The organism is Pseudarthrobacter sp. BIM B-2242 (genome assembly GCF_014764445.1).
In the GTDB taxonomy this organism is placed as follows: domain Bacteria; phylum Actinomycetota; class Actinomycetes; order Actinomycetales; family Micrococcaceae; genus Arthrobacter; species Arthrobacter luteus_A.
Map to the genome: position 1 here is coordinate 1,542,092 of NZ_CP061721.1, position 57,671 is coordinate 1,599,762.

The 57,671-nt window shown below is 64.3% G+C and carries 47 protein-coding genes, 1 tRNA gene and 3 rRNA genes (1 of these 51 cut by a window edge); 36 read left to right on the top strand and 15 right to left on the bottom strand.

Going from position 1 to position 57,671, the window contains the following annotated elements:
* Nucleotides 1–82 precede the first annotated feature (82 nt).
* The 6 genes from IDT60_RS07090 (at nucleotide 83) to IDT60_RS07115 (ending at nucleotide 6,661) form a co-directional block, all read left to right on the top strand.
* Nucleotides 83–988: a carbohydrate ABC transporter permease gene (locus IDT60_RS07090; protein WP_164200985.1), complete on the top strand. Its 906-nt coding sequence runs from the start codon at nucleotides 83–85 to the stop codon at nucleotides 986–988.
* A gap of 11 nt (nucleotides 989–999) precedes the next feature.
* Nucleotides 1,000–1,947, top strand: coding sequence for a carbohydrate ABC transporter permease (locus IDT60_RS07095; protein ID WP_164200983.1), 948 nt, complete (start codon nucleotides 1,000–1,002; stop codon nucleotides 1,945–1,947).
* 2 nt (nucleotides 1,948–1,949) lie between these two features.
* Complete coding sequence (locus IDT60_RS07100) at nucleotides 1,950–3,284, top strand: arabinan endo-1,5-alpha-L-arabinosidase (protein WP_223883917.1); 1,335 nt, start codon at nucleotides 1,950–1,952, stop codon at nucleotides 3,282–3,284.
* Nucleotides 3,281–3,997 (top strand): YesL family protein, encoded by a 717-nt coding sequence (locus tag IDT60_RS07105; RefSeq protein WP_191081389.1) that lies wholly within the window; start codon nucleotides 3,281–3,283, stop codon nucleotides 3,995–3,997. Before IDT60_RS07100 ends, IDT60_RS07105 begins: the two co-directional genes overlap by 4 nt.
* A gap of 70 nt (nucleotides 3,998–4,067) precedes the next feature.
* A complete protein-coding gene (locus IDT60_RS07110; RefSeq protein WP_370590729.1) occupies nucleotides 4,068–5,618 on the top strand; it encodes an alpha-N-arabinofuranosidase in 1,551 nt (516 codons plus the stop codon).
* Nucleotides 5,618–6,661, top strand: coding sequence for an arabinan endo-1,5-alpha-L-arabinosidase (locus tag IDT60_RS07115; RefSeq protein WP_191081390.1), 1,044 nt, complete (start codon nucleotides 5,618–5,620; stop codon nucleotides 6,659–6,661). The genes IDT60_RS07110 and IDT60_RS07115 overlap by 1 nt, the downstream gene beginning before the upstream one ends.
* Here IDT60_RS07115 and IDT60_RS07120 read toward each other — a convergent pair whose 3' ends face one another.
* From IDT60_RS07120 to IDT60_RS07150, 7 genes are all read right to left on the bottom strand, one after another.
* On the bottom strand, nucleotides 6,662–7,669 hold the full coding sequence (locus IDT60_RS07120) for a LacI family DNA-binding transcriptional regulator (protein ID WP_191081391.1): 1,008 nt from the start codon (nucleotides 7,667–7,669) through the stop codon (nucleotides 6,662–6,664).
* 52 nt (nucleotides 7,670–7,721) lie between these two features.
* Nucleotides 7,722–10,001 carry a glycoside hydrolase family 127 protein gene (locus IDT60_RS07125; RefSeq protein WP_191081392.1) on the bottom strand — a complete coding sequence of 760 codons (2,280 nt, stop codon included), beginning with the start codon at nucleotides 9,999–10,001 and terminating at the stop codon, nucleotides 7,722–7,724.
* 80 nt (nucleotides 10,002–10,081) lie between these two features.
* Entirely contained in the window at nucleotides 10,082–10,978 is an 897-nt protein-coding gene (locus tag IDT60_RS07130) for an aldose 1-epimerase family protein (protein WP_191081393.1), read from the bottom strand.
* Entirely contained in the window at nucleotides 10,975–12,495 is a 1,521-nt protein-coding gene (araA, locus tag IDT60_RS07135) for an L-arabinose isomerase (protein WP_191081394.1), read from the bottom strand. Before araA ends, IDT60_RS07130 begins: the two co-directional genes overlap by 4 nt.
* A 45-nt stretch (nucleotides 12,496–12,540) precedes the next feature.
* A complete protein-coding gene (locus IDT60_RS07140; protein ID WP_191081395.1) occupies nucleotides 12,541–13,239 on the bottom strand; it encodes an L-ribulose-5-phosphate 4-epimerase in 699 nt (232 codons plus the stop codon).
* Nucleotides 13,236–14,987, bottom strand: coding sequence for a ribulokinase (gene araB, locus IDT60_RS07145; protein ID WP_191081396.1), 1,752 nt, complete (start codon nucleotides 14,985–14,987; stop codon nucleotides 13,236–13,238). The genes IDT60_RS07140 and araB overlap by 4 nt, the downstream gene beginning before the upstream one ends.
* A gap of 105 nt (nucleotides 14,988–15,092) precedes the next feature.
* Nucleotides 15,093–16,112 carry a LacI family DNA-binding transcriptional regulator gene (locus IDT60_RS07150; protein WP_191081397.1) on the bottom strand — a complete coding sequence of 340 codons (1,020 nt, stop codon included), beginning with the start codon at nucleotides 16,110–16,112 and terminating at the stop codon, nucleotides 15,093–15,095.
* 300 nt (nucleotides 16,113–16,412) lie between these two features.
* Here IDT60_RS07150 and IDT60_RS07155 point away from each other — a divergent pair, with 300 nt between their 5' ends.
* The 14 genes from IDT60_RS07155 (at nucleotide 16,413) to IDT60_RS07220 (ending at nucleotide 34,722) form a co-directional block, all read left to right on the top strand.
* Nucleotides 16,413–17,219 carry a CPBP family intramembrane glutamic endopeptidase gene (locus tag IDT60_RS07155; protein ID WP_191081398.1) on the top strand — a complete coding sequence of 269 codons (807 nt, stop codon included), beginning with the start codon at nucleotides 16,413–16,415 and terminating at the stop codon, nucleotides 17,217–17,219.
* A gap of 638 nt (nucleotides 17,220–17,857) precedes the next feature.
* Nucleotides 17,858–19,381, top strand: a 16S ribosomal RNA gene (locus tag IDT60_RS07160).
* A gap of 504 nt (nucleotides 19,382–19,885) precedes the next feature.
* A 23S ribosomal RNA gene (locus IDT60_RS07165) occupies nucleotides 19,886–23,024 on the top strand.
* A gap of 236 nt (nucleotides 23,025–23,260) precedes the next feature.
* Nucleotides 23,261–23,377: ribosomal RNA gene (rrf, locus tag IDT60_RS07170) — 5S ribosomal RNA — on the top strand.
* Together the 16S, 23S and 5S rRNA genes form the textbook arrangement of a ribosomal RNA operon.
* Before the next feature lie 423 nt (nucleotides 23,378–23,800).
* Complete coding sequence (locus IDT60_RS07175; protein ID WP_223883918.1) at nucleotides 23,801–25,759, top strand: hypothetical protein; 1,959 nt, start codon at nucleotides 23,801–23,803, stop codon at nucleotides 25,757–25,759.
* A 6-nt stretch (nucleotides 25,760–25,765) separates the two neighbouring features.
* The gene (locus IDT60_RS07180) at nucleotides 25,766–26,755 is read left to right on the top strand and encodes an HAD-IIA family hydrolase (RefSeq protein WP_191081399.1); all 990 of its coding nucleotides are present in this window, start codon (nucleotides 25,766–25,768) and stop codon (nucleotides 26,753–26,755) included.
* Between the two features lie 9 nt (nucleotides 26,756–26,764).
* On the top strand, nucleotides 26,765–26,995 hold the full coding sequence (locus tag IDT60_RS07185; RefSeq protein ID WP_191081400.1) for a hypothetical protein: 231 nt from the start codon (nucleotides 26,765–26,767) through the stop codon (nucleotides 26,993–26,995).
* 2 nt (nucleotides 26,996–26,997) lie between these two features.
* Nucleotides 26,998–27,810 (top strand): TlyA family RNA methyltransferase, encoded by an 813-nt coding sequence (locus tag IDT60_RS07190; protein WP_191081401.1) that lies wholly within the window; start codon nucleotides 26,998–27,000, stop codon nucleotides 27,808–27,810.
* Between the two features lie 13 nt (nucleotides 27,811–27,823).
* Nucleotides 27,824–28,849: an NAD kinase gene (locus IDT60_RS07195; RefSeq protein ID WP_191081402.1), complete on the top strand. Its 1,026-nt coding sequence runs from the start codon at nucleotides 27,824–27,826 to the stop codon at nucleotides 28,847–28,849.
* A 3-nt stretch (nucleotides 28,850–28,852) separates the two neighbouring features.
* Nucleotides 28,853–30,592 (top strand): DNA repair protein RecN, encoded by a 1,740-nt coding sequence (recN, locus tag IDT60_RS07200; protein WP_191081403.1) that lies wholly within the window; start codon nucleotides 28,853–28,855, stop codon nucleotides 30,590–30,592.
* 89 nt (nucleotides 30,593–30,681) lie between these two features.
* Nucleotides 30,682–32,427 (top strand): CTP synthase, encoded by a 1,746-nt coding sequence (locus tag IDT60_RS07205; protein ID WP_164200946.1) that lies wholly within the window; start codon nucleotides 30,682–30,684, stop codon nucleotides 32,425–32,427.
* Nucleotides 32,428–32,452: 25 nt separating this feature from the next.
* Nucleotides 32,453–33,115, top strand: a complete 663-nt coding sequence (locus IDT60_RS07210) for an NUDIX hydrolase (protein WP_164200944.1) — start codon at nucleotides 32,453–32,455, stop codon at nucleotides 33,113–33,115.
* On the top strand, nucleotides 33,115–34,143 hold the full coding sequence (gene xerD, locus IDT60_RS07215) for a site-specific tyrosine recombinase XerD (RefSeq protein ID WP_191081404.1): 1,029 nt from the start codon (nucleotides 33,115–33,117) through the stop codon (nucleotides 34,141–34,143). Before IDT60_RS07210 ends, xerD begins: the two co-directional genes overlap by 1 nt.
* 93 nt (nucleotides 34,144–34,236) lie before the next feature.
* Entirely contained in the window at nucleotides 34,237–34,722 is a 486-nt protein-coding gene (locus IDT60_RS07220) for an 8-oxo-dGTP diphosphatase (RefSeq protein ID WP_191081405.1), read from the top strand.
* 93 nt (nucleotides 34,723–34,815) lie between these two features.
* Here the strand turns inward: IDT60_RS07220 and IDT60_RS07225 are convergent, their stop codons facing one another.
* The 4 genes from IDT60_RS07225 to IDT60_RS07240 are packed head-to-tail and all read right to left on the bottom strand — an operon-like array spanning nucleotide 34,816 to nucleotide 39,099.
* Entirely contained in the window at nucleotides 34,816–35,955 is a 1,140-nt protein-coding gene (locus IDT60_RS07225) for a bifunctional 2-methylcitrate synthase/citrate synthase (protein WP_191081406.1), read from the bottom strand.
* 34 nt (nucleotides 35,956–35,989) lie between these two features.
* Complete coding sequence (gene prpB, locus IDT60_RS07230; RefSeq protein WP_164200938.1) at nucleotides 35,990–36,895, bottom strand: methylisocitrate lyase; 906 nt, start codon at nucleotides 36,893–36,895, stop codon at nucleotides 35,990–35,992.
* 34 nt (nucleotides 36,896–36,929) lie between these two features.
* Nucleotides 36,930–38,450: an MmgE/PrpD family protein gene (locus IDT60_RS07235; RefSeq protein ID WP_191081407.1), complete on the bottom strand. Its 1,521-nt coding sequence runs from the start codon at nucleotides 38,448–38,450 to the stop codon at nucleotides 36,930–36,932.
* Nucleotides 38,443–39,099, bottom strand: coding sequence for a GntR family transcriptional regulator (locus tag IDT60_RS07240; RefSeq protein WP_164200935.1), 657 nt, complete (start codon nucleotides 39,097–39,099; stop codon nucleotides 38,443–38,445). The genes IDT60_RS07235 and IDT60_RS07240 overlap by 8 nt, the downstream gene beginning before the upstream one ends.
* A 175-nt stretch (nucleotides 39,100–39,274) precedes the next feature.
* On the opposite strand from IDT60_RS07240, the gene IDT60_RS07245 reads away from it, so the two are divergent.
* Nucleotides 39,275–41,170 carry a propionyl-CoA synthetase gene (locus tag IDT60_RS07245; protein WP_191081408.1) on the top strand — a complete coding sequence of 632 codons (1,896 nt, stop codon included), beginning with the start codon at nucleotides 39,275–39,277 and terminating at the stop codon, nucleotides 41,168–41,170.
* On the opposite strand, the gene IDT60_RS07250 is transcribed toward IDT60_RS07245, so the two are convergent.
* Together IDT60_RS07250 and IDT60_RS07255 are read right to left on the bottom strand one after the other, a co-directional pair.
* Nucleotides 41,167–41,880, bottom strand: coding sequence for a response regulator (locus tag IDT60_RS07250; RefSeq protein ID WP_191081409.1), 714 nt, complete (start codon nucleotides 41,878–41,880; stop codon nucleotides 41,167–41,169). The genes IDT60_RS07245 and IDT60_RS07250 overlap by 4 nt on opposite strands.
* Nucleotides 41,873–43,516: a sensor histidine kinase gene (locus IDT60_RS07255; RefSeq protein ID WP_191081410.1), complete on the bottom strand. Its 1,644-nt coding sequence runs from the start codon at nucleotides 43,514–43,516 to the stop codon at nucleotides 41,873–41,875. Before IDT60_RS07255 ends, IDT60_RS07250 begins: the two co-directional genes overlap by 8 nt.
* Before the next feature lie 140 nt (nucleotides 43,517–43,656).
* Between IDT60_RS07255 and IDT60_RS07260 the strand changes: the two genes are divergently transcribed.
* From IDT60_RS07260 to IDT60_RS07305, 10 genes are all read left to right on the top strand, one after another.
* Entirely contained in the window at nucleotides 43,657–45,000 is a 1,344-nt protein-coding gene (locus IDT60_RS07260; protein ID WP_191081411.1) for a cation:dicarboxylate symporter family transporter, read from the top strand.
* A 253-nt stretch (nucleotides 45,001–45,253) separates the two neighbouring features.
* A complete protein-coding gene (locus IDT60_RS07265; RefSeq protein ID WP_164200924.1) occupies nucleotides 45,254–46,153 on the top strand; it encodes a ParA family protein in 900 nt (299 codons plus the stop codon).
* 6 nt (nucleotides 46,154–46,159) lie between these two features.
* Nucleotides 46,160–46,972: a ScpA family protein gene (locus IDT60_RS07270; protein ID WP_164200922.1), complete on the top strand. Its 813-nt coding sequence runs from the start codon at nucleotides 46,160–46,162 to the stop codon at nucleotides 46,970–46,972.
* On the top strand, nucleotides 46,969–47,655 hold the full coding sequence (locus IDT60_RS07275; protein ID WP_191081412.1) for an SMC-Scp complex subunit ScpB: 687 nt from the start codon (nucleotides 46,969–46,971) through the stop codon (nucleotides 47,653–47,655). The genes IDT60_RS07270 and IDT60_RS07275 overlap by 4 nt, the downstream gene beginning before the upstream one ends.
* 111 nt (nucleotides 47,656–47,766) lie before the next feature.
* Nucleotides 47,767–49,017, top strand: a complete 1,251-nt coding sequence (locus tag IDT60_RS07280) for a pseudouridine synthase (RefSeq protein ID WP_164200919.1) — start codon at nucleotides 47,767–47,769, stop codon at nucleotides 49,015–49,017.
* 3 nt (nucleotides 49,018–49,020) lie between these two features.
* The gene (locus tag IDT60_RS07285; RefSeq protein WP_191081413.1) at nucleotides 49,021–50,130 is read left to right on the top strand and encodes a prephenate dehydrogenase; all 1,110 of its coding nucleotides are present in this window, start codon (nucleotides 49,021–49,023) and stop codon (nucleotides 50,128–50,130) included.
* Complete coding sequence (gene cmk, locus IDT60_RS07290) at nucleotides 50,130–50,843, top strand: (d)CMP kinase (protein ID WP_191081414.1); 714 nt, start codon at nucleotides 50,130–50,132, stop codon at nucleotides 50,841–50,843. The genes IDT60_RS07285 and cmk overlap by 1 nt, the downstream gene beginning before the upstream one ends.
* Nucleotides 50,844–50,871: 28 nt before the next feature.
* Nucleotides 50,872–51,564: a 1-acyl-sn-glycerol-3-phosphate acyltransferase gene (locus tag IDT60_RS07295; RefSeq protein ID WP_191081865.1), complete on the top strand. Its 693-nt coding sequence runs from the start codon at nucleotides 50,872–50,874 to the stop codon at nucleotides 51,562–51,564.
* A complete protein-coding gene (gene der, locus IDT60_RS07300) occupies nucleotides 51,561–53,111 on the top strand; it encodes a ribosome biogenesis GTPase Der (RefSeq protein WP_164200912.1) in 1,551 nt (516 codons plus the stop codon). The genes IDT60_RS07295 and der overlap by 4 nt, the downstream gene beginning before the upstream one ends.
* Before the next feature lie 148 nt (nucleotides 53,112–53,259).
* Nucleotides 53,260–53,336: transfer RNA gene (locus IDT60_RS07305), tRNA-Pro, on the top strand.
* Nucleotides 53,337–53,393: 57 nt separating this feature from the next.
* On the opposite strand, the gene IDT60_RS07310 is transcribed toward IDT60_RS07305, so the two are convergent.
* Together IDT60_RS07310 and IDT60_RS07315 are read right to left on the bottom strand one after the other, a co-directional pair.
* Nucleotides 53,394–54,263, bottom strand: a complete 870-nt coding sequence (locus IDT60_RS07310) for an Fpg/Nei family DNA glycosylase (protein WP_191081415.1) — start codon at nucleotides 54,261–54,263, stop codon at nucleotides 53,394–53,396.
* Nucleotides 54,264–54,267: 4 nt separating this feature from the next.
* Nucleotides 54,268–54,894, bottom strand: a complete 627-nt coding sequence (locus tag IDT60_RS07315) for a hypothetical protein (protein ID WP_191081416.1) — start codon at nucleotides 54,892–54,894, stop codon at nucleotides 54,268–54,270.
* Nucleotides 54,895–55,012: 118 nt separating this feature from the next.
* Here IDT60_RS07315 and gcvH point away from each other — a divergent pair, with 118 nt between their 5' ends.
* The 5 genes from gcvH to IDT60_RS07340 all read left to right on the top strand — a co-directional run.
* On the top strand, nucleotides 55,013–55,399 hold the full coding sequence (gene gcvH / locus IDT60_RS07320) for a glycine cleavage system protein GcvH (RefSeq protein ID WP_191081417.1): 387 nt from the start codon (nucleotides 55,013–55,015) through the stop codon (nucleotides 55,397–55,399).
* Nucleotides 55,400–55,543: 144 nt separating this feature from the next.
* Nucleotides 55,544–56,020 carry an FHA domain-containing protein gene (locus IDT60_RS07325; protein WP_164200906.1) on the top strand — a complete coding sequence of 159 codons (477 nt, stop codon included), beginning with the start codon at nucleotides 55,544–55,546 and terminating at the stop codon, nucleotides 56,018–56,020.
* 23 nt (nucleotides 56,021–56,043) lie between these two features.
* The gene (locus IDT60_RS07330) at nucleotides 56,044–56,760 is read left to right on the top strand and encodes a MerR family transcriptional regulator (protein ID WP_164200904.1); all 717 of its coding nucleotides are present in this window, start codon (nucleotides 56,044–56,046) and stop codon (nucleotides 56,758–56,760) included.
* Nucleotides 56,760–57,263, top strand: a complete 504-nt coding sequence (locus tag IDT60_RS07335; RefSeq protein WP_066285823.1) for a bifunctional nuclease family protein — start codon at nucleotides 56,760–56,762, stop codon at nucleotides 57,261–57,263. Before IDT60_RS07330 ends, IDT60_RS07335 begins: the two co-directional genes overlap by 1 nt.
* Before the next feature lie 238 nt (nucleotides 57,264–57,501).
* Nucleotides 57,502–57,671, top strand: the 5' portion of a protein-coding gene (locus IDT60_RS07340; protein ID WP_164200902.1) for a MerR family transcriptional regulator. It continues 427 nt past the right edge of the window; 170 of the gene's 597 nt are visible here — the first part of the coding sequence; its start codon is at nucleotides 57,502–57,504; its stop codon lies off the right edge, out of view.

Sequence of the window (57,671 nt, forward strand, 5' to 3'; positions counted from 1 at the left end):
GTACGGCCGCGGCACCTCATCCACCCAGTCCTTCCCTATGCCGTTTCCGGCACCACCATCACGAATCAAAGAGGATCCAGCGATGACAACCATCACGCGCCCGCGACGCTCGCGGCTTCACCGGAAGGAACACCAGGCCGCGCTGCTCTTTGTTGCCATACCGGTGATCGGGTTCCTCCTCTTCACGCTTTTCCCCCTGCTGTTTTCCGTCTATGCGTCCTTCACCAACTGGAACGGCATCTCCGCGCCGGTATTCAAAGGCCTGGACAACTACACCAGGATGTTCGGCGACCGCTACTTCCTGAAGTCGCTGTGGAACACACTGTTCATGATGATCGGCATCCCCGTCGGCCTGGTCATCTCGCTCGCTCTGGCGCTGGCGATGAACCGCAAGATGCGCGGCACCACATTCTTCCGCACCGTCTACTACCTTCCCGTGATCTCTTCCATCGCCGCCGTCGCCATCCTGTGGCAGTGGGCGTTCAACGGCGATTTCGGCCTGATCAACCAGGGCCTGGGCCTGATCGGCATTGACGGCCCCAACTGGCTGCAGGACACGGCCACCGTGAAACCGGCGCTGATCATTATGGCCGTCTGGAAGGGGTTGGGGTATTCCATGCTGCTGTACCTGGCCGCGCTGCAGTCCGTGCCGCGCTACCTGTACGAGGCGGCCGCCCTGGACGGGGCCACCGCGTGGCAGCAGTTCCGCCACATCACCATCCCGATGGTCCGTCCGGTGACGTTCTTCCTCATTGTCACCAGCATCATCGGCGGTTCGCAGATCTTCGTGGAGATCAACATCATGACCCCCACAGGCGGCCCGGAGTTCGAGTCGGCGTCCATCGTCTGGTACATCTGGCAAAAAGCGTTCGACAACCTCCAGATGGGCTACGCCTCCGCAATGTCCGTGGTCCTGGGACTGCTGGTGTTCATCATTACCTTCATCCAGTTCCGGCTCAACCGCCGCAACCAGTTTTCGATCGATTGAGGCAGGCAGCCATGTCCGCACAGAACGTCATCACCACCCCTCCACTGGAACCCACCGAAGCCATCCCCGCCACTGGCGGACGGGGCCGGACGGGCGGTCCGGGCAGGGACGGCCAGCGCTCGGCAAAGTCGTCATTGAAGCTGGGCAACATCATTACCACCCTCATCCTGTCGGTGGGCGCCGTCATCATGATTGCCCCGCTGGCCTGGACCTTCTCCACGTCCCTGAAGACCAAGGACGGCGTGTTCGAACTGCCCCCACAGTGGATTCCGGACCCGTTCGTCTGGGAAAACTACGCCCGGATCTGGACCGCCGGACCGCTGATGACAGGCATCCAGAACAGCCTCATTGTGGCCTGTTCGGTGACGATCATCGGCTCGCTCACCTCGGCGCTGGCAGCCTTTGCCTTCGCCAAGATGCGGATGCCGTTCAAGAACGTCCTGTTCCTGGGGCTGCTGTCCGGCCTGATGATCCCGTTCCCCACGCTGATGATTCCGCAGTTCACCATCTTCGCCAGCATCGGCTGGGTGGACACCCTCCTGCCGCTGATCGTGCCGGGACTCTTCGGCAACATCATCATGATCTTCTTCCTGCGCCAGTTCCTGAACAGCGTCCCGGACTCCATCGTGGAAGCTGCCAGGATCGACGGCGCGTCCTACCTGCAGATCTTCTGGACCCTGATCATGCCCGCCATCCGGCCGGCCCTCGCGGCCCAGTTCATCCTCTGGTTCATGGCTGTGTGGAACGACTACCTGGCGCCCATCATCTACCTGAACTCTCCCGGCACCCAGACACTGCAGCTGGTCATCGCAAACTTCAACGCCCAGTACGCCATCCAGACCGACTACCCGCTGATCATGGCTGCCTCGTTCGTCGCGCTGCTTCCCGTGCTGATCGTCTTCATCGTCTTCCAGCGCCAGATCATCGAATCCATCGCCCTCTCCGGGTCCAAGGGCTAAACATGACAACCGCAGACATCACCAGCGCTGATCCCGGCACAGACCCGTCCACCTGGGGTGCCAGGCACGCCCATGACCCCACCGTGGTCCGCGACGATGACGGTACGTACTACATGTTTTCCACCGACTCTGTCGCCAACTCGGACATCATTCCGGCGGGGGTGCACATCCGCATGTCCAAGGACCTGGTCGAGTGGACCTATGCCGGAACGGCATTGGACGGCGTCCCGGGACCGGCAGCTGATTGGTCGGGAGCGAAGGGACTGTGGGCGCCGGAAGTGGTGCGCCGGGAGTCCGGGGACTGGCACATGTACTACTCCGCCTCCACCTTCGGCTCCAACACATCGGCCATCGGGCTTGCGGTGGCACCGTCACCGGCGGGACCGTGGCACGACCGCGGCCTCGTGGTGGCCACCCGTTCGGGGCAACATTCCCAGAACGCCATCGATGCAGCCGTGACGTTTGACGCGGACGGCGCGCCCTGGCTGACGTACGGGTCGTTCTTCTCGGGCATTTACATCCTGCCGCTGGACCGGATGTCCGGGCTGCCGCTGGTGGAGGGGGACCTCGGGGCAGTCATCGCACGCCGGCCGAAGTCCGTGGAAGGCGCGGTGGAGGGTGCGTTTATCCTCCGCCGGCCCGAGGACGGACGGTACGTCCTCTTCGCCTCCTACGATTCGCTTTTCAGCACGTACAACGTGCGGGTGGCCGTGGCGGACGAAATCACCGGCCCGTACCGGGACTTCCGCGGGCTGGCGATGACGAATCTGGACGCAACGCCTGCGTCGGTAGGCATCAAGGTGCTGGGCAGCTACCAGTTCGACGGCGGCACCGGCTGGCTTGCGCCGGGTCACAACTCGGTCCTCACGCAGGACGGGCCGGACGGAAAAGCCGAACACTTCATGGTCCACCACGTCCGGTTCGCCACCGATCCCACCGAGCATGAGGTGCAGCTCCGGCGCCTGTTTTTCGCCGCCGCCGGCTGGCCCGTGGTTTCGCCGCAGCCGTTTGCCGGCCGGGAGTCCGAGGCGTTGCCGTCGCCGGAGCCCGTGTCCGGAACATGGCAGGTGCTGCGGTTCGATCCGGCGTCCACGGCACTGGTCCCGGCCGCGGCAGCAGAGCTCGCGGCCGAGGTTCCCTTGATGTCCGACGGGACGCCGGTGCATGCCCGGTTGCGCTTCGCCGGCCCGCAGGACGGGGCGGCTGGAGAAGCCGTTGAGCTGGACGCCGTCGTCTTTGGTTCGTGGGACTGGGTCCGCAGCCGCCCTGCCTTGTCGTTCAGTGGAATCGACCAGCACGGGGTGGCCTGGAGCGGAACGAAGGGAGGGATCCTGTGAACGACGATCCGCTGGGCTGGGCAGGGCGTGTGATGCAATGGCTTGGTTTCGCCTCCCGGCTGGTGCTGGTCAACGTGTTGTTTGTGGCCGGCACCCTGGCCGGACTGGTGCTGTTTGGCCTGTTCCCGGCTGCAGTGGCCGCCACCACCATCCTGGCGCGCCTGCGGCTTGGCGGTGCCGGCGATAACAGCGCCGGCGACCACGTGGTCCGGGACTTCATCAGGGTTTACCGCTCCCGGTTCCGGCACGCAAACCGCGTGGGCGGCATCTTCTGGCTGGCCGGCGTCGTGCTTTTCCTGAACGTCCTGACCGTGCTGGTTCCATCGGGGGCAGATCTGTCCTCACCGGTCCCCGCCGTGCTGCTGGTGCTGGCGGCGGTTGCCGGCCTCGGAACCCTGGCCGCGGCCGCGGTCGCCGTGTCCCTGTGCAGCCGCTACCGCGACTCCGTCACCAGTGTGTGGAGAACGGCGTTTGTGCTGCCCCTGGTGTCACCCCTGATGAGTCTGTCCGTGCTGGCCACCCTGGCGGCCGCCGTCGTCACCTTTTCCGCCATGCCGGTTCTAGTGCCGCTGGTGGGCGCGTCTCTGCCGCTGCTGCTGTCCGGTTGGATGGTGGACCGCCGGCTGGCTGGCCTCGAAGCATCGCAGGCAGGTGGCGCCACTGCGCCAAAACAAACCGGGACTGTACGGCACACCGAGCCGGCCGCCGCCTAAGAAGCCCCTATTTTTCTGACCCAATGTACAACCGCCCAACTTACAACGTTATAAAGAACAGGAAAGAACCGTGACCATCACCTCCGCTGCTGCTGAACAGACCGACTTGGCTGTTGTGGCACCCGCCGTCATCACCATCGACCGCTCCGCCGTTGTTGCCCCGGTCAGCCGCCGCATCTTCGGCTCCTTCGTGGAACACCTGGGCCGCTGTGTCTACGACGGCATCTACGAACCGGGCCACCCCACCGCCAACGAGGACGGCTTCCGGCTGGACGTCATCGAACTCGTCAAGGAGCTCGGCTCCAGCACCATCCGCTACCCCGGGGGCAACTTCGTCTCCGGCTACCGCTGGGAAGACGGCGTGGGACCGCGCGAGCAGCGTCCCGTCCGCCGCGACCTCGCCTGGCACTCGCTCGAATCCAACCAGGTGGGCCTGGAGGAATTCGCGCGGTGGTGCAAGCTCACCGGCTCCGAGCTGATGATGGCGGTCAACCTGGGCACCCGCGGCATCGAAGCGGCCCTCGACCTGCTCGAATACGCCAACCACCCCTCCGGCACCGCACTCAGCGAGCAGCGGATCGCCAACGGCGCCAAGGACCCGTACAACATCCGCATGTGGTGCCTGGGCAATGAGATGGACGGCCCGTGGCAGATCGGCCACATGTCCGCGGAGGACTACGGCAAGATTGCGGCCCGCACCGCCTCGGCCATGAAAACGGCGGACAAGGACCTGGAACTGGTGGTGTGCGGGTCGTCCGGGTCCTCCATGCCCACGTTCGGCGAGTGGGAGCGCGTGGTCCTGGAGCAGAGCTACGACTATGTGGACTACATCTCCTGCCACGCCTACTACCAGGAACGCAACGGCGACCTCGGTTCCTACCTCGCGTCCTCACTGGACATGCAGTACTTCATTGAAACGGTGGTGGCCACCGCGGACCACGTCAAGCACAAGCTGAAGAGCAAAAAGACAATCCAGCTCTCCTTCGACGAATGGAACATCTGGTACCTGGACGAGCACCAGGCCTCTGATGAGGTCAACGAGGAATGGACCCACGCCCCGCGCCAGCTGGAGGACACCTACTCCGTCGCCGATGCGGTGGTGTTCGGCAACCTGCTGATCACCCTCCTGAAGAACCATGACCGTGTCGCCGCAGCCTCCCTCGCCCAGCTGGTCAACGTCATCGCCCCCATCATGACCGAACCGGGCGGCGACACCTGGCGCCAGACCACGTTCTTCCCCTTCTCTGTCACCTCACGCCTTGCAAAGGGCGAGGTGCTGCGCCCGCGCATCGAGGCAGGGACCTATACGACGGCGGTGTACGGCGAAGCGCCGCTGGTGGATGCTGTAGCAACAGCGGACGCCGCCACCGGCGAGTCCGCCCTGTTCCTCGTGAACCGCAGCCAGACCGAGGCCATTGACGTGACCATCAACGTCTCGGACCTCAAAGCCACGTCCATCACTGAAGCCGTGACCCTGCACGATGCGGACGTATACGCCAAGAACACCCTTCAGGACCAGGACCGGGTGGGCCTGAAGCAGCTCGACGGCGCCGTCCTCGACGAGGGTACGCTCACGGTGACGCTGCCACCGGTGTCCTGGTCCGCCGTCGCGCTTGGCTGATGCGGCCGAAAAGTTCCGCTGCCGGCCGCCGCAGGAATATACGTTCCCCGCGGCGTCCGGCAGCGGTGCTGGCCGCCGTTGTTGTCCTTGTCCTGGCCGGCTGCGCTGACGCGCCCGGTACAGCGCCGGAGGAAAAACCTGCCGGACTAACGGGGGACTTCTTCACGCACGATCCCGCGCTGGTCAAAGGGGAGTCCGGCGGGCCTTGGTTCATCTACTCCACGGGCAACGGGCAGGTGGGGGACGGCAACATCCAGGTCCGGCGCTCCGATGACGGCGTGGACTGGGCGTACGCCGGGGAAGTCTGGCAGGAAAAGCCGGCCTGGCTGGACGCGGCGGTCCCCGGCCTGGACAACCTGTGGGCGCCGGAGCTCTATGAACATGACGGCACCTGGTACCTGTACTACTCGGCGTCGACGTTCGGCAAAAACCTGTCGGTGATCGCGCTGGCCACCAACTCCACGCTGGACCCGGAGGATCCCGCCTACGAGTGGGTGGACCGCGGCCAGGTGATTTCGTCCAAGGGGGAGCGGTTCAACGCCATCGACCCGGGTCTTGCTGAGGATGAAAACGGGACGCCCTGGCTATCCTTTGGTTCCTTCTGGACCGGCCTTCAGCTGGTGAAGCTCGAATGGCCCACCGGATTGCGCGCCGGTACGGAAGATCCCGTGACCATCGCCGACCGCAATGCCCCGCCGAACGCCATCGAAGCTCCTTACATCCTGCCCCGCGACGGCAAGTACTACCTCTTCTTCTCCCGGGACTTCTGCTGCCAGGGCATGGAGAGTACTTACAACATCGCCGTGGGCAGGTCGGACACCATCACTGGCCCATACGTTGACGCCGAGGGCAAGGAACTGCTCGACGGCGGCGGCACGCCCGTGTTGGGTACAGATGGAGGCCGTGTGGGGCCGGGCGGGCAGTCTGTCTCCGGGAACACGATGGCGTTCCACTACTACGCCGGGGACCTGGACGGTGCGTTCCGGCTTGGCCTGGCGGACCTTGGGTGGAAGGACGGCTGGCCGGTGGCGCAGTGGGAGTAGCTAACCCACCGTCGATTCGCGCGCCACAACCTGGAACGCCGTCTCGATCTCACGGGGCGGCGTTCCGTTCGGGTCCTTGATGCGTTCCATCAGCATCCGGATGGCGGTCTCCGCGATTTCGGTGCGCCCGGGATCCACGGTGCTCAGGGTGGGCAGGGTGTAGCGGGTTTCGTCGAGATCATCGAAGCCGATCACCGCGACATCGTCCGGCACGCGGAACCCCGCCTCCTGCAGGACGCGGACCGCGCCCTGGGCCAGGGTGTCGTTGAGGCCGAAGACGGCGTCAAAGGACACTCCGCGGTCCAGCAGGTCGTGCATGGCGGCCGCGCCGTTGGACCGGTGCCAGTCCACCACGTAGGCGACGATGGCGTCGTCGTAGGGAATGCCCCGGCTCTCCAGCGCTTCCCGGTACCCGCGCAGCCGGAGGCCGGCTGAGCCGATGACTTCTCCTTCGTGGGCGCCCACCACGGCGATCCGCTTCCTTCCAAGGTCCAGCAGGTGTTCGGTAGCTGCCCGGGCGGCGGTGACGTTTTGCATCGTGACATGGTCGGAGGAGCTGCCGAAGATGCGCTCGCCGAGCAGGACGATCGGCACGTCGGCCTTGATCAGGGCCGCGTCCTCCTGGCCCAGGGCGAGGGGGCTGAAGATCAGGCCATCGGACATCTTGAGCCGGGGGCTGGCCATGACGTCAAGCTCCCGCTTCCGGTCCGCTCCGGTCTGTTCAATCAGCACCACGAGTCCGTGTTTCGCGGCGGCTTCGATGACGGCGTCGGCCAGCTCAGCGAAGTAGGGCAGGCTCAGCTGGGGGAGTGCCAGGGTGATGGCGCCGGTGTGCCCGGAGCGCAGGCTGCGGGCGGTCAGGTTGGGCCGGTAGCCGAGCTCCTCAATCGCCTTTTCAACCTTGGCCCGTGTTGTGTCCCGGACGTGCGGATGGTTGTTGATCACGTTGGACACGGTTTTGAAGGACACACCCGCCACGCGTGCCACGTCGTGAAGTGTTGTTGCCATTCCGCGTCCCTCTGCTGAATTTCGCAGGCCGGGCGGCCTGCTAAGAGCTACTTTACAACGTTGCATCGCCCCGCAGGACCTGAACGGACAGCAGGTCGCCGGTGACTGTGCCGGACAGGGCATGGACCGAGAACGTGAACGTTCCCGGGGCCCCGGCTGCAAGCATGAAGTTCTGGATCTCCACAGTACCGTCCAGGGAAGTGTTTTCCGGTTCGCCCAACGGCACGCCGTTCAGGCGCAGGTCCTCGCCGCGTCCCTGCCTGGCTGCGGCGCGGAACCGGACACGCAGCACAGCTGGTGCGTCACCAGTGCCGGCCAGGATGTAGGAGAACCATCCGGTGGCACTGCGCCAGTGAACCCCGCCGCTGCCGCCGGCCCGCGTGGATTCGCCGGCAAAATGGTGGTCGGCTTCCGGTTGCTGCTCTCCGGCGGTGACGCAGTCGATGACATCCGCAGCATATCCAGCTCTGGCATCCAGGCTCGCCAGCTCCGCGGTGCGTTCCCCGTCCGACGGTCCCGTGGGCCAGTAGACGGTGTACCGCTCGTCGTGGATGCCGGCAAAAGGTTCCAGCCGGACACTGACCTGATCGCCGTTCAGGCATGCGGTCAGCTCGGCGGTGAGCGTCCTCCGGTCAAGGAGTACGACGGCGTCCGCGGGCTTGGGTGCCGTGACCACCGGAGTGTTGGCGAGGGGAACTTTAGTTCCGGATGCGACGTGGCCCATGCGTTCATCCGGTGCTTCGAAGCCGGGCACACCGTTTGCGCCTTGACGGGCAGCGAGGACCACCGGTCCGTAGGTGAAGGAGACCCACGGTGAGCCGTCGGGCAGGGCCTCGGCCCTGACCTCGGCGCCGAGCCGGATGGTGACCTTCGTGGTCCCTGTCCAGGTCCGGTGGATGGCGAGGTCCCGGTTTCCGGGGAGGGCGTCCAGGCGTTGCCCGCCGGCGTCGGCCTCAATGCGCGTTGCCCAGCCCGGGCGTCGGAGGCGGAGTGTGAACTCGGCGGGCTCATCAGCGGTGATGTGCACGGTGGCGGTGTCGGAGCGGGGAAAATCGGTGTCGAGCCTGATGCGGACGCCGTGGTCCGCCCAGTCCAGCTCGGACGGTATGTACAGGTTCACCGCGAGGCCGTCCGCGCCGTGGCTGTAGATGAGTTCACCGTAGCGGGAATGGTTTTCCAGGCCTGACCCGACACAGCACCACATGGATTCCTGCGCCTTGGAATAGACGCGGTAGTGGGCTGGCCGCATGGGTGTGAAGTAGGCGAAGCCGCCTGTGTCCGGATGTTGCGAGGAGAGGATGTGGTTATACGTGGCGCGCTCGTAGAAGTCGATGGCCGAGGGGTCACCGGTGCGTTCAAAGCGGAGTTTGGCGAGTTTGAGCATGTTGTACGTGTTGCAGGTTTCCGGGCCCTGCTCGTCCTGGACCATGGGTGCGAAGTCGTCTGCGGGGTGGAAGTGTTCGCGGACGCTGTTGCCTCCGATAGAGACGGTGCGGCGGGCGAGCACCGTGTCCCAGAAGAAGTCTGCTGCCCGCGCGGCCTCGGCGTCGCCGGCGGCTGCTGCGAGCCTGGCGTAGCCCACCACCTTGGGGATCTGGGTGTTGGCGTGCAGCCCGTCCAGCTCGTCGCGGCCCGATGCGAGGGGGTCCAGCACGGCGCGGTGGGCGAACCTACGGGCTTCGCGGAGGTAGTCGTCCCGGCCGGTGATGTCCGCCAGGGAGGCGAAGGTGTCGTTCAGGCCGCCGAACTCGGTGCGCAGCATGTCCTCGAAGGACTCGTCGTCCAAGGTCGTGGAAATTTTCAGCCACCAGTCGGCCAATGCGGTGAGCATAACGAGCGCGTGCGTGGAGCCGGCGTAGGTGTGGGCATCGAGCAGGCCGGCGAAGGTTTTGTGCAGGTTGTAGAGCGGGACCCAGCGGCCGTTGAGGGTGAACAGGTCCGCATCAACTTTCCCGGCAGCAAGTTCCTCGCCGAGCCCGCGGCCGCACGGGACTCCGCCCACGTACCCGTCGCCGGCAGCGGCCTGGCACTCGGCGAGGACAGCGAGGACGTCGTCCAGCTTTTCCCGGATCCGGGGATCGCCGGTGGCCGCCCAAAGCTGGGCGCAGGCGGACAGGTAATGGCCACCGATGTGCCCGTCCAGGCCGTCGGCTTCCCAGCCACCGTAGCCGGGTGCCGCCGTCGGGAGTCCCGCTTCCCGGCGGAACGGCGCGAGGAGCCGATCGGTGTCGAGGCTGAGGAGGTAGCGAAGATCGACGTCCTGGGCGTGCTTGAACCCGCTGTCCAGCAAGCGGACGCTGGACAGCGGGAACGACGACGTGTGGTGGCTCATGGTGGCCCCTTCAGGAAGGTGCGGGTGGAGGAAAGCCGGAGCGGCGATGTGAACTCTGCGCACCAGAACAGTGCGCCCGGTCAGGAGGCGAAAATGCTCCACGACGCTGTGTGCGTGGCGCCCGCTTCGAGTCTGACCAGGTCCTGGCCGCTGTTGAAGGCATCCGGCGGACAGGTCATCGGTTCCACAGCGAGTCCAAGCCGGTTGGCTGCCGGCGGGCGCTTGTCTGCAGTGTGGATCTGCAGCCAGGGGCAGCTTTTGTCCCATGACATGCCAACGCCTGTTCCGCCCGGGTCGCGGATAAGGAGCCGGGCACGCCCCAAGGTGTCGAAGGAGATGCCGGTGAAGGCGTGGTCTATTTCCGTGGTTCCGATCCTGCGCGCTGCCCGGAAGTCGAACGCATGGTTGTCCACGGTGCGCAGGCCTACGGGCAGCAGCCTGTCCGGGGTCACGTCCAGGACGTGGCTGGCCGGGAACTCAAGCGTCCACTGGTCCAGCGGGGCTGGTCCTGCGAGGAGGTAGGGGTGGGGGCAGACGCCGTAGGGCGCGGTGCCCGCTCCGGTGTTGGTCGCGGTGACACGAGTGTGCAGGCCGTCTTCCTTGAGGTGGTAGCTGGCCGAGAGGTGGAGCCGGAACGGATACCCGGGTGCCGGTTCCAGGGAGCAGGAGAGGGCCACAAACGAGCTGTTTTGTTCTTTCACCTCCCAGTCCCGGGGAAATACTGTGCCGTGGAGGGCGCAACCGCGTTCGGTCTCGTTCACGGACAGCTGGTGTTCCACGCCTTCGAACATGTACTTGCCGTCGGCGATGCGGTTGGGCCACGGCGCTGCGATGATGCCGCGGTAATCCGGGATGGGTCCGCCTTCGGGGAAAGGAACGATCAGGTCCCTTTCCCCGTGCCGCAGCTGGCGGAGTGCCGCTCCGCGTGCCGTGACGACGGCAGAGTACAGCCCGGACCTGAGCGTGTACTCGTTCACAGCCCGCCGGCGAGCTTGTAGTAGGCGGCGTTCCAGTTCAGGTCCTTCTTGAACTGGCGGATGGTGGTGTCCCCGTCGATGGTCAGCAGCTCGGTCCTGGCAATCTCTGCGAAGTCCTCGAAGACGTCCATGCCGACGGCGGTGCTGAGCACGGTGTGGTGCGCAGCTCCGGCGGTGAGCCAGGCCGCGGCGCTCGTGGCGAAGTCCGGCTTCGGCTGCCACAGGGCGCGGGCCACGGGAAGGTTGGGCAGGGGCTGGTCCAGCGGCACCACGTCCACAGCGTTGGCCACCAGGCGGAAGCGGTCCCGCATGTCCGAAAGGGCCACGACGACGCCCGCGGAGGCATCGGCGTCGAACACCAGGCGGACGGGGTCTTCCCGGCCGCCGATGCCCAGCGGGTGGACTTCCAGGCTCGGCTTGCCGGCCGTCAGGGACGGGCAGACCTCCAGCATGTGTGCGCCCAGGATCTTCTCCGAGCCGGGCTCAAGGTGGTAGGTGTAGTCCTCCATGAGGGAGGCGCCGCCGGGGAGGCCTGCTCCCATGACCTTGGCGGCGCGGACCAGGATGGCGGTCTTCCAGTCGCCCTCGGCACCGAAGCCGTAGCCGTCGGCCATCAGCCGCTGCACGGCCAGGCCGGGGAGCTGGCGGAGGGCACCGAGGTCCTCGAAGGACGTGGTGAACGCAGCGGAGCCGTTCGATTCCAGGAAGCTGCGCAGGCCCAGTTCGATGCGGGCGCCGTAGCGGAGGGAGTCGTGGCGGGCCGCGCCTGCGCGGAGTTCCGGAACCACGTCATAAAGGTCCTCGTATTCCGCCACCAAGGTGTCGACGTCGGCCTCGGCGGCACCGTGCACAGCCTCCGCGAGCTCGTTGACTGACCAGGTGTTGACGGAGACACCGAAGCGGAGCTCGGCTTCGGTCTTGTCGCCTTCGGTGACTGCGACGTTGCGCATGTTGTCGCCGAAGCGGGTCAGCTTCAGGGTGCGGACGGCGGCCCAGCCGGCGGCGGCGCGCTGCCAGACGCCCACCTGGCGGGCCACCTCCGGGTTGGAGACGTGGCCCACCACCGTCTTGCGGGCGATGCCCAGGCGGGACTGGATGTAGCCGAACTCGCGGTCGCCGTGGGCGGCCTGGTTGAGGTTCATGAAGTCAAAGTCGATGTCTGCCCAGGGCAGGTCGCGGTTGGCCTGGGTGTGCAGGTGCAGGAGCGGCTTGCGCAGCACGTCCAGCCCGTTGATCCACATCTTGGCGGGGGAGAAGGTGTGCATCCAGGCGGTGACGCCGATGACCGAATCGTCCGAGTTGGCTGCCAGCGCGGTGCGGCGGATGGCGTCAGAGTCGGTCAGGACCGGCTTCCAGACAATTTTGACCGGGACGGCGGAGGAGGCGTTGAGCTGGTTGGCGATCTCCTGCGACTGGGCGGCCACCTGCTTGAGGACGTCCTCGCCGTAGAGGTGCTGGCTGCCGGTGAGGAACCAGACCTCGTAGCCGTCAAGGGAAGTGTTTGCTGCGGTGCTCATGTGGGTTCTCCTGCAAAAGTAGGTTCGGGTGTGCCGACGGCGGGGTTACTGGCCGTAAACGTTTTGGTAGCGGGCGTAGAGGGAGTCGATGTTCGCCCCGTCGATGGCGACCGGCTCGCCCAACTGCCGGGAAATGTGGACGGTGCGCGCTACTTCCTCGCACATCACGGCCGCCTTGACCGCGGATGTGGCGTCCTTGCCGATGGTGAACGGGCCGTGGTTCTGCATCAGCACCGCAGGCGAGTTGGAGCTTTTCAGCGTCTCCACAATGCCTTGGCCAATTGAATCGTCGCCGATGAGCGCGAACGGGCCCACCGGGATGGAGCCGCCGAATTCGTCGCCCATCATGGTCAGGACGCAGGGGATCGGCTCGCCCCGGGCCGCCCATGCCGTGGCGTAGGTGGAGTGGGTGTGGACCACGCCTCCGACGTCGGGCATGTTCCGGTAGACGTAGGCGTGCGCCGCGGTGTCCGACGACGGCGACAGGGCAGGGTTGCCCCATTCGCCATTTTCATCGCCGTTCACGGGCACCCCATGGAGGTCGGTGACCACCATCTGGCCGGCGGTGAGGTCGTCGTAGGAAACGCCGGAGGGTTTGATGACCATCAGGTCGTGGCCGGGAATGCGGGCGGAGACATTGCCGGCGGTCCACACCACAAGTTCGTATTTGGTGAGTTCGGCGTGCAGGGTGCAGACTTCCTGCCGGATCCTTGCGATGGTTTCCAGGATGTTTGCGGTGCTCATGCGGAGGCTCCAACGGGTGCGGGCGCGGGTGTTGTGGCGGTAGGGCCGGCTGCTGACGCGGACCGGCGCTGGATGGCTTTGAGCCGGTGCATCACGTCGTTGTCGCCGCGCCCGAAGTAATCGTGCAGCGTCCGGTATTCCTGGAACAGTTCCTCGTACGCGGCAACGTTCTCCGGGATGGGGGTGTAAACCTCGCCCGGTTCGGAGCCCATGGCGGCGGCGGCTTCGCGGATGGTGGCGAATTTTCCGGCCGCCACGGCGGCATGGATGGCGGAGCCGAGGGCCGGGCCCTGCGCAGACCCGATGGTGGAGAGTTTCAGTCCGGTGACATCGGCGTAGATCTGCATCAGCAGCCTGTTCTTGAGGAGCCCGCCGGCCACGATGAATTCCTTCACGGGAACACCGGAATCGCGGAAGGCGTCGACAATTGTGCGGGTGCCGAACGCCGTGGCTTCCAGTAGCGCCCGGTAGGTGTCCTCCGGCCGGGTGGCCAGGGTCTGGCCTACCACCACGCCGGAGAGTTCGTGGTCCACCAGCACCGAGCGGTTGCCGGAGTGCCAGTCCAAGGCGATGAGTCCGTGCCCGCCGATGGCCTGGGTTGCGGCGAGTTCGGTGAGGTATTCGTGGATGCCGAGGCCCTTTTCGGCAGCGGCCCGGTGGTATTCCGGCGGGACACCGTATGTGGTGAACCAGCCAAAGATGTCCCCGACGCCGGACTGTCCGGCCTCGTACCCCCAGAGGCCGTCGACGATCCCGCCGTCCACCACGCCGCACATGCCCGGGACTTCGTGCAGTTCGGTGCCGTTCATAACGTGGCAGGTGGAGGTGCCCATGATGGCCACCAGCTGGCCCGGATCCACGGCGCGGGCGGCCGGGGCGGTGACGTGCGCATCCACGTTACCGACAGCGACGGCGATGCCTTCCGGCAGGCCCGTCCATGCGGCGGCCTCGGCGGTCAGGTAGCCGGCGGCGTCGCCGAGCCGGCCGATTGTGTGCTCCAGTTTGGTGCTGACGAAGTCCTTGAACCCCGGGTTCAGTGCGGCCAGGAAGTCCTCCGACGGGTAGCGGCCGTCCTGGTAGATGCCCTTGTAGCCGGCGGTGCAGGCGTTGCGCACGTACTGCCCGCAGAGCTGCCAGACGATCCAGTCCGCGGCTTCCACCCAGTGGTCCATGGCGGCGTAGGCTTCCGGGTCCTCTTCCAGCAGCTGCAAGCCCTTGGCGAATTCCCATTCGGAGGAGATGAGGCCGCCATAGCGGGGCAGCCAGGCTTCGCGGCGTTGGGCGGCAAGCTGGTTGATCCGGTCCGCCTGTGGCTGCGCGGCGTGGTGGCGCCAGAGTTTCACGTAGGCGTGGGGCCGGTTGGCGAACCCGTCCAGCTCGTTCAGCGGGGTGCCGTCCGCCTTAACCGGCACCATGGTGCAGGCGGTGAAGTCGGTAGCAATGCCGACGACAGCGGCCGGGTCGATGCCGGCGTCTGCGACTGCGGCGGGGACTGCCATGCGCAGGACTTCGCGGTAGTCATTGGGCACCTGCAGTGCCCACTCGCCGGGAAGCCGGGCGGCCATTCCCGCAGCAACGTCCGCCACATCTGCCGGCAGCGATCCGCTCACTACGGCGTGCGGATAGTCAAAGACACCGCTGCCCAGTTCCTTGCCGTCCCTGACGCGGACCACCACGGCCCGGCCTGACAGCGTTCCGTAATCCACGCCGATGACATATTGCTCGCTGCCGTCCACTGTGACGTCCATAAAACATTCCTCCAGATTGCTGCCGCCACTTTGCGGTCCTGACTAATTGTGAGCGCTAACAAACTTGTAGTCAAGAGCCCGGGGACATGGATAGTGGTGGCTGGCTTAGGAAGCCGTGGAGGGCCGTCCCGTACTGGCGCGGGGAACGAGCCGGGGCGTGACCACTGTCGAACTCACGGCGGCACCGGCCTCGATCTCCTTCAGCATGATGTCCATGCACCGCCGGCCGAGTTCCTCGAAGTCCTGGCGAACGGTGGTCAGGGGCGGCGTGAAGTACCCGGATTCCGGCTGGTCATCGAACCCCACCACGGAGACGTCGTCGGGCACGCGGACGCCGGCTTCGCTGAACGCCCGGAGGATGCCCAGCGCCATCTGGTCGTTGCCGACAAAGAGGGCTGTGGCTGTGCGCTGGACCGCAAGCCGGCGGCCGATGGCATAGCCGCTGCCTGCACTCCAGTCGCCTTCCTGCAGCAGATCCTGGGGGAGGCCGGCTTCTTGAAGGGCTGCGCGCCAGCCCTCGGCGCGCAGGGCGCCGTCGACCCAGCCGGAGGGTCCGGCCACGTGGCCGATCATCCGATGCCCCAGCCCGATGAGGTGGGCAACGGCGAGTTCGGCGCCGCGTTTTTGGTCCACCATGGCGCCGCTGATGGCGTCGTTGCCCAGGGATCCGACCGCGACGACGGGTACACCGGGATTGAATTCCTCAAGGATTTGCAGGGTTCCGGGGTGCGGAACCAGCACGGCGATGCCGTCCACTGACTGGTCCGTGAAGTGCCGCAGTGCGTCCAGGATGGCGTCCCGGCTGACGGATCGGAGTGCGGCGATACTGACGAAGTAGCCGGCATCCCGTGCGGCCTGCTCCACTCCGAGCAGGGTGTTGGCCGGGCCGTACTGGGAGAGTTCGCTGGCCAGCACGCCGATGGTCTGTGAACGCCGCGTCACCAGGCTGCGGGCAGCCGTGTTGCGCCGGTAACCGAGTTCGGCGATGGCCGCTTCCACCTTTTCCCGGGTGGCCTTACTGACGTTGGGATGGTTGTTGATCACGCGGGAGACCGTCTGGTGTGACACTCCGGCGAGTTCGGCCACGTCCTCAAGGCGCGGCAACCTGGCATCACTCTTAGTCATGGGCTTATTGTGGGCGACACCGCGGGCTAAACGCGAACAGGCGGTGCCGTGCGTCACGGAACAGGAACGGGCCCTGGGACTCTTGGCTTCGATTTCAAGGGCTTGGACGCTGGTCCTCTTCGGATATCTGAGAGCGGGGCGGCGGCACCCGCCCTCCGTACCGCCGTCGAACGCCGGCCGGAAAGCAGACCAGCGGATGCCCACCTTTCGGTCATTGGGGCGGCATTGCCTAGGTGTCCGTAAAGGGCGGTGCCAGACTTAGAGAACCCTCAGTGCCAACTCAATGAAGAGGAGGTTCCGATGCCGGTCCGGAAAGGTCAGTTGCGGGAGTGGGTGGCCCGCCATGACATTGTGCTTTACCTCGTGCTTGCCTACGTCATTTCCTGGAGCATCTGGCCGCTGGTCCTCCTGAACCCTGAGAGCAGCCCACTGGTGCCATTTGGTCCGGGGCTGGCTGCCGTCCTTGTTGCTGCGGTGGCGGGAGGCCGTGCGGGGTTGCTCGGCCTTCTGCGTCAGCTTGGAAAATGGCGGGTCAACCCCGTGTGGTACGGCGTGGCACTGGGCGTGCCGCTGGCCGTCCCCGCCGCAGCCTTCGGCGTAGCGGTTTTCGCAGGGGCGTCCGTTCCATCCTGGGAGCCGTCAGACGTGCTGCAGGTCGCCGGGTCCCTCGCCGCCACCATGGTCATCGTGGGCATCTTCGAAGAGCTCGGATGGCGAGGGTTTCTGCTCCCGCGCCTGCAACGACGTCGCAGCGCGTTAGCTGCCGCCTTGATCGTGGGATCGGTGTGGCTGCCATGGCACCTCCCCGAATTGGTGTCGGACCCGGACCAGCGTCCCTTGGTTCCGTTCGCGATCTATGTTGTGGCGCAGGCGGTGTTGCTCGCGTGGCTGTACAACAGTACGCAGGCAAGTTTGCCGGTGGTGATCCTGTTCCACGCAGCCTTCAACAGCTTCACGAAGTTCTTCCTTTCTGAACTGCAGGGGAGCGCATACGGCGCAGCGTGGTGGGCCTTGGCCTGCCTTAGTGCCGTCCTGGCGGTGGCCGTCATCGGCTATGCCGGGAGCCGCAACCTGGTCAGAGGCGACGCTAGGCCCGTCCGCGCGTGAAGGTGAGTAGCTGCGTCCGTGCCATGCACGCCCTCTGTGCCCGTGGAGCTTGTTGATTACTTTTCAGGCCTGGTGGTGTGATCCAGTGAACAGGTGGGTGGTTTGGGTGTTGGGGTTGTTTGGTGGGTGGTTTGGGGTGTGGGTTTGTTGTGGTTTAGGGGTTTTTGGGGGGTTTGGGGTGGTGTTGGTGGTGGATTTGCGGTGTGGGTCGGGGGCGTGTATTGTTTTCTGAGTCGCCGCCGCTGATGCGGGAAAATAGCGACAAGCCCCCTTCTTCAACAGCCTGAGAATGGCGCACTTTCTGGTGTGCCAGGTACGGGTGGGGCCGGTTCGTCGGAGCAGGAAATCGCGGAAACGCTGATTTGCAAAGCTGGCCGAGACCGGGTAAGTTTGAAAAGTTGCTCCGGAGCGATCCACGGCTGAGAAGTGCTGGTGGTGGTGCCGGGTGTGTCTGTTGTTTGAGAACTCAATAGTGTGCCAAGTTTGTTGATACCAATTTATTGTATTGAATTGGTTGAATTTGCCGGGTCATGCCGCCCCTGTGGTGTGGTCTGGTTTTTACAGCTGGTTTCAAATTTTGCAGTGCGGTTGCCGCGTTATTTCCGTGGTTTCTGTGTTGTGTTCGTTTTTGTTTTACTTCAACGGAGAGTTTGATCCTGGCTCAGGATGAACGCTGGCGGCGTGTTTAACACATGCAAGTCGAACGATGAACCTCACTTGTGGGGGGATTAGTGGCGAACGGGTGAGTAACACGTGAGTAACCTGCCCTTGACTCTGGGATAAGCCTGGGAAACTGGGTCTAATACCGGATATGACTCCTCATCGCATGGTGGGGGGTGGAAAGCTTTTTGTGGTTTTGGATGGACTCGCGGCCTATCAGCTTGTTGGTGAGGTAATGGCTCACCAAGGCGACGACGGGTAGCCGGCCTGAGAGGGTGACCGGCCACACTGGGACTGAGACACGGCCCAGACTCCTACGGGAGGCAGCAGTGGGGAATATTGCACAATGGGCGAAAGCCTGATGCAGCGACGCCGCGTGAGGGATGACGGCCTTCGGGTTGTAAACCTCTTTCAGTAGGGAAGAAGCGAAAGTGACGGTACCTGCAGAAGAAGCGCCGGCTAACTACGTGCCAGCAGCCGCGGTAATACGTAGGGCGCAAGCGTTATCCGGAATTATTGGGCGTAAAGAGCTCGTAGGCGGTTTGTCGCGTCTGCCGTGAAAGTCCGGGGCTCAACTCCGGATCTGCGGTGGGTACGGGCAGACTAGAGTGATGTAGGGGAGACTGGAATTCCTGGTGTAGCGGTGAAATGCGCAGATATCAGGAGGAACACCGATGGCGAAGGCAGGTCTCTGGGCATTAACTGACGCTGAGGAGCGAAAGCATGGGGAGCGAACAGGATTAGATACCCTGGTAGTCCATGCCGTAAACGTTGGGCACTAGGTGTGGGGGACATTCCACGTTTTCCGCGCCGTAGCTAACGCATTAAGTGCCCCGCCTGGGGAGTACGGCCGCAAGGCTAAAACTCAAAGGAATTGACGGGGGCCCGCACAAGCGGCGGAGCATGCGGATTAATTCGATGCAACGCGAAGAACCTTACCAAGGCTTGACATGGACTGGAAATACCTGGAAACAGGTGCCCCGCTTGCGGTCGGTTCACAGGTGGTGCATGGTTGTCGTCAGCTCGTGTCGTGAGATGTTGGGTTAAGTCCCGCAACGAGCGCAACCCTCGTTCTATGTTGCCAGCGCGTAATGGCGGGGACTCATAGGAGACTGCCGGGGTCAACTCGGAGGAAGGTGGGGACGACGTCAAATCATCATGCCCCTTATGTCTTGGGCTTCACGCATGCTACAATGGCCGGTACAAAGGGTTGCGATACTGTGAGGTGGAGCTAATCCCAAAAAGCCGGTCTCAGTTCGGATTGGGGTCTGCAACTCGACCCCATGAAGTCGGAGTCGCTAGTAATCGCAGATCAGCAACGCTGCGGTGAATACGTTCCCGGGCCTTGTACACACCGCCCGTCAAGTCACGAAAGTTGGTAACACCCGAAGCCGGTGGCCTAACCCCTTACGGGGAGGGAGCTGTCGAAGGTGGGACTGGCGATTGGGACTAAGTCGTAACAAGGTAGCCGTACCGGAAGGTGCGGCTGGATCACCTCCTTTCTAAGGAGCACCTACAGTCACCGTGCCTCACGTTATGTGAGTGTGGCGGGGTTGTCAGGAGTATATGCCCGTTGCGCAGACGTTTGTTCTGCGGCGGGTGCTCACGGGTGGAATATCAGCAAATAGGTGCCTGGTGGCACGGACCGGTTGTTAGTACGGACATTGTTTTTCTTCGGAAGATCAGTTGTCCTGGAACGCTCGCTGGTTCGGGTTGCTGGGTAGTGTTTGGCACACTGTTGGGTCCTGAGGCAACAGGGCCGGGGTTCTTCCCTTGGGGAGGGTTCCGGGTTTGTTTGTTTCTGGTTTCCTGGCTGCATCGATCGCGCATGTTGTGTGTGTGGGGTGTGTGGTTTGGGGTTGTTGTTTGAGAACTACATAGTGGACGCGAGCATCTTTTATAAGAAGCAATTTCCAAGAATATGAACCTGGATCTGTTGTTCTGTCTTTCGGGATGGAGTGATGGTTTTCATGGTTCTCTCGTGAAGTAGTTTTTTGATCTTTTGTGGTCAAGTTTTTAAGAGCACACGGTGGATGCCTTGGCATTAGGAGCCGAAGAAGGACGTAGGAATCTGCGATAAGCCTGGGGGAGTCGATAACCGGACTGTGATCCCAGGGTGTCCGAATGGGGAAACCCCGCCAGGGGAGCGATCTGCCTGGTGACCCGCATCTGAACACATAGGGTGCGTGGAGGGAACGCGGGGAAGTGAAACATCTCAGTACCCGCAGGAAGAGAAAACAATAGTGATTCCGTTAGTAGTGGCGAGCGAACGCGGATCAGGCTAAACCGTTCCATGTGTGATAGCCGGCGGGCGTTGCATGGTCGGGGTTGTGGGACTTTCCATACTGTCTCTGCCGGGACAGTGAGGTGTGATGTGCAGGCATAGGTGAACGGTCTTGAAAGGCCGGCCAGAGAGGGTGTGAGCCCCGTAACCGAAATGTTTTGTGCCGCCTGGAGAGTATCCCAAGTAGCACGGGGCCCGAGAAATCCCGTGCGAATCTGTCAGGACCACCTGATAAGCCTAAATACTCCCTAATGACCGATAGCGGACCAGTACCGTGAGGGAAAGGTGAAAAGTACCCCGGGAGGGGAGTGAAACAGTACCTGAAACCGTGTGCTTACAATCCGTCGGAGCCAGTCTGATTCTGGTGACGGCGTGCCTTTTGAAGAATGAGCCTGCGAGTTAGTGTTACGTCGCGAGGTTAACCCGTGTGGGGAAGCCGTAGCGAAAGCGAGTCTGAATAGGGCGTTGCAGTGGCGTGATCTAGACCCGAAGCGAAGTGATCTACCCATGGCCAGGTTGAAGCGACGGTAAGACGTCGTGGAGGACCGAACCCACTTCAGTTGAAAATGGAGGGGATGAGCTGTGGGTAGGGGTGAAAGGCCAATCAAACTTCGTGATAGCTGGTTCTCCCCGAAATGCATTTAGGTGCAGCGTTGCGTGTTTCTTGCTGGAGGTAGAGCTACTGGATGGCTAATGGGCCCTACAAGGTTACTGACGTCAGCCAAACTCCGAATGCCGGTAAGTGAGAGCGCAGCAGTGAGACTGTGGGGGATAAGCTTCATAGTCGAGAGGGAAACAGCCCAGACCACCAACTAAGGCCCCTAAGCGTGTGCTAAGTGGGAAAGGATGTGGAGTTGCGAAGACAACCAGGAGGTTGGCTTAGAAGCAGCCATCCTTAAAAGAGTGCGTAATAGCTCACTGGTCAAGTGATTCCGCGCCGACAATGTAGCGGGGCTCAAGTACACCGCCGAAGTTGTGGATTTCAAATAGTAGCCAAGCCGCTCCCTTGTGGGGTTGGTTCAGGCGTTTGGAGTGGTAGGGGAGCGTCGTGTGGGCAGTGAAGTCGCGGTGTAAACCAGCGGTGGAGCCTACACGAGTGAGAATGCAGGCATGAGTAGCGAAAGACGGGTGAGAAACCCGTCCGCCGAATGATCAAGGGTTCCAGGGTCAAGCTAATCTGCCCTGGGTAAGTCGGGACCTAAGGCGAGGCCGACAGGCGTAGTCGATGGACAACGGGTTGATATTCCCGTACCGGCGAAAAACCGTCCATGTTGAACAGGGGATACTAACCGCCCGAAACCTGCCTGACCGCCCTTGTGGTGGAAGGGTTTTGGTGGAGCGCGGGACCTGATCCTGGGAGGCAAGCGTATTAACAGGTGTGACGCAGGAAGGTAGCCAAGCCGGGCGATGGTTGTCCCGGTCTAAGGATGTAGGGCGAACGGTAGGCAAATCCGCTGTTCATGATGCCTGAGATCTGATGGGACCCCCGTGAGGGGGGATTTGGTGATCCTATGCTGCCGAGAAAAGCATCGACGCGAGGTTTTAGCCGCCCGTACCCCAAACCGACACAGGTGATCAGGTAGAGAATACTAAGGCGATCGAGAGAATTATGGTTAAGGAACTCGGCAAAATGCCCCCGTAACTTCGGGAGAAGGGGGGCCCCAACCTTGAACACCACGCGCTGGTGGGAGGGGATCGGGGCCGCAGAGACCAGGGGGAAGCGACTGTTTACTAAAAACACAGGTCCGTGCGAAGTCGCAAGACGATGTATACGGACTGACTCCTGCCCGGTGCTGGAAGGTTAAGAGGACCGGTTAGCCGTTCGCGGCGAAGCTGAGAATTTAAGCCCCAGTAAACGGCGGTGGTAACTATAACCATCCTAAGGTAGCGAAATTCCTTGTCGGGTAAGTTCCGACCTGCACGAATGGAGTAACGACTTCCCCGCTGTCTCAACCATAAACTCGGCGAAATTGCAGTACGAGTAAAGATGCTCGTTACGCGCAGCAGGACGGAAAGACCCCGAGACCTTTACTATAGTTTGGTATTGGTGTTCGGAGTGGCTTGTGTAGGATAGGTGGGAGACGTTGAAGCCCGGACGCCAGTTCGGGTGGAGTCATCGTTGAAATACCACTCTGGTCACTTTGGACATCTAACTTCGGCCCGTAATCCGGGTCAGGGACAGTGCCTGATGGGTAGTTTAACTGGGGCGGTTGCCTCCTAAAAAGTAACGGAGGCGCCCAAAGGTTCCCTCAGCCTGGTTGGCAATCAGGTGTCGAGTGTAAGTGCACAAGGGAGCTTGACTGTGAGAGAGACATCTCGAGCAGGGACGAAAGTCGGGACTAGTGATCCGGCGGTACATTGTGGAATGGCCGTCGCTCAACGGATAAAAGGTACCTCGGGGATAACAGGCTGATCTTGCCCAAGAGTCCATATCGACGGCATGGTTTGGCACCTCGATGTCGGCTCGTCGCATCCTGGGGCTGGAGTAGGTCCCAAGGGTTGGGCTGTTCGCCCATTAAAGCGGTACGCGAGCTGGGTTTAGAACGTCGTGAGACAGTTCGGTCCCTATCCGCTGCGCGCGCAGGAAATTTGAGAAGGGCTGTCCTTAGTACGAGAGGACCGGGACGGACGAACCTCTGGTGTGTCAGTTGTACTGCCAAGTGCACCGCTGATTAGCTACGTTCGGATGGGATAACCGCTGAAAGCATCTAAGCGGGAAGCTCGCTTCGAGATGAGATTTCCATACACCTTGTGTGTGAGAGGCCCCCAGCCAGACCACTGGGTTGATAGGCCGGATGTGGAAGCGAGGACTAACGACTCGTGAAGCTGACCGGTACTAATAGGCCGATAACTTACACCACACACTCTCCTCGTGAACGGATTCAAAAGACGTTCACACCCATGGGGAGAGTACAAAGATAACAAGACTGCTTGCGTCCACTATGTGGTTCCCAAACAACAAACCAATTTGTTGCAGGGAACAAAAAACACAACACAATAATCAACACCACACCTGCCCTCACCGGCAGGAAGCATGTTGTAACCACAGATTTCCCACCCCGCCCGGCACAGCCAGGACAGGGTGCGGAGCAAGGGTTACGGCGGTCATAGCGTGGGGGAAACGCCCGGTCCCATTCCGAACCCGGAAGCTAAGACCCACAGCGCCGATGGTACTGCACCCGGGAGGGTGTGGGAGAGTAGGTCACCGCCGGAACACCATTAGGTCGAGACCCCCCAACACACACGTGTCGGGGGGTCTCCCACATTTAACCACCACACCAAAAACCACACCGAACCAAGCCCACCTGCAACGCTCTCTCACCCAACGCGGTAAAACCCTGAACGCTCCCGCACTCAGTGCGGGAAACACCAAACCCCGCGGCCGCCGTCGAACACCCAGGCAGAAGGGCTGCCCCGAACCCGCCGGCAGGTGCGAGAGCGTTCCCCGTAGTGTGAACATTCCCACGACGGGCACCCGCTGACGGATCCATGTCATGCGCTGGTTGGGTCTCGCTTAGAATTGACTGAGATGTACGGACTTCGAAGCGCTTGATTTCGGGTTGCGTAGGAAAACGAAACACGGAACGAGCCGCTGCGATTGCGCCAGTGGTCGGCTCATAACAGGAGGAATCCCCACATGGCTGAGCACAACGGCGGCAACCGCGGCGGCAACGACCGAGGTCCATTCCGCGGTACAAACAATTCCGGCGGAGACCCGCGCGGATTCCGTTCCCGCGATGACCGGAGTTCTGAGGCACCGAAGCGTGCCCCTGGGTCCGGTAGCGGAGAGCGCAAGTCCTTTGGTGAGCGGAAGCCTTACGGCGATCGCGACAACAAGCCGTATGGTGACCGTCCGCGCCGCGATGGCGATGGCGAACGCCGCAGCTTCGGTGCCGGTGAGCGGAAGCCCTTCAGCGGTGGTGGTGAGCGTAAGCCCTTCACTGGTGGTGGTGAGCGGAAGCCTTACGGCGACCGTGACAACAAGCCCTATGGTGACCGTCCGCGCCGCGAAGGCGACGGCGAACGCCGCAGCTTCGGTGCCGGTGAGCGGAAGCCCTTCAGCGGTGGCGGCGACCGTAAGCCCTTCAGCGGCGGTGGTGAGCGGAAGCCTTACGGCGACCGCGACAACAAGCCCTACGGTGACCGTCCGCGCCGCGAAGGCGATGGCGAACGCCGCAGCTTCGGTGGCGGCGACCGTAAGCCCTTCAGTGGCGGTGGTGAGCGGAAGCCTTACGGCGACCGTGACAACAAGCCCTATGGTGACCGTCCGCGCCGCGAAGGCGACGGCGAACGCCGCAGCTTCGGTGCCGGTGACCGTAAGCCCTTCACTGGCGGTGGTGAGCGGAAGCCATACGGCGACCGTGACAACAAGCCCTATGGTGACCGTCCGCGCCGCGAAGGCGACGGCGAACGCCGCGGGTTCCCCGGCGGCGAAAACCGCAAGCCGTTCGGCGACCGCCAGGACCGTGCGCCGCGCAGTTTCGACCGCGGCGATTCAGGCCCCCGCCAGTTCGGCAGGGACCGCGCAGAAGACCGTCCGGCCCGTGTTCCCAACGCCCGCGATCTTCGCAGCGCCAACCGTCCCGATCGTGAACGTTCCCCGGAGATCGATGAGGATGTCACGGGCAAGGAGCTTGACCGCGCCACCCAGCACCAGATCAAGACGCTGGAGGCCAAGAGCGCCGAATGGGTTGCACGCCACTTAGTGATGGCCGGCCGCCTGATTGATGAAGAGCCCGAACTCGCGTTCCAGCATGCCCTCGCGGCCAGCCGGCGGGGTGGACGGCTCGCTGCCGTCCGCGAAGCCGTAGGGCTGACCGCCTATGCAGCAGGACACTACGGCGAAGCACTGCGGGAGTTCCGCACGTACCGCCGCATCAGCGGTTCCAACGTCCACCTGCCCGTGATGGCAGACTGCGAGCGTGGACTGGGCCGCCCTGACCGTGCACTCGACGTGGTCCGCTCCGAGGAAGCCAATGACCTCGACGCGCCGGGCAAGGCCGAGCTCGCCATTGTCGCAGCCGGAGCCCGGACCGACCTCGGCCAGCTGGACGCTGCCGTAGCCGAGCTTGAGATCGCCCAGCTGGACATCAACCGGGCCTTTTCCTACAGCCCCCGACTGTTCCGCGCCTATGCTGACGCCCTGGCTGCCGTAGGCCGCACAGAGGAAGCGGCGAAGTGGCAGAAACAGGCTGTGGTGGCTGAGAACGCGCTGGGCCTCGGAGTTGACGAGGAACCCGACATTGTGGACCTCGGCTGGGACGAAGAAGAGGAAGCCCGCGAGGAAGCGCAGCGCAAGCGTTTGCTCGAGCGCGCGGCCGGCGGCCCGGAAACCGCCACGTCTGCTAAAGCCGCACCGGAATCACCTGAGGCCTCCGGCGTGGATGCCTCAGTCGACGACGTCGAATCGGATTACTTCGAGTCCGATGACGCCGAGTCTGACGCGGACTCCGTCGAGGCGGACGAGCTGGACTCTGCCGATGAATCAGCCGAAGATTCTGACGAACTGGCATCAGCCCACGGCGATTCAGCCCACGACGATTCCGCAGACGGCGGGAACAACGACGACAGCCACTCCGAGGGACAGGACAGCTAGCCCGCCATGACTGACGTTTCCCTGATCTCCCTTTTTGACGCCCTCTTGGCGGACCTTGACGGCGTGGTGTATGAAGGCCCGCACGCCATCCCCGGCGCCGTCGAGTCACTGCAGCAGCTGGCCGGCCTGGGAATTGGCCTGGGCTATGTGACCAACAATGCCTCACGCACTCCCGCGCAGGTCGCCGCGCACCTCCGTGAACTCGGCGCCCCGGCGGAGGACGACCAGGTGGTCAGTTCATCGCAGGCCGCCGCCGAACTGCTGTCCTCCATGCTGCGGCCCGGGGCAAAGGTGCTGATCACCGGCAGCCCGGCGCTGGCCCAGGAGATCGAACTGGCGGGCCTGACTCCGGTCAGCAGCCAGGACGAGGAGCCGGTTGCAGTTGTCCAGGGGTTCAACCCGGGTATCGGGTGGAAGGACCTCGCCGAGGCCGCGTTCGTGGTGTCCGCAGGCGCGCTTTGGGTAGCCACAAATACGGACATGTCCATTCCGCAGGCACGCGGCATGGCTCCCGGCAACGGCACCCTCGTAGCCGCCGTCACGGCCGCCACCGGTCAGACGCCGCTTGTCGCGGGCAAACCGGAGGCCCCGCTCTTCCATGCAGCAGCCAAACGGCTCGCCGCCGACCGCCCCCTGGTGGTGGGCGACCGCCTGGACACGGACATCCTCGGCGGCAACAACGCCGGCTTTGCCACCGTGGCGGTGCTGACCGGCGTCGACACCAAGCACACCATCCTCGCGGCACGCACTGCCGAGCGCCCTGACTATGTCATCAGCGTACTCAGCGACCTGCACCGCCCGTACCCGGCCATCAGCAACGATGACGCAACGTACCGCTGCGGCGACGCTGCAGCGCACGTCACCGGGGAGACAGTCAGCGTCCAGGGCCGCGAGGATGACATCAACGCCTGGCGCGCGGCCTGCGCTGCCTGGTGGGCTGCCGTGCCGGACGCTGCCGAAGCAAGGGCGCCGAAACTCGAATGGCACACTCAGTAGACTGGTGCAATGACTGAGCTGAACCACGAGCACAACGCCCACCCAGCCCAGCAAACACCCGAATGGCCCGAGCCCGGAGCTGAACAAATCGGCGATCCGGAGATTGCGGCTATCGTCGCCGCCCTGCGCGGAGTGCCCGGCATGCCCGGCGCGGAGCACGAAGCTGTCTACAGTGAACTCCATGACGCCCTGCTCGAGGCGCTAAACGAAGACGCCCCCAACGGGGCAGGAGAGGCCTGAGCATGGCTCGTCTGGACCAAGCCCTCGTGGCCCGCGGCCTGGCGAGGTCCCGGACCCACGCCGCCGCACTCATCGCTGAGGGAAAGGTGAGTTCGTCCGGGCAGATCCTGTCGAAGGCGTCACTGCAGGTGCCGGAGGACAGGGACCTGGCCGTTGAGCACACCGAAGAGGACAGCTACGTCAGCCGGGCAGGCCACAAACTGGCCGGCGCGCTTGACGCCTTCCCTGACGTCATGGTGGCAGGAAAAAGATGCCTTGACGCCGGCGCTTCCACCGGCGGCTTCACTGAGGTGCTGCTGCGGCGCGGTGCGGCACACGTGGTGGCGGTCGACGTCGGGCATGGCCAGCTGGTGCCGCAGCTCCGGGAAGACGCCCGCGTAGCCGTGCATGAGGGACTCAACGTGCGCTACATGACGCCCGGGGATATCGGCGGACAGGCCGAACTTACGGTGGCTGACCTCTCCTTCATCTCGCTGACCCTGGTGGCCCATCCGCTGGCCATGTGCACGCAGCCGGGCGGTGACCTGGTGCTTATGGTCAAGCCGCAGTTCGAAATCGGCAAGGACCGCCTTGGCCGCACCGGCGTGGTGACTTCTGAGCGCGAACGCCGGATGGCAGTGGAAAAGGTGGCCAACGCGGCGCTCGACGCCGGACTGGACTTATGCGGCCTGGCGGCCAGCCCCCTGCCCGGCCAGGACGGAAACGTCGAATACTTCCTGTGGATAAAGCGCAGGATGTCCCAAGACCTGCCTAAGATCGAAGAGCGCCACGCAGCCATGGACGGTTTGCTTGGCAGAATCTGGCCGAACCACTAGAAAGCGGAACTCGATGAGCAGGCGAGTACTTGTCCTTGCCCACACTGGCCGCGAGGAATCACTGAAGGCTGCCTGGGAAGCCTGCGCCCAGCTGTATGACGCAGGGATCGTCCCGGTGATGCAGGAATCCGAGCTGGCGGACATGGAGAGATTCTTCGGCCAGCTCAACCAGCCGGTGGAGATCCTGCACGATCATGTGCTGCTGCCTGACGTGGAGCTTGTGATGGTCCTTGGTGGTGACGGGACCATCCTTCGGGCAGCTGAGCTGGTCCGCGAGGTCGATGTCCCGCTTTTGGGCGTCAATCTTGGCCACGTCGGCTTCCTGGCCGAGAGTGAGCGGGCAGACCTGGCCCAGACCGTGGAGTGGATTGCCCGCCGCGCCTACACGGTGGAAGAGCGCATGACCATCGACGTCCAGGTGTGGGTCCGCGGCCAGAAGATCTGGCACACCTGGGCCCTTAATGAAGCCGCGATCGAAAAGGGCAACCGCGAACGCATGCTCGAGGTGGTCACCGAAGTGGACGAGCGCCCGCTGACGACATTCGGCTGCGACGGCGTGGTGCTTGCCACCCCGACAGGCTCAACCGCCTACGCCTTCTCGGCTGGCGGACCGGTGGTCTGGCCCGAGGTCGAAGCCCTGCTGATTGTGCCCATCAGCGCCCACGCGTTGTTTGCGAAGCCCCTGGTGGTATCGCCGGCGTCACGGCTGGCCGTGGAAGTCCTCACCCGGAACGGCGCCCAGGGCGTACTCTGGTGCGACGGCCGGCGTTCCGTGGACCTGCCGCCCGGTGCACGGGTGGAAGTGACAAAGTCCGCCACTCCGGTCCGCCTTGCAAGAACACATCAGACGCCATTCTCCGGCCGGCTGGTCCGCAAATTCGAGCTCCCCATCCATGGCTGGCGCGGGCCCGTGCCACAATCGGAGTCCATCCACACCGGGCCCCTTCCGGTCGTCCGGACGCTGCGGCCCATGCCGCCGCTTCAGGTTCCCTCCGGAGACCGGCCCGACGACACCACCGATCCCGCGACCGCAAAGTGAAGCATGCTTGAAGAACTGAGAATCCGCGATCTGGGCGTTATCACTGACGCCACCCTTCCGCTGGGCCCCGGGCTGAGCGTCGTCACCGGTGAAACCGGTGCAGGTAAAACGATGGTGGTCACCGCCGTCGGCCTCCTCCTCGGGGCAAGGTCCGACGCCGGTGCCGTGCGGAGCGGCGCGAAAAGCGCCACCGCGGAGGCCGTCCTTAAGCTCGACGCCGGGCACTCGGCAATAGCCCGGGCCATTGAGGCGGGCGCGGACGTGGAAGAGTTCGACGGCGGCGCGGAACTCATCCTTGCCCGTCGCCTCGGAGCGGACGGCCGCAGCCGTGCCTTCCTGGGCGGCCGGGCAGCCCCCGTGGGTGTCCTGGCCGAGATCGGTGAAACCCTTGTGGTGGTCCACGGCCAGTCGGACCAGATCAGGTTGAAGGGGGCGGTGGCCCAGCGCGGTGCCCTCGACAAGTTTGCCGGCGACGCCCTGGCCGGACCGCTGGGTACCTACCAGACGCTTCACACTCATTGGAAAGCAGTCCAGACAGAGCTGGAAACCCTCCGCAGCGCCGCCCGTGACAGGCTCCGCGAAGCCGAATCGCTGGAGATTGCGCTGGCCGAAATCGACGAAGTGGATCCGCAGCCGGGGGAGGACGAGACTCTCAAAGCGGAAGCCGTGAAACTGGCCAACGTGGAAGAACTCAGGATCGCAGCGAACACCGCGCACCAGGCCCTCATCGCGGAAGACTACGGCGATGAGGGCGACGCCACCACCCTGGTGGACGCCGCGAAACGCACCCTCGAACATGTGGCCGAACACGACGCCGAGCTGGGCTCCGCCGCGGCCCGCCTGGCAGAAGTGGGTTTCCTGCTCAACGACATCGCCACGGAACTGGCGAGCTACCAGGCGGGCCTGGACTCGGAAGGACCGGAAAGGCTCGCCGAAATCGAGGGCCGGCGCGCGTCCCTGGCCAAACTCGTCCGCAAGTATGCCCCCAGCATCGACGAAGTCCTGGTCTGGACCGAGAACGCCCGCGTGCGCTTCGATGAACTCCAGGACGACTCCACCCGGATCGAGGCGCTGGACGCCGAGGTTGCCAAGGCCGAAGCAGAACTGCAGAAGCAGGCCGCGGCCATCAGCAAGATCCGCGCCAAGGCTGCCAAAGACCTCTCCAGCCGCGTCAGCGCCGAGCTGAAGGCACTGGCCATGGCTGACGCCACCCTTCTGATCAACCTCGAAAACACAGGCCAGCTGATGCCGCACGGCGCGGACGAGATCTCCTTCCTGCTCCAGCCACACTCCGGGGCGCCTGCCCGACCACTTGGCAAGGGCGCCTCCGGCGGTGAACTGTCGCGTGTGATGTTGGCCATCGAAGTGGTCCTCGCCGCGGTGGACCCGGTGCCTACGTTCGTGTTCGACGAAGTGGATGCCGGCGTGGGCGGGCGTGCCGCCGTCGAAATCGGGCGCCGGCTGGCCATGCTCGCCCGCCACGTCCAGGTTCTGGTGGTCACGCACCTGCCGCAGGTGGCAGCGTTTGCGGATCAGCACATCACCGTCACCAAAACTTCAGTTCGAGGAGCCGACGGCGGCACTGCCACCGGGTTTACATCCAGTGATGTCCGCCTCCTCGACGGTGCCGAGCGGGTGAAGGAACTGGCCCGCATGCTTGCGGGCCAGGAGGACTCCGAATCGGCCCGGGCCCACGCCCAGGAGCTGCTTGACGACGCGAAACTGCTGCCACAGGGTGCCTAAGGGACGTCAGGCCCTTGATCGCAGGGCGCCTCGCCCTGCACACTGGATCATTTGGGGAACCAGTTCCTGATCAGGGGAAGGCTCATTTGATGATAGGCTCGAATTCCGTGGTGCAGCGATCAAATTCCCGTGTAAATTCCCGGTTCCCGGGCTCGTCCAAGACGACCAAACACATCTTCGTAACCGGTGGTGTGGCGTCCTCGCTCGGTAAGGGACTGACGGCTTCGAGCCTCGGTCACCTGCTGCGGGCACGCGGATTGTCTGTAACTATGCAGAAGCTCGATCCCTATCTCAATGTGGATCCGGGCACGATGAACCCCTTCCAGCACGGTGAAGTCTTCGTCACAGACGACGGCGCCGAGACGGACCTGGACATCGGACACTACGAGCGCTTCCTCGACGAAAACCTCGAAGGCTCAGCCAACGTGACCACCGGCCAGGTTTACTCGACCGTGATCGCCAAGGAACGCCGCGGCGAATACCTCGGCGACACTGTCCAGGTGATCCCGCACATTACCGATGAAATCAAGCGCCGCATGCGCCTGCCCGCCGAAGGCAAAAACGCGCCCGACGTCATCATCACCGAAATCGGCGGCACCGTCGGCGACATCGAGTCCCAGCCTTTCCTCGAGTCAGCCCGCCAGGTCCGCCAGGACATTGGCCGTGGCAACGTTTTCTTCGTCCACGTCTCGCTGGTTCCCTACATCGGACCGTCGCAGGAACTGAAGACCAAGCCAACCCAGCATTCCGTGGCGGCCCTGCGCTCCATCGGTATCCAGCCGGAAGCAATCGTGATCCGTTCGGACCGCGAAGTCCCCGAAGCCATGCGCGCCAAGATCGGCCGCATGTGCGACGTCGACATCGAAGCAGTCATCGGCTGCCCCGATGCCCCGAGCATCTACGACATCCCCAAAACCCTGCACACCCAGGGGCTGGACTCCTACATCGTCCGCGCCCTGGATTTGCCGTTCAAGGATGTGGACTGGACCAGCTGGGACAAGCTGCTCGAAGCAGTCCATAACCCCAAGCACCACGTCGAAATTGCCTTGGTGGGCAAGTACATCGACCTTCCGGACGCCTACCTGTCCGTGACCGAAGCCCTGCGCGCCGGCGGTTTTGCGAACGACACGAAGGTCAAGATCCGCTGGGTCCCGTCGGACGAATGCGAAACGCACGAAGGCGCCGTGGCATCCCTTGGCGGCGTGGATGCGATCTGCGTCCCCGGCGGCTTCGGTATCCGCGGCCTCGAAGGCAAGCTGGGCGCACTGAAATACGCCCGCGAATCACGGCTGCCCGTCCTGGGCCTGTGCCTTGGCCTGCAGTGCATGGTGATCGAGTATGCGCGCAACGTGGTGGGCCTGGAAGGCGCATCGTCAAGCGAGTTCGAGCCTGACTCAAAGTACCCGGTCATCGCCACGATGGAAGAGCAGCTGGACATTGTGGAAGGCAAGGGCGATCTCGGCGGCACCATGCGCCTTGGCCTGTACGAGGCCAAGCTGGACGAAGGCTCCGTCATTGCCGAGACCTACGGGAAGACCACCGTCAGCGAACGCCACCGCCACCGCTACGAGGTCAACAACAAGTACCGCGACCAGATCGCCGCCGAGGGCCTGGTGTTCTCCGGCACGTCACCGGACGGCAAGCTCGTGGAATATGTTGAACTGCCCCGCGAGGTCCACCCGTACTACGTGGCAACCCAGGCGCACCCGGAGCTGAGCTCACGTCCCACCAGGCCCCACCCGCTCTTCAGCGGACTGATTAAGGCCGCCCTGGACCACCAGAACGCACAGGGCGCACCAGAGGCCAAACCGTCACGCACGGTTGCGGCAAAATAGAACCGAATAAGTAGAGGACGGCGCGATGCCCGGTACACCTGAAACGATCCCAGCTGCAGAGCAGGTTTCGGATGCACCGAGCCCGCGCCGTCTTCTGTCTACGGAAAAAGTCTACGAAGGCCGGATCTGGGACGTTGTGAGCGACAGCTTCCAGCTGAGTGAGACCGGCGAAGCACTGACCCGTGACTACATCGACCACCCCGGCGCCGTCGCGGTGCTGCCGATGAACACTGCCGGGGAGGTACTCCTCATCCGGCAGTATCGCCATCCGGTAGGCATGGATCTCTGGGAAATCCCGGCAGGCCTCCTGGACATTGAAGGCGAAGATTTTGTGGTGGGCGCCGCCCGTGAGCTGGCTGAAGAGGCAGACCTCGCGGCCGCACAATGGAACGTCCTGGCGGACTTTTTCAATTCACCCGGGTCATCGAGCGAGGCCATCAGGATCTACCTGGCCCGTGACCTCACGGACGTGCCGCACCACGACCGCCACGAGCGGACCGATGAGGAAGCGGAGATCGAATTCCACTGGATCGCCCTGGACGAAGCCGTGGCGGCAGTCCTTGGCGGGCGGCTGCATAACCCCTCCGCCGTCGTCGGAATCCTGGCCGCAGCAGCAGCCCGGGCGGACGGCTTTGCCGGGCTCCGCCCCGCAAACGCACCCTGGCCGGCGCACCCCAGCCAGCGTTGATGACCGCCACCACGTCGCCGGAAACCACGTCGCCGGAATCCACCTCCCCGGCAGCCGCAGCGCCGGAAGCTGCAGCCGAGGCAGTCCAGCCCCAGACCGCCGTCGACCGCGCCATCACGGGATATCTTCAGCACATGGGCGTCGAACGGGGCCTGGCAGCCAACACGCTTGCCGCCTATCGCCGTGACCTGACGCGCTACTCCCGATACCTGGGGGCTCAGGGCTGTCACGCCCCGGACCAGATCACCCGCCATCATGTAACGGGTTTCGTGATGGCCCTCAATGACGGTTCCGACGGCGGCACGGCGCTGGGCGTCAGGTCTGCGGCCAGGACTGTGGTTGCCGTCCGCGGACTGCATAAATTCTGGGCCCTGGAAGGACTGACGGTGACGGATCCGGCCAGCGACGTCCACCCGCCCATGCCGGGTAAGAGGCTGCCCAAAGCCATCAGCGTGGATGAAGTCACGCGCATCCTCGAAGCGGCCGGCACAGACACCGCCACCGGCCTCCGGGACCGCGCACTGCTCGAATTCCTCTACTCCACCGGCGCCCGAATCAGTGAGGCCGTGGGCCTGGACGTGGACGACATTTCCCTGCAGGACGCTGAGGCCGGGCCGGCGGTGGTCCGGCTGTTCGGCAAGGGATCAAAGGAACGGCTCGTACCACTCGGCTCCTATGGCGCCCGGGCGCTCGACGCGTACCTTGTCCGGGGCCGCCCGTTGCTGGCTGCCAAGGGCAAGGGCACACCGGCCCTGTTCCTTAATGCCCGGGGCGGCCGGATCAGCCGCCAAAGTGCGTGGACCATCCTGAAAGTCGCGGCGGACAAGGCAAACATCACCAAAGACGTATCGCCGCACACCTTGCGGCATTCCTTCGCCACGCACCTGCTGGAGGGCGGCGCGGACGTCCGCGTGGTCCAGGAGCTGCTGGGCCATGCCTCCGTCACCACCACGCAGGTCTACACCCTGGTTACGGCGGACACCCTCCGGGAAATCTACGCCGCCGCCCACCCGCGCGCGCTGGGCTGACAACCAGGTTCAGCCTTCTTGGGTCTCGGCACATTGAACGCGGCATCCCCGGGGAACCGCGCCGGCCACGCCGCCGGTTATAGGGTTGAGGGCATGACATTCACCGCTGTCACGCTGTGCTTCCTCACCCGGGAGTCCACCGGCGTGTCCCAGGTCCTGCTGGGAACGAAGAAGACCGGTTTTGGGCTGGGCAAGGTGGTGGGACTCGGCGGCCACGTTGAGCCGGGGGAGACAGACCAGCAGGCTGCCTGCCGCGAAGTGCAGGAGGAAGCCGGTGTGGTAGTCCTCGAAGCAGACCTCCGTGACGCCGGGGTGGTGAAGTTCGACTTTCCCGCCCGGCCGGAATGGAACATGACTACCCGCCTGTTCGTGGCAGAGCGCTGGGACGGTGTTCCGGCTGAAAGCGCGGAGATCCGGCCGGAATGGTTCGACGTCGGGTCCTTGCCTGTGGAGCGGATGTGGCAGGACGCAGCGCATTGGCTGCCGCTGGCGCTAGGGGGGTCCGTGCTGCGGCTCACCGTGGTCCTGAACGATGACAACGAATCCGTCCGTGAGGTGCTGGACTACACCACGCGCTGAGGCGGAGACGCCGACGGCGGGCCGGTCACCTTCTACAGGTGACCGGCCCGCCGTCGACTGTTTGGGAGCCGGATGGGCCCACGCCGGTGGGGATTAGGGCACGTGCCGTTCTTCCGGGCCGTTGTATTCGCTCAGCGGCCGGATCAGTGAGTTCGACGCCGCCTGTTCCATGATGTGCGCTGTCCACCCTGTGATGCGGCTGGCCACGAACAGGGGAGTGAACGTGGGGGTGTCGAAGCCCATCAGGTGGTAGGTGGGGCCGGCCGGGTAGTCGAGGTTGGGCTTGATGGCCTTGGCCTCGTCCATGGCCTGCTCAAGGCCGTTGTACAGCCCCAGCAGTTCCGGACGGCCGTAGTGCGCGATCATCTTGTCCAGCGCGGCCTTCATGGTGGGGACGCGGGAGTCGCCGTGCTTGTAGACGCGGTGGCCGAAGCCCATGACCTTTTTCTTCTGCGCCAGGGCATCCTCCATCCAGGCCTTAGCCCGGGCAGCGGCCTGGTCCAGGGACTCCTCGGACCGGATGCCGATCTCGTCGAAAGTGTGCATGACGGCCTCGTTGGCGCCGCCGTGCAGCGGACCCTTGAGGGCACCGATAGCTGCCGTCACGGCCGAATGCAGGTCAGCCAGGGTTGAGGTGACCACCCGGGCGGTGAACGTGGAAGCGTTGAAGGAATGTTCGGCATAGAGGATCATCGAGACGTTGAAGGCCTCCACGACCTCCGGGACGTGATCCTCGCCGAACGCCATCCACAGGAAGTTCTCCGAGTAACCCAGCTCATCCCGGGGCTCCACCAGCTCCTGGCCGCGACGGCGGCGCTGGTCGTAGGCCACCACCGCGGGCATCGCAGCAAAGAGATCCACGGCCTTGGCCATATTGGCCTCGGGCGAGGAGTCCTCGGCCAGTTCGTGCCGGGCGCCCATGACGGACGCCGCCGTCCGGCACACATCCATCGGGTGCGAGGTGGTGGGGAGTGCGTCAATGACCTGCTTCACCACAGGATCAAGCGCCCGTCCTGCGCGCTCGCGGACCGAGAATGCGGACAGCTCTTCCGCGGTGGGCAGCTCGCCGTTCCAGAGCAGGTAGGCAACTTCTTCGAAGCTGCATTTGGCGGCAAGTTCCTGCACGGGGTAACCGCGGTAGAGCAGCGAGTTGGTGTCGGGGTTGACCTTGGAAACCGCGGTGTAGTCCACCACAACGCCGGCCAGGCCCTTCTTGATATCTTCAGCAGCCATGTTGAACTCCTTCGTTCTTGCGGGGTTCCGGGTCCTAGCGGACGCCGGGAATCTGGAAGTTGAAAACGCCGGTATCGAACTGGTTGTAGGCCTCGTAGTCCACGAGGTCATAGAGACGCGCACGGGTGAGCATGTTCTCCACCTGTGCTTCCTGTGACCCTGTTGCCTTGATCGATTCCAGCGTACGCTCTGCAGCGCCCATGGCAATGCGCAGGAGCGTGACGGGGTAGATCACCATGTTGACGCCCACGGACTGCAGCTGGTCAACCGTGAACAGATCGCTCTTGCCGAACTCCGTCATGTTGGCCAGGACCGGCACGTCCACGGCATCCCGGATGGCCTGGAACTCGGACAGGTCCTTCATGGCTTCCGGGAAGATGGCGTCGGCGCCGGCGTCCACCAGGGCCCGCGCGCGCTCCTGGGCCGCTTCAATGCCCTCCACGGCCCGGATGTCGGTCCGGGCCATGATGAGGAAGTTCGGATCCCGGCGCGCGTCCGCTGCGGCCCGGATGCGCTTGGCGGCGGTGTCCAGGTCCACCACGTTCTTGCCGTCCAGGTGGCCGCAGCGCTTGGGGTTGAACTGGTCTTCAATGTGGCAGCCGGCCAGTCCGGCGTTCTCAAGCTCCTGGATACTGCGGGCCACGTTCATGGGCTCGCCGAATCCGGTGTCCGCGTCCACCAGGCAGGGCAGGTCAGTCATACGGGCGATCTGCCCGGCCCGGGTGGCAACCTCAGTCAGGGTGGTCAGCCCGATGTCCGGCAGGCCAAGATCGTTGGCCAGCACGGCACCGGAGATGTACACGCCGGCAAAGCCCTTTTCCTCAATCAGCCGCGCGGACAGCGGGCTGAAGGCGCCGGGAAACTGCTGGATGGTGCCGGAGGCGAGCATCCCGCGCAGTGCCAGGCGCTTCTGCTCCGGGGTTTTCTTCGAGTACAGCATGTGTTCTCCCTGTCGGAGGTCGGAAAGAAAGAGCCTAGAAAAGGCCGGCGGGTGCGTTGCTGAGGTCGATCACACCGGGGGCGGCGGTGATGTTCAGCTGGTCCAGCTCGCCCGGACCCAGGTCCGGCAGGCTTTCGGCAGCTGCCAGGAAACGTTCGATTTCCTCCTCGGCCACAAGGCCGGCTGCCAGCGTGCGGAACTTGTTGATGTACTGCTGGCGGGCGAACGGCCGGGCGCCCAGCGGGTGGGCGTCGGCTACGGCAATCTCATCGGTGATCACGGTGCCGTCGTTCAGGGTGATCTCAACCGAACCGCCGAAGGCCTTCTCGGCGATGTCCAGTGAGTGGTAGCGGCGCGTCCATTCCGGGTCTTCCTCGGTGGCGACCTTGTGCCACAGCTCCACGGTGTCGGGCCGGCCGGCACGCTCCGGGGCGTAGGAATCAACGTGGTGCCAGCTGCCGTCCTGCAGGGCGACGGTGAAGATGTACGGGATGGAGTGGTCCAGCGTTTCGCGGCTGGCTGTGGGGCTGTACTTCTGCGGATCGTTGGCGCCGGAGCCGATCACGTAGTGCGTGTGGTGGCTGGTCTTGATCAGGACTGACTTGACGTTGGCGGGGTCGGTGGCCTCCGGGTGTTCCTTGTGGAGCTTGCGGGCCAGATCGATCCAGGCCTGGGCCTGGTATTCGGCGGAGTGTTCCTTGGTGTACGTGTCCATGATGGCGCGCTTGGGTTCGCCGGCTTCGGGCAGCGGAACCTCGTACGAGGCGTCGGGGCCATCCAGCATCCAGGCAATAACGCCGTCTTCACCTTCATAGATCGGAACCGGCGAGGTCTGGCCGCGCATGGAGCGGTCCACGGCCTCAACGGCCATCTTGCCGGCGAATGCCGGGGCGTGGGCCTTCCAGGTGGAGATTTCGCCCTTGCGGGACTGGCGGGTGGCGGTGGTGGTGTGCAGTGCCTGGCCAACGGACTGGAAGATGGTCTCCACATCAAGGCCGAGGAGCGTGCCGATGCCGGCCGCGGCGGACGGGCCGAGGTGGGCCACGTGGTCAATCTTGTGCTTGTGGAGGCAGATGGCCTTGACCAGGTTGACCTGGATTTCGTAGCCGGTGGCGATGCCGCGGATCAGGTCCTTGCCGCTGGCTCCAACGTGCTGGGCTACGGCGAGGATCGGCGGGATGTTGTCCCCGGGGTGCGAGTAGTCCGCCGCCAGGAAGGTGTCGTGGTAGTCGAGTTCGCGGACGGCGACGCCGTTGGCCCAGGCTGCCCACTCGGGGGAGACCCGGTCCGTGATGCCGAAGACGCCGGAGCCCTTGCCGTTGGTGGTGGGTGCGTGGGTCAGGGCCTGGGCACGGGCGGCGATGATGGGCCCGCGGTTCAGGGAAGCGATGGCAACCGACGCGTTGTCGATGACCCGGTTGATCACCATCTCGGTGACCTCCGGGGTCACCTCGACGGCGTCGGCGGCGACCTCCGCGATCTTGTGGGCCAGCTGGTCTTCACGGGCGAGGTTCTCTTCGCTCTTGTATACACGGACGTGGTTGAGCTTAACCATGGTGCTCCTTAGTAGGTGAGTGGGTCGCTTTGACGTGGGAAAGACTGCGGTGCAGGTGCAGCGTGGTGGCTGCTTCGGCGAGCCGGGCATTGCCGGCCGCGATGGCCTCGGCAATTGCGGCATGTTCGGCCGCGGCTGCGTTCAGGCGCGCCGCGTCATCTGCAGCGAGGCGGCGGACGCGGACCAGATGGACGCGCAGGCTCCGCATAGCCTGGGCGAGGTAGGAGTTGGAGATGGCGGCGTCGATCGCCTCATCGAGGCGGCCCACCAGCGCGTAGTACTCGTGCCGCGCGGGGTCATCCTTGCTGATCAGCTCCGGCGCCCGCAGGAGATCGGCATGGAGCCGTTCGAACACCGTGCGCTCGCCGCGTTCGGCGGCCAGGGCTGCCGCCTTGCCCTCCAGGGTTTCGCGGAGCTCGAACATCTCGTCGATGTCGTCCAGGGAGATATCGGTGACGACGACGCCGCGGCCGCCCGCCGCCGTCGTGAGTCCTTCCGCACTGAGGCGGCTAAGCGCCTCCCGGACCGGGGTGCGGGACACCCCCAGGCGTTCGGACTGTTCCACTTCGGCAAGGACGGTGCCCGGCGCGAGGCGCCATTCGATGATGTCTTCGCGAAGTGACGCGTACGCTTTGTCGCTGGCTCGCAAGGTTTCCTCCCCTCATTGCGTGGATGTTGCCAGTGTATACACAAAACGCATCCAGGCCCAAGCATTCGGCGCTAAAACCCGAAAATAGCAATTCTATGTATACAAAACCCTTGTCTGGCGTGCCCTCGCCCCCTAGCATGGAGGACAAGCATGTCAGCGTGGACAGGAGCACAACATGGGCAGCAGCTATCAGGAAACGTACGCACGGAGCTTGGATGAGCGGGAGGATTTCTGGCTGGAAGCCTCACGGGCAGTGTCATGGAGCAAACCGCCCGTGGCCGCCCTGGATGAGTCCGGAGCCCCGCTGTACCGCTGGTTTCCGGAGGCCACTCTCAACACGGCCTACAACGCCTTGGACCGCCACGTCGAAGCCGGCCGCGGGGACCATGCCGCGCTCATCTACGATTCCGCAATGCTGGGGATCAAGCGCAGCTATACCTACTCGGAACTGACCGGACTGGTGGCCCGGTTCGCCGGAGTGCTGCGCTCGCAGGGTGTGGGCAAAGGCGACCGGGTGGTCATCTACATGCCCATGATTCCCGAAGCCGCGATTGCCATGCTTGCTACGGCGCGGTTGGGTGCAGTCCATTCGGTGGTGTTCGGCGGGTTCGCGCCCAAGGAGCTGGCGGCGAGGATCGTTGACGCCGGGCCTTCTGTCATTGTCACCGCTTCGGGCGGCATTGAACCGTCGAGGCATGTGGAGTACCTGCCTGCCGTGGCCGAAGCGCTCACCCTGAGCGGCGTCGGCGAACTGCCCGTCATCGTCAAGAACCGCGAAGGCTTCGCCGCCACGTTGGAGGACTTCCCGGGGTGGCTCGACTGGGACCAGACGATGGAAGGGGCTGTTCCGGCGGCGCCCGTGGAGGTGGCCGCCACGGATCCGCTCTACATTCTTTACACGTCCGGCACCACGGGTACCCCGAAGGGTGTGGTGCGGGACAATGGCGGCCACGCCGTCGCGCTCTCGTGGACCATGGCGAACATCTACGACATCGGGCCCGGCGAAGTGATGTGGACAGCGTCGGACGTCGGCTGGGTGGTGGGCCACTCCTACATCGTTTACGGCCCGCTGCTGGCCGGTGCCACCACCCTGCTGTATGAGGGCAAACCGGTGGGCACTCCCGACGCCGGCGCGTTCTGGCGCGTTGTCCAGGACCACAAGGTCAACGTGCTGTTCACGGCGCCCACCGCCCTGCGGGCGATCCGCAAGGCCGACCCCGAGGCGGCGGAGCTGGCGCGCTATGACATCTCCACCCTGCGCACGCTGTTTGCGGCCGGTGAACGGCTCGACACCGAAACGTACCGCTGGGCGGGCGCGGTCTTGAACGTCCCCGTGGTGGACCACTGGTGGCAGACCGAGACCGGGTGGGCCATTTGTGCCAATCCCCGCGGACTGGAGGACCTGCCCTTTAAGCCAGGTTCGCCCACCGTCCCCATGCCCGGCTATGCGCTCACCATCGTTGACGGCTCCGGCGCGCCGGTGCAACCGGGGGAGGAGGGCAACATTGTCCTCGGGCTGCCGTTGCCCCCGGGCACCCTGACAACGCTCTGGCAGAACGATGACCGCTATGTGTCCTCCTACCTCGAGGCCTTCGAAGGCAGCTACGCCACGGGCGACAGCGGCTACCGGGACGCCGACGGCTACGTCTTTGTCATGGGCCGGACTGACGACATCATCAATGTCGCCGGCCACCGGTTGTCCACCGGCGCGATCGAACAGGTGGTTGCCAGCCACCCGGCCGTCGCAGAGTGCGCGGTGATCGGGGTGGCCGACGCCCTGAAGGGGCAGCGCGCCAGCGCCTACGTGGTGCTCAAAGCCGGAGCGGACCGCGACGAAGCGGAACTGGTCCGTGAGCTGGTTGCCCTGGTCCGGAAGAACATCGGACCGGTAGCCGACTTCAAGCACGCCACAGTGGTGCAGGCGCTGCCGAAGACCAGGTCCGGAAAGATCCTGCGCAAGACCATGCGGCAAATCGCCGACGGCGACGAATACGTTGTGCCGTCCACGATTGAGGACCCGGAGGTCATTGGGCAGTTGCTCGGGGTGCTCCGGCCGGATGGCGCCGCTTAGGCCCGGTTCCAGCCGTATTCGTTTTCCGGCCGGCCCGGAGTGCCGTAACGCGGGGCACGCGTGACGGTGCCGGCGTCGGCCAGGTATTCGAGGTAGCGGCGGGCAGTCACCCGGGACATGCCCAGCGCCGTCATCACCTCGGTGGCCGAAACCGGCGCCGACTGCTGTTTCAGGTATTCCTTGACGGAGTCGAGCGTGGAAACGGACAGGCCTTTCGGCAGGGGCAGTTCCGACGGCGCCCGCAGGCTCGCGAACGCCTGGTCCACCTCGCTCTGGGACGCACCGGTCCGCCGCGCCCCCGACTCCGGCGCCGTCAGCTGCTGCCGGAAGAGCCGGTAGCTGGTGAGTTTGTCCGCGAACGTGGCATAGGTAAAGGGCTTGATCAGGTACTGGACCACCCCGATAGCCACCGCGCTCCGGACGATTGCGACTTCCCGGACCGCCGTGATCGCGATGATGTCAGCCAGGATTCCTGCGGACCGCATCCGCCGGGCAATGTCCAGGCCGTGCAGGTCCGGAAGGTTCATGTCGAGCAGGACAAGCTCCACAGGCTCGCCGGAGGCCGAGAGTTCCGTCAGGAGCCTGAGCGCGGACTGGCCGTCCGGCGCGGTGCCGGCCAGCGTGAAGCCCGCCATCCTGCCTACGTAGGCGGCATGGGCGGCCGAGGCCACCGGTTCGTCTTCGACCACAAGGACTCGGATATCACTCACTGGATTGGTCCTTTGGATTATGTTCGGTGGCCATGGCGGGCAGGAAGACACTGAAGATTGCCCCGTCCGTTCCGGAGATGGCCATCGTACCGTCCAGCCGCTGCACGGCCTGCTTGACGAGGGCCAGGCCGACACCGCGGCCGAAAGGCCCGGCTTTCTTGGTGCTGAAGCCGTGCTTGAAGATGTGGTCCACGGCGGCCGGATCAACCCCGGAACCGGAATCCCGGACGGTGATGTCCAGGCCTTCGGCGTCGGACTCCACGCTCAGCTCCACCTCCTTCGGTGCGGCGCCCCCGGCTGCTGCGTCGATCGCGTTGTCCAGCAGGTTGCCGACGATGGTGACAAGGTCCTGAACGGCAAGTCCTTCTACCGACGCCGTACCCTGGGTCCGCAGCGTCAGTTTCACGCCCCGCTCGTTGGCTTCCGCCGCTTTACCCATGACCAGGGCGCTGAGTACCGGTTCGTCCAGTGAGCTGACCATCTCGTCCGTAAGCTGCTGGCTGAGTTCGAGGTCCCTGGTGGCGAACTCCAACGCCTCGGCAGTCCGGCCAAGTTCCAGCAGGGACACCATGGTGTGCAGGCGGTTGGCGTGTTCGTGCGTCTGCGCCCGCAGCGCATCGGACAACGTTTTCATGGTTTCCAGTTCGCTGCCGAGGGACTCGATTTCCGTACGGTCGCGGATCGTGGCCACGGTGCCGTAGACCTCCGGACGCCGTTCAGCGGGGGAGTCCGGGCCAACGGCCGGACCTTGGTTCACCACCACAATGCGGGGCCCCGTCAGATGGATCTCGTCACGGGCCTGGCGCCCGGATTCAAAAAGCTCCTTCAGGCTTTCGGTCAAAGGCAGCTCTGCCAGGTTCAGCGGCCGGGACGGATCGTCCCCGGACGTGCGGCGGGGGAGGCCCAGCAGGTCTGCTGCCTGATCGTTGTACATCACCACCCGGCCTTTGGCGTCAATGAGGATGAGGCCCTCCCGGACCGAGTGCAGCACCGACTCATAGTAGGCAAAGAGCTGGGACAGTTGTTCGGGTCCCCACCCCCTGGTGACCCGGCGCAGGTAGCGGCCCAACAGCCAGGAAGCCAGCGAGCCGCCCACCAAGAGTGCCCCTCCGATGGCCAGCAGCGCGGGAAGCCGGCCGGCAAACGCAACGTCCACTGTCCGGACGGTCACGCCGGCGGCCACCAGCGCCTTGACGTTGCCGGCCGGATCGAGGACGGGAACAATCGAGCGCACGGACGGCCCCAGGGTGCCGGCGGTGACTTCCGTGAACACTTCCCCGCGCAATGCAGCATCGATGGACCCGATGTAGGGCCGCCCGATTTCCTCCTGGCGCGGATGGGTCCAGCGTGTCCGGTCCGGGGCCATGATGGTCAGGAATTCCGCACTGGCCCCCGCCATGACTTTCAGGGCATAAGGCTGCAAAACCGCCGACGGATCCGCTTGGTCCGCTGCCTGGAGCACCAGGGGGTTGGCGGCCACTGCCGCCGCCACCCCGGTCATCCGCAGCCCGGCCTCGTCATAGGCGCGGTCCCTGGCATCAACGAAGGTCGCGGTGCCCACGATGGCGATGAAGGCCACAACGATCAGCAGGTTGGCTACGAACAGCCTGCGGGCGATGCTCCAGCGGTGGATCATCAGTGCCTCCTATGACCAATATGACCGCAACGGTGAGCTGCGTCACGGTGTGCCCAATGATGGATATCACACCAGACCGACGCGATGAGCCCAGAGAATGTGCCGCAGCGTCTACCAGATTATCCATAAGGAGACACACCATGGCTTCTCAACGAGGAGAGTCGCTCGGCACCGTGAAGAAGCGGCGCAAGGGCATCGACAAGTCGCACTACCTTTACATCGCAGTCATCGCGGCGGTGATTCTCGGCGCCGTCATCGGGCTGATGTTCCCCGAAGTGGGCAAGTCACTCAAGCCGCTCGGCGACGGCTTCATCAAGCTCATCAAGATGATGATCGCCCCGGTCATCTTCTGCACCATCGTCCTGGGCATCGGATCCATCGCCAAGGCAGCCACCGTCGGCAAGGTGGGCGGCCTCGCCCTGGGCTACTTCGTGGTGATGTCCACTTTCGCGCTCGCCATCGGCCTGGTGGTCGGCAACCTGATCCACCCCGGTGAAGGCCTGAAGCTGACGCCGTACGATCCCACCAAGAAGGCGGCCACGGACAGCACCGTGGAGTTCCTCATGAACATCATCCCGGGCGATATCCCCGTGCTGCCCACCTTGTTCGCGGCCATCCTCGTCGGCTTCGCGCTCCAGAAGATGGGCCCGCAGGGCGCTCCCATCCTCAAGGCCATCGGCCACGGCCAGGTCCTCGTATTCCGCATCCTGATCATGATCATGTGGCTCGCTCCCGTCGGTGCCTTCGGTGCAATCGCCGCCGTGGTCGGTGCCACCGGATTCCAGGCCATTGTCAGCATGTTTACCCTGATGGCGGCCTTCTACATCACCTGCGCCCTGTTCATCATCATCATCCTGGGCGGTCTGCTGAAGATTGTGTCCGGTGTCAACATCTTCCTGCTCATGAAGTACCTTGCCCGTGAATACCTGCTGATCTTCTCCACGTCCTCCTCCGAAGCTGCCCTGCCGCGCCTCATCGCCAAGATGGAGCACCTGGGTGTCTCCAAGCCGGTTGTCGGCGTCACGGTCCCCACCGGCTACTCCTTCAACCTGGACGGCACTGCCATCTACCTGACCATGGCCTCCCTCTTCGTCGCCAACGCCATGGGCACCCCGCTGGACCTCGGTGCCCAGGTGTCGCTCCTGGTCTTCATGATCATCGCCTCCAAGGGTGCTGCCGGCGTCACCGGCGCAGGCCTGGCCACGCTTGCCGCAGGCCTGCAGGCCCACAAGCCCGAACTCCTGGGCGGCGTCGGCATGATCGTTGGCATCGACCGCTTTATGTCCGAGGCCCGTGCCCTGACCAACTTCACCGGCAACGCCGTCGCCACCATCATGATCGGTACCTGGGTCAAGGAGATTGACGTCAAGCAGGTAGAGGACGTCCTCTCCGGCAACGCTCCCTTCGACGAGCAGACCATGATCGCCGGGCACGGCGAGCCGGCGAAGGCCGAGCCGGCCCAGCCCGCCCTGGCCCACGCCTAGCCGGCAGCCCGAAGCGTCCGCACAAGGCGCGAACCACGCCAGAAACCGCCCGCACAGCCCCGGCTGCGCGGGCGGTTTCTGCGTCCGGCAGCCCAACCTTCCACCTCTAGTAGAAGGTCAAGGCTCAGAAACTGCACAATGTCAAGTTCCCTCGAATACCGTGTCGGGGCCTGTAGCCTAGGTGAAAAGCAGGATCGGCGCTGGACCACCAGCGGCAGGAAATATCACCGTCATCGAAAGTGTGGATAGATACGTGAGCAGCGAACAGGGTTCGGCAACTCTGGAAGGCACGGAACTCGATCTGGAAGACGCCGTGATGGGTCCCACCGGGCGCCCCCACCGCGAATTTCCGGAACCTGCACCGCTGTCGTCCCACGGTCCCGCGCGTGTGATCGCGATGGTCAACCAAAAGGGTGGTGTTGGCAAAACCACGTCCACCATCAACCTTGCGGCGGCCCTCGCTGAATACGGCCGCCGCGTGCTGCTGGTTGACTTCGACCCCCAGGGCGCGCTGTCTGCCGGCCTGGGCATCAACCCGCACGAACTGGACCTGACGGTCTACAACGTGCTCATGGACCGCAAAGTGAATATCCGTGACGCCATCCACCAGACCAACGTCGAAAACGTCGATCTGCTGCCGGCCAACATCGACCTCTCCGCCGCAGAGGTGCAGCTGGTCAACGAGGTAGCCCGTGAACAGGTCCTGGACAGGGCGCTGAAAAAGGTGGAAGACGATTACGACGTCGTCCTCATCGACTGCCAGCCCTCGCTCGGCCTGCTGACTGTTAATGCCCTGACGGCGGCGCACGGCGTCATCATTCCGCTGATCTGTGAGTTTTTTGCCCTCCGCGCGGTGGCACTGCTGGTGGAAACCATCGACAAAGTCCAGGACAGGCTCAACCCCCGGCTGCAGGTTGACGGTGTCCTGGCCACCATGTACGACGCCCGGACGCTGCACAGCCGCGAGGTCATCGCCCGCCTGGTGGAGGCATTCGGAGACAAAGTCTTCGAGACGGTCATTAAGCGTTCCATCAAGTTCGCCGATGCCACCGTGGCGGCCGAACCCATCACCAGCTATGCCGGCAACCACATCGGGGCCGATGCGTACCGCCGCCTGGCCAAGGAACTGATCTCGCGCGGCGGCGCACCCTAGCCAGGGGTGGCTGAGTCCAAGCCCGGCTTTGAGGTGCGGCTGGCCAACTTTACGGGTCCGTTCGACCTCCTGCTGGGCCTCATCGCCAAACATCAGCTCGATATCACCGAAGTGGCCATCGCAACGGTCACCGATGAATTCATCAAGTACATCAGGAAGCTGCAGCGGCTCGGCGAGGAATGGGCGCTGGACGAGGCGAGTGAATTCCTGGTCATTGCCGCAACGCTTCTGGACCTCAAAGCGGCACGGCTCCTGCCCGCCGGCGAGGTGGAGGACGATGAAGATATCGCCCTGCTGGAGGCCCGCGACCTGCTGTTTGCCCGGCTGCTCCAGTACAAGGCGTTCAAGCAGGTAGCCGCCCTCATGGCCGACACCCTGGAGCAGGAGGCGCAGCGCTTTCCCCGTGAAGTCACCCTTGAGGAACACTTCGCCGCCATGCTTCCGGAACTGGTGTGGAAACACACGCCGCAACAATTCGCACGGTTGGCAGAATCAGCCCTGCAGCCGAAAACGCCCAAGCCCACCGAAGTTGGCCTGGCGCACCTCCATGGCAGTGCGGTCAGCGTCAAGGAGCAGGCCGAAATCCTGGGCCTCCGGCTTCAGCTGGGAAAGCCGCTGTCCTTCCGGGCCCTGATCGCCGACGCCGATTCCACCCTGGTGGTGGTGGCCAGGTTCCTGGCGCTGCTGGAGATGTTCCGGGACCGGGCCGTGTCCTTTGACCAGCTGTCACCGCTGGGCGATCTCACGGTGCACTGGACTGCGGACACAAGGGACTGGTCTACAGAAAACCTGAGCGAGGAGTATGAGGAGCAAACGTGACTGAAGACTTTTCGGCCACCCCAAAACCCAGCGGACCGGACGACGCCGCGCAGGAGGCCCCGGACGTCCACGAGCTCCCCGGGGGTGCGAAGGCCGCACTCGAAGCGGTCCTGATGATCCTCGACCAGCCGGCCACTGCCACGGAACTCGCCGCGGGACTTAACCTGACAGTCGGCGTCGTCGAGCATTTGCTTGCGGAACTGCAGCGGGAGTATAACGGCTATACTGTTAAAGCCCCGGACATGGACGATGCCAGCGTTGCTGGTTTCAGCTCCAGCCCCCGGGGTTTTGAATTGCGGAGCATCGCCGGTGGCTGGCGGATCTATTCCCGCTCAGACTTCGCCGACATTGTCGGCCGGTTTGTGCTGGAGGGTCAGACTGCCAGGCTGACGCAGGCAGCACTGGAAACACTTGCTGTCATCGCGTATCGCCAGCCTGTCTCCAGGGCCAGGGTGTCCGCAATTCGAGGAGTCAATGTCGATTCTGTCGTACGGACATTGACCCAGCGCGGGCTGATCGAAGATTCGGGAAACGATCCCGAATCGGGAGCCATCCTCTACCGGACTACATCGTATTTCCTGGAACGGATGGGAATCGGCTCCGTGGCGGAGCTGCCTCAGCTCTCACCCCATCTACCGGGGCTCGAGGGCATCGCGGAGTTCTACGACGCCGACAGAATGTAGGCGGTACCTCCCGCCTGCGCACAAGAGTATTCATAAGGGCAGATAAATTCTGCATGGCTGGCTAGGGTTGTTCTTGGACAACGTGCCGGTCAACATATCGAAGGACGGGTCATGACACAGGCGGGACGCCAGGGTTCACCACGTAACAGTTCGGGACGCAACAGTTCAGAACGCAACACAGGGCAAGGCGGCGCGGGCCGCAGTGCAGCGGCAGGACGAAATCCTGCCCAGGGCGGCAGCGGCCGCCCCGGCGCGGCAGGCGGCGGATTCCGCGCCGGCGCCGGCAAGCGCAACGCAGGTTTTGGCGGCGGCGACCGCCCCTACAAGGCGCCGAAGCCGCGCGAAGAGGCTTTCGTTGATCCGGGCGATGCCCCGGCCGACCGCGGGGACTCCGCCTGGAAGCCCGCCGCAGCACCTTCATCCCGGAAGCCGGGTGCCCGCAAGCCGGGCGCCAAAAAAGCGCCGGGCACTCCCGGGGCTCTCAAGCCCAAAGCACGCGCCGGCAAGCCGGGGGCAGCAGCCTCCCGTGCGTTTGGCAGCGAACGCTTCGGCCAGAACCTTGGCCCGGTGCGCAAGCCTTCCCGCAAGCGCGGACCCCGCGGTCCCGTTCCGCAGTCTGAAATGCACGACGCCGACGGTACCCGCCTGCAGAAGGTCATGGCGCAGGCCGGGGTGGCATCGCGCCGCGTCTGTGAAGAAATGATCGCGGAAGGCCGGGTGGAAGTTGACGGCCAGGTAGTCACCGAGCTTGGTGTCCGGGTGGATCCCAAGACCGCCGTCATCCACGTTGACGGCCTGCGCATCCAGCTGGACGAAAACCTCGTCTACATGGTCTTCAACAAGCCCAAGGGCGTTGTGTCCACCATGGAGGACCCCGACGGCCGCCCCTGCATCAGCGACTTCGTGCGGAAAACCCACCAGGGCGAACGGCTGTTCCATGTGGGCCGGCTGGACGTCGCCACCGAGGGCCTCCTGTTGCTTACGAACGACGGCGAACTTGCCAACCGGCTGACCCACCCGTCCTACGAGGTCCCCAAGACGTACCTGGTCCAGGTCCGTGGCCCGTTCCCCCAGGGAATCGGTGCCAAGCTCAAGGAAGGCGTGGAGCTCGAGGACGGCTTCGCCAACGTGGACTCCTTCAAGCTGGTTGACTCCACGCCGGGCCACGTGCTGATCGAAGTGATCCTGCACTCCGGCAAGAACCGCATTGTCCGGCGCCTGTTCGACGCCGTGGGCTTCCCGGTCCTGCGCCTGGTGCGCGTCAAGGTCGGCCCCATCGGCCTGGGTGACCAGCGCCAAGGCAGCATCCGCAACCTTGGCAAGCAGGAAGTCGGCCACCTGCTGGCATCCGTAGGGCTCTGAGGCATGTCCGCATTCCGCTCGCACGGGCGTGGGCACTTGAACGGGCCCGTGGTGGTGATCGGCACCGGCCTGCTCGGAACCAGCATCGGGCTGGGCCTTCGGGGACGTGGCGTACCCGTGTTCCTCTCTGATCCGTCGCCCACCAACCAGGCCGTGGCCGTGGACATCGGTGCGGGCCAACCCCTCAGTCACCTCGGGGACGAGGTGCCGGAGCTGGTGGTCGTGGCAGCACCGCCGGATGTAACAGCCAATGTTGTGGCCCGGGCGCTGGCCGACTACCCCGATTCGGTGGTGGTGGACATTGCCAGCGTCAAGGCTGCCATCCTGGCGGAACTGCAGGGCACCGGTGCGGACATTGCCCGCTACGTGGGCACCCATCCGATGGCCGGGCGTGAAAAGTCCGGTCCCGTTGCGGCCCGTGGCGAGCTCTTCACGTCCATGCCTTGGGTGGTATGCCCGAGCCCCGAATCATCCGCGGCCGCCGTGCAGACCGCACGTTCCCTTGCCACCGACCTCGGAGCAGTGGTTTCAGAGTTCACGGCGGACGAACACGATGCCGCCGTAGCGCTGGTCTCGCACCTGCCCCAGGTCATGTCATCCCTGCTGGCCAGCCGCCTGCAGGGGACACCGCTCCATGCCCTCTCCCTCGCCGGCAACGGCCTGCGGGATGTCACCCGGATAGCGGCCAGCGACCCCACGTTGTGGGTCCAGATCCTGGGCGGCAACGCGGGGAAGGTCGTGGAGATCCTTTACGGTGTCCGCGAGGACCTGAACCGGCTTATCGGCACCCTGGAGGACCCGCTTGCAGCGGGAGCGCGCCTGGACCTGGCCCAGCTGATCAGCGAGGGCAATGCCGGGCAGGCCCGCATCCCTGGCAAGCACGGCGGGCCGCCGCAGGCCTACGCCTGGCTGACGGTCCTGGTGGACGACAGGCCGGGCCAGATTGCGCGGCTCCTCACCGAGATCGGCGAAATCGGCGTGAACGTGGAGGACCTGAGGCTGGACCATTCCTCGGGGCAGAACGTGGGCATGGTGGAACTGTCCGTGCTGCCAAACAAACATGACCACCTGATCGAAGCACTCAACGACCGCGGATGGCGGGTACTGCAGTAATGACACAGGAACTTCTTGACACCGTGCCCGCCCTTCGTATCGGCCGGCCCCTGGTGGTAGCCATTGACGGGCCTTCGGGCTCCGGCAAGTCCAGCGTCAGCAAGGAAGTGGCCCGCAGGCTTCACCTTGCCTACCTGGACACCGGCGCCATGTACCGGGCCCTGACCTGGTTCTGCGTCACCAGCGGGATCGACCTCGGCGACGCCGCTGCCGTGGAACAGGCGGCCCGCGACCTCGTCCTGGATGTAAGCACCTCTCCGCTGGAGGAGTACGTCCGGGTGGACGGGGCCGACGTCACCGATGCCATCCGCGAACCTGCCATCTCCTCGGCGGTCAGTGCGGTGGCCACCACCCTGGGCGCCCGAACCGAGCTGATCCGCCGGCAGCGGGCAATTATCGAAAAGCACCACCGCCGCATGGTGGTGGAAGGACGGGACATCACTACCGTCGTCGCGCCCGGCGCCGAAGTCCGGATGCTGCTGACCGCCAGCGAGGAAGCGCGGCTTCGCCGCCGCGGCATCCAACTGGGCGGCACCCAGAATGCGGAGCAGCTGGCTGCCCAGGTCACCCAGCGTGATGCGAAGGATTCCACGGTGGTGAACTTCACGCAGGCCGCCGACGGCGTGGTAACCCTGGATTCGTCGGAGCTGGATTTCGCGGAAACAGTGGACGCCGCCCTGGTGATCGTGACGAAGGTCCTCAACCGTGACTGACGGCAAGCAGCTTCCCTCGGGCCTGACCATGACCTGGAGCCGGCCTGTCGGCTGGATCCTGGACCACCTGGTCTACCGGACGTCCGTGACGGGAAAGCACAACGTTCCCACCGGCGGTCCGGTGATTTTTGCGGGCAACCACATCAGCTTCCTGGACGGTCCGGTGATGTTTGGTGCCTCGCCGCGGGCCATGCACATCCTCGTCAAAAAGGAGATGTTCAAGGGCTTCCTTGGCCAGGTCCTCCGGGCATCCGGACAGCTGCCGGTGGACCGTTCCGGAGACCGGACAACACTGCAGCTGGGCAAGGAACTGCTCGACGCCGGCCGTTGCCTTGGGATCCTCCCGGAAGGTACGCGGGGGAGCGGCGAGGCGACGGACATCAACAACGGGGTGGCCTGGCTGGCGTTGAACTCCGGTGCGCCGGTTGTTCCCGTCGCTATCCTTGGCACCCGGAAGGGTGCTGAACACCTTGATTCGGTGCCCAGGCCGGGGCGCCGCTTCCACGTCAGCTTCGGCAACGCACTGACACTAAGCCGCAACCCCGGCGAAACAGGCCGTGCTTCAATGGACAGGGCGGGAATGGAAATCCGCGCTGCGCTGGCCGGGCACGTCCAGGAGACCATTCAACACAGTGGGCAGCCTTTGCCCCTCGCGGATACCCCGCTTGAACCAGCAGTAGCCGGGACGCCGGCAGATGACCACTTAAGGAACGTGCAATGAGCGATACGACTCAAACCTCCGGCCCCGCAGGCGCCGGCGAAGACGAATACACGCCCACCGGCACGGACCAGGTGGCCGAGCGGCTGGCTGCCATTGACGACGACGAAGCGGAGCTGCGCGCCGCCTCGCTCCGGGCGGGCCTGGCGGACTACGACCTCGATGAGGACGATGCCGCCCTGCTGAGCGGGCACTATGACGACGAGGACTTCGACGGCCCGGTTAAGCTCGATCCGGTCCTGGCCATCATCGGACGACCCAACGTGGGCAAGTCCACGCTTGTGAACCGGATCCTCGGACGCCGCGAAGCCGTGGTGGAAGACACCCCGGGCGTGACGCGCGACCGCGTGATGTACTCGGCCCACTGGAACGGGCGCAACTTCACCGTGGTGGACACCGGCGGGTGGGAGCACGATGCCCGCGGCATCCACGCCCGGGTGGCGGAACAGGCCGAGATGGCCGTCGAACTGGCTGACGCCGTGCTCTTCGTTGTCGACTCCGCCGTGGGTGCCACCGCAACGGACGAGGGCGTGATGAAGATGCTCCGCCGGAGCAAGAAGCCGGTCATCATGGTGGCCAACAAGGTGGATGACTTCGCCCAGGAAGCGGACTCCGCTGCCTTGTGGGGCCTCGGCTTCGGTGAGCCCTACCCCGTCTCCGCCCTCCATGGCCGCGGGGTTGCCGACCTCCTGGACCACGTTATGGACACCCTGCCGGAGTTCTCCACCATCGAGGGCCTGGAACGTTCCGGCGGTCCGCGCCGCATTGCCCTGATCGGCCGCCCCAACGTGGGCAAGTCATCGCTGCTGAACAAGCTGGCAGGCTCCGAACGCGTGGTGGTGGACAACACCGCCGGCACCACCCGCGACCCCGTGGATGAGTTCATTGAGCTCGGCGGCCGCACCTGGCGCTTTGTGGACACGGCAGGCATCCGCCGCCGCCAGCACATGGCTCAGGGCGCCGACTACTACGCCTCCCTCCGGACGCAGGCCGCGCTCGAAAAGGCGGAGGTCGCCGTCGTACTCCTCGCCGTGGATGAGGTCCTCAGCGAGCAGGACGTCCGCATCCTGCAGCTGGCCATCGAGTCCGGCCGGGCGCTGGTGCTGGCGTTCAACAAGTGGGACCTGCTCGACGACGAACGCCGCACCTACCTGGAGCGGGAGATCGAACAGGACCTGGCCCACGTGGCCTGGGCGCCGCGCGTCAACATCTCGGCCCTGACCGGCTGGCACAAGGACCGCCTGGTCCCCGCCCTGGACCTGGCATTGGAGAACTGGGACAAGCGCATCGCCACCGGCAGGCTCAATGCTTTCCTCGGCGAGCTCGTTGCGGCGCACCCGCACCCGGTCCGCGGCGGCAAGCAGCCGCGCATCCTCTTCGGCACCCAGGCGTCCAGCCGGCCGCCGAAGTTCGTGCTCTTCACCACGGGATTCCTGGACCCGGGCTACCGCCGCTTCATCACACGCAGGCTCCGTGAAACCTTTGGTTTCGAAGGCACGCCCATCGAGGTCAACATGCGCGTCCGCGAAAAGCGCGGCAAGAAGCGTTAATTAGGACACACCGGAGGTGTGCAGGTGCCAAAGTGTCACTTGCACCCTCCGGGATCGTGTAAGCTTTTCAAGGTGGTTCGGCCGGACTGCTGAGTTGAAATCCCGGGTAACATCGGGGAGTAAACGCAGCGGAGAACGGCAGAGCTAACGGGCTGTAGCGCAGCTTGGTAGCGCACTTGACTGGGGGTCAAGGGGTCGCAGGTTCAAATCCTGTCAGCCCGACCATGAAGGGCCGTTTTCCGGTTTGTTTACCGGAAAACGGCCCTTTGGCGTTTAAGCGTCCTATTTCAGGAACTTCGACGTCCTGCGGTCTGCCAGGACCTTCCCGTGTGTCTGGCAGGTGGGGCAGTACTGCAGGGCAGAGTCCGCGAACGATACTTCCCGAACGGTGTCCCCACATACCGGGCAGGCTTCCCCGGCCCGGGCATGGACCCGCATGTGGCTGCGCTTGACGTCTTTGAGTTCCTTGGGCGGCTTGCCCGCGGCCTCGGCCAGGGCTGTTCCCAGAATGTCGTGGATCGCGTTGTACAGGACCTGGACGGTGTCCCGGTCCAGCGACTTGGCGATGGCGAAGGGAGAGATTCGGGCAGCATGCAGAATCTCGTCGCTGTAGGCGTTTCCGATCCCTGCAATCACGCTCTGGCTGCGCAGGAGGCCCTTCACCTGCTGGGAGCTGGCGCCCAGGATCCCCGCCAGGGTATCGGCGTCGAACTCTTCGCTGAAGGGGTCCGGGCCGAGTGCCGCGATGCCCGGCACATCCTGGGGAGCGTGTACCACGTAGACCGCCAGGCTCTTTTTCGTCCCGGCCTCCGTGAGGTCAATGCCGTGACGGCCGTCGGGGCCCGCGAACGTGAGCCGGGCAGCGATGTGGCCCTTGCCCAGCCGCAACTGGGTGTCGGCGGGGGAGTCGGTGTAACGGACCCAGCCGGCGCGCGCGAGGTGGAAGACAAAGGACGGGCCGTCCGTGTCAAGGCAGACGAACTTCCCGAACCGCCGGACGCCCGCCACGGTGCGCCCTTCCATCGCGGTGTAGGGAGGGTCTGCGGTTTTGAGGACGGCGAACGAGACGATTTGAATTTTTTGCACCACTGATCCGCGCAGCTGCCCGTCCAGGAACCCGGCCAGGCCTGCAACCTCGGGTAGCTCCGGCATGGCGCTACCTGCCGTCAGCCCGGCTGCCGGCCTGGCCGCTGTCGGAAGCGGGTGGCGGCGCAGGTGGTTCCGCCTTGTTGCCGTCCGTTGCCTTCAGGGCCTCGGAGCGCCCGGCGTCGGCTTTTGTGAGTGCCTTGACCTTCTTGCCCCGCTGCCGCCAGACCTTCCAGAGGATGAGGCCAACGACAAATATTACGACGGCGGCAATCGCCGCTATCTGTGTCCACAGCGGGAACCAGGTGGCTTCGGTGCCAAGAATCCGTTGACCGTTGTGCGCGGCTTCCGAGTTACCGAACATAATCCCGGCAGTCAGGAGGTTCGGCGCCGCAATGGCCACCGCAACAACCAGGATTACAACCTTCCACGGCCAGCCCACACGCTTGCGTGTCGCCTGCCAGGCCACCAGCAGGGGTACAAAGGTGAACACAAAACCGTAGAACATCCCCACCAGGATCCCGGCACCCAGATTGCCCTGGACCTGGCCGCGGATGACGTTGGCCCACCACACGGGCAGGACCGCCGCGAGAGCATAATAGGCAATGATCAGGAATACGAGGGCAACGCCGCCAAAAATGAGCCGCGCAGCCCAATTTCCCTTTTTCCCGGATGTTCCCTGTGCCGGTGAACTCATGCGTCCCATCATGTCAGAATCATCCTCGAACGCTTATGGACTTGTGCCTATACTTTCAGCGGCGGCTTGTTTTCCAAGCCCCGTTGACATTGGTGATTGACCCGATGAAAGGCCCCTGATGAGCAACATTCCCGAAGACCTGTCCTACACCGCCGAGCATGAGTGGGTCACCGCACCGAACGCTGACGGCGTTGTCCGCGTTGGTATTACTGATTTCGCCCAGGACGCTCTCGGAGATGTTGTCTACGCCCAGATGCCTGAAGCCGGCAGCAAAGTTACTGCCAACGAAGTAGTGGGCGAGGTTGAATCCACCAAGAGCGTCAGTGACATCTACGCGCCGGTGAGCGGGGAAGTGGTGGCCCGCAACGAATCCCTCGACACTGACTCGGCCCTGATCAACACGGACCCCTACGGCGATGGCTGGCTGATCGAGATCAAACTCGCCGAAGCCGACGCCGTGGAGTCTTTGCTCAGTGCATCGGAGTACGAACAGCAGGTAGGCTAAACCTAACGGGTTAATCGGTCCGGCCGGCAGGCGTCTTCGCACGTCAATGGCCGGATCGGGACCCCGGGTCGGATCTGTGCGGGGCATCCGTCAGGGTAAATGCTGAATGCAGTCGTGAGAGCTGCAGTGAAAGAGGAGGAATCCATGGTTGGCCACAAGAAGGACCATGCCGAAGACGATTACGGCAAAGGTGCGGCCAGGGCTTCGGAGACCACCTCGATTCACCTGACCCCCGTCACCGACGAACCCACCATCGCGCCGCGGCTGTCCACCGAAGAACGTCAGTCCGTGGAGGCGCTGCCTGCCGGTTCCGCCCTGCTGGTCGCCCACAGCGGACCCAACGCCGGTGCGCGCTTCCTGCTGGACACGGACACCACCACCGCGGGCCGTCACCCGGACGCCGACATCTTCCTCGATGACGTCACCGTCTCGCGGCGGCACGTCGAATTCCGGCGCACCGCACGGAGCTTCGAGGTGGTGGACACCGGCAGCCTCAACGGAACCTATGTCAACCACGACCGCGTGGACAGTGTTGAACTGAAATCCGGGAACGAAGTCCAGATCGGCAAGTTCCGCCTCACCTTCTACCTGAGCCCTGCACGCGCAGCAGGCCGCGCCTGATCCCGGGGCACTTGCCTGTGGCAATGGCACAACCGGAACGCCGGGGACCCCACGTCCTGAACATCGGGGAAGTCCTCGCCCAGCTCAGCGGCGACTTTCCTGGCATGAGTGCGTCGAAAATCAGGTTCCTCGAGGAAAAGGGCCTGATCAACCCCCGCCGCACCCCGGCCGGCTACCGGCAGTACGCCGAGAGCGATGTTGAGCGGCTCCGCTTTGTACTCGCCCTGCAACGGGACCAGTACCTTCCCCTGAAGGTCATCAAGGACTACCTTGACGCCATCGACAGGGGAGAGCGGCCGGAAAACCTGCCGCCCGGCGTCGTGGTTTCGCCTCGGATCGTCTCTGACGAACTGGCCGCCGAACTTCAAAACCGCGGCCGGAAATTCAGCGAGGAACAACTCCGCGCTGAGTCCGGTGCGAGTGTCCCGCTGCTGCAGTCCCTGCTGAGCTTCGGGCTCGTCAGCCACAGCAACGGGAAATTCGATGAACACGCGCTCCAGGTCGCCCGGGCGTGCGTGCAATTGGAGGGCCACGGTCTGGAACCGCGGCACCTCCGTCCATTCCAGGCTGCCGCGGAACGTGAATTCGGGCTCGTGGAGCGGGCGGTTGCCCCGCTCGCCTCACGGCGTGATTCCGCTTCCCAGGCACGGGCTGCCGAAGCAGCCCGTGAAATCAGCGATCTCTGTCTGATCCTGCACCGTGCCCTGGTGCAGGACCGGATCTCACGTATGGACATCTGATGATCGAAGTCGAGATCGTAGGCGTTCGCATCGAACTGCCGTCGAACCAGCCGCTGGTCCTGCTGCGCGAGATCCACGGTGAGCGCCATGTGCCCATCTGGATCGGAACCCCCGAGGCCAGTGCGATCGCCCTTGCCCAGCAGGGAGTAGTGCCACCGCGCCCCATGACCCATGACCTCCTGGTGGATGTTGTGGAGTCGCTGGGCCACTCGGTGGTCAGTGTGAACATCGTGGCGGTCGAGGACAACATCTTCTACGGCCAGCTTCAGTTCGAGAACGGCACAACTGTCAGTTCGCGCGCGTCAGATGCACTGGCGATCGCGTTGCGGGCAAAGTGCCGCATCTGGTGTGCTGACTCGGTCATGGACGAAGCCGGAGTCCGCATCACCGAACATGATGAGGGTGAGGACACCGAGCCCGGTCCCACAGTGGACGAGGAACGCGAGCTGCGGCGTTTCCGTGAGTTCCTCGATGACGTCGAGCCCGAGGACTTCGACGGCTGAGGTCACGTTAAGGTTAAAGTTGAGGCTGAAAGTTCCGACACGGCTGTCTGAAGCAGGCCAGATCTTTGACCTGAGGGCGCCGCAGGCCTAACGTCGAAGGTATCAAGCTCCCATTGCTTACAGCAGCCGCGCAAGTCACACTGTAAAAGTACGACCCCCGCGAAATTACATGCATGGACTTCATGTGTGAACTGGCTGATGCAGTGGTCCCCGGGAGCTTATGAACAGGAGGATCCAGGTGAGTCCCAAAGGCGAAGCAGGCGGGTTGAAGCAGTCCACAACGGCTGGTGTGGCCCTGCCCGCAAGCGGTGCCCAGGGTCTCCTGTTTACCGAGGACCTCCCTGTCCTTGACGAAGACGCCGGCTACCGCGGCCCCACCGCCTGCAAGGCTGCCGGCATCACGTACCG

What these genes read in the sequence shown, in the direction of transcription:
- IDT60_RS07180 (WP_191081399.1), top strand. Translation starts at nt 25,766, where the DNA reads ATGACTGACGTTTCCCTGATCTCCCTTTTTGACGCCCTCTTGGCGGAC.
- IDT60_RS07120 (WP_191081391.1), bottom strand. Translation starts at nt 7,669, where the DNA reads ATGGCAACAACACTTCACGACGTGGCACGCGTGGCGGGTGTGTCCTTC.
- IDT60_RS07220 (WP_191081405.1), top strand. Translation starts at nt 34,237, where the DNA reads ATGACATTCACCGCTGTCACGCTGTGCTTCCTCACCCGGGAGTCCACC.
- IDT60_RS07090 (WP_164200985.1), top strand. Translation starts at nt 83, where the DNA reads ATGACAACCATCACGCGCCCGCGACGCTCGCGGCTTCACCGGAAGGAA.
- xerD (WP_191081404.1), top strand. Translation starts at nt 33,115, where the DNA reads ATGACCGCCACCACGTCGCCGGAAACCACGTCGCCGGAATCCACCTCC.
- IDT60_RS07210 (WP_164200944.1), top strand. Translation starts at nt 32,453, where the DNA reads ATGCCCGGTACACCTGAAACGATCCCAGCTGCAGAGCAGGTTTCGGAT.
- IDT60_RS07205 (WP_164200946.1), top strand. Translation starts at nt 30,682, where the DNA reads ATGATAGGCTCGAATTCCGTGGTGCAGCGATCAAATTCCCGTGTAAAT.
- IDT60_RS07140 (WP_191081395.1), bottom strand. Translation starts at nt 13,239, where the DNA reads ATGAGCACCGCAAACATCCTGGAAACCATCGCAAGGATCCGGCAGGAA.
- IDT60_RS07115 (WP_191081390.1), top strand. Translation starts at nt 5,618, where the DNA reads ATGCGGCCGAAAAGTTCCGCTGCCGGCCGCCGCAGGAATATACGTTCC.
- der (WP_164200912.1), top strand. Translation starts at nt 51,561, where the DNA reads ATGAGCGATACGACTCAAACCTCCGGCCCCGCAGGCGCCGGCGAAGAC.
- prpB (WP_164200938.1), bottom strand. Translation starts at nt 36,895, where the DNA reads ATGCTGTACTCGAAGAAAACCCCGGAGCAGAAGCGCCTGGCACTGCGC.
- IDT60_RS07095 (WP_164200983.1), top strand. Translation starts at nt 1,000, where the DNA reads ATGTCCGCACAGAACGTCATCACCACCCCTCCACTGGAACCCACCGAA.
- IDT60_RS07260 (WP_191081411.1), top strand. Translation starts at nt 43,657, where the DNA reads ATGGCTTCTCAACGAGGAGAGTCGCTCGGCACCGTGAAGAAGCGGCGC.
- IDT60_RS07150 (WP_191081397.1), bottom strand. Translation starts at nt 16,112, where the DNA reads ATGACTAAGAGTGATGCCAGGTTGCCGCGCCTTGAGGACGTGGCCGAA.
- IDT60_RS07195 (WP_191081402.1), top strand. Translation starts at nt 27,824, where the DNA reads ATGAGCAGGCGAGTACTTGTCCTTGCCCACACTGGCCGCGAGGAATCA.
- gcvH (WP_191081417.1), top strand. Translation starts at nt 55,013, where the DNA reads ATGAGCAACATTCCCGAAGACCTGTCCTACACCGCCGAGCATGAGTGG.
- IDT60_RS07315 (WP_191081416.1), bottom strand. Translation starts at nt 54,894, where the DNA reads ATGAGTTCACCGGCACAGGGAACATCCGGGAAAAAGGGAAATTGGGCT.
- IDT60_RS07295 (WP_191081865.1), top strand. Translation starts at nt 50,872, where the DNA reads ATGACCTGGAGCCGGCCTGTCGGCTGGATCCTGGACCACCTGGTCTAC.
- cmk (WP_191081414.1), top strand. Translation starts at nt 50,130, where the DNA reads ATGACACAGGAACTTCTTGACACCGTGCCCGCCCTTCGTATCGGCCGG.
- IDT60_RS07100 (WP_223883917.1), top strand. Translation starts at nt 1,950, where the DNA reads ATGACAACCGCAGACATCACCAGCGCTGATCCCGGCACAGACCCGTCC.
- IDT60_RS07155 (WP_191081398.1), top strand. Translation starts at nt 16,413, where the DNA reads ATGCCGGTCCGGAAAGGTCAGTTGCGGGAGTGGGTGGCCCGCCATGAC.
- IDT60_RS07225 (WP_191081406.1), bottom strand. Translation starts at nt 35,955, where the DNA reads ATGGCTGCTGAAGATATCAAGAAGGGCCTGGCCGGCGTTGTGGTGGAC.
- IDT60_RS07335 (WP_066285823.1), top strand. Translation starts at nt 56,760, where the DNA reads ATGATCGAAGTCGAGATCGTAGGCGTTCGCATCGAACTGCCGTCGAAC.
- araB (WP_191081396.1), bottom strand. Translation starts at nt 14,987, where the DNA reads ATGGACGTCACAGTGGACGGCAGCGAGCAATATGTCATCGGCGTGGAT.
- araA (WP_191081394.1), bottom strand. Translation starts at nt 12,495, where the DNA reads ATGAGCACCGCAGCAAACACTTCCCTTGACGGCTACGAGGTCTGGTTC.
- IDT60_RS07185 (WP_191081400.1), top strand. Translation starts at nt 26,765, where the DNA reads ATGACTGAGCTGAACCACGAGCACAACGCCCACCCAGCCCAGCAAACA.
- IDT60_RS07255 (WP_191081410.1), bottom strand. Translation starts at nt 43,516, where the DNA reads ATGATCCACCGCTGGAGCATCGCCCGCAGGCTGTTCGTAGCCAACCTG.
- IDT60_RS07175 (WP_223883918.1), top strand. Translation starts at nt 23,801, where the DNA reads ATGGCTGAGCACAACGGCGGCAACCGCGGCGGCAACGACCGAGGTCCA.
- IDT60_RS07310 (WP_191081415.1), bottom strand. Translation starts at nt 54,263, where the DNA reads ATGCCGGAGCTACCCGAGGTTGCAGGCCTGGCCGGGTTCCTGGACGGG.
- IDT60_RS07330 (WP_164200904.1), top strand. Translation starts at nt 56,044, where the DNA reads ATGGCACAACCGGAACGCCGGGGACCCCACGTCCTGAACATCGGGGAA.
- IDT60_RS07280 (WP_164200919.1), top strand. Translation starts at nt 47,767, where the DNA reads ATGACACAGGCGGGACGCCAGGGTTCACCACGTAACAGTTCGGGACGC.
- IDT60_RS07325 (WP_164200906.1), top strand. Translation starts at nt 55,544, where the DNA reads ATGGTTGGCCACAAGAAGGACCATGCCGAAGACGATTACGGCAAAGGT.
- IDT60_RS07245 (WP_191081408.1), top strand. Translation starts at nt 39,275, where the DNA reads ATGGGCAGCAGCTATCAGGAAACGTACGCACGGAGCTTGGATGAGCGG.
- IDT60_RS07190 (WP_191081401.1), top strand. Translation starts at nt 26,998, where the DNA reads ATGGCTCGTCTGGACCAAGCCCTCGTGGCCCGCGGCCTGGCGAGGTCC.
- IDT60_RS07285 (WP_191081413.1), top strand. Translation starts at nt 49,021, where the DNA reads ATGTCCGCATTCCGCTCGCACGGGCGTGGGCACTTGAACGGGCCCGTG.
- IDT60_RS07125 (WP_191081392.1), bottom strand. Translation starts at nt 10,001, where the DNA reads ATGAGCCACCACACGTCGTCGTTCCCGCTGTCCAGCGTCCGCTTGCTG.
- recN (WP_191081403.1), top strand. Translation starts at nt 28,853, where the DNA reads ATGCTTGAAGAACTGAGAATCCGCGATCTGGGCGTTATCACTGACGCC.
- IDT60_RS07235 (WP_191081407.1), bottom strand. Translation starts at nt 38,450, where the DNA reads ATGGTTAAGCTCAACCACGTCCGTGTATACAAGAGCGAAGAGAACCTC.